Below are 56,825 nucleotides of genomic sequence, written 5' to 3' on the forward strand. Positions count from 1 at the left end.
AGTTCTGGCGATCTGCGCTTCAGGCACGATTCCCAGACCGCAGATTCGTCGTCGAGACCGAGTGCGACGCCGATTACGGCCCCGAGGTGACGTTCTACACTTCAGCACCCCGCTTGAAGTGATCCAATGACTCTTGTTCTGTCGAATGAATGATGGAGGGTGTTCCGTTATGAAGCGAGCGCTTGGTTGGACAGGTATTTCCCTCCTGGTCGCCGGAGCGGCGGTGGCGGTGCTGAGCGGAGGCCCGGCCGTCGCCGACGCTGAGGTGCAGTCCTCGCTGGTGGAGGACTTCGCGTTCCCAGGAGCGGACGAGATCCTCGCCGAGCACGGTCTGCGGCTGTACACCGGTGACGGGCACGTGGAGTTCGTACCCGCGGAAGACGAGACGTGCTCCGCCGGCCTGATCCGTGTGACGGCGTCGCTGCCCGACGAGCCGTACCGGGCGGTGTACTGCTTCAAGACGTCCGGTGCGCGCGGGTTCCTGACGATGGAGGTGCCCAACACGTTCCTGGTGCGTGCCGCCGCTGTCGCCGTGCAGGCCACGGCCGTGGTGCCCGAGGAGGGCGCGGGGGGTGACCCGGTCCGCGAGGTGTACGAGGTGCCCGCGAACCGTGCCGTGTCCATCGAGGCCGGATCCGGTGCTGACGCGCCGCCGGCGGTGCTCGTCGAGCTGCGGTTCGGCGACTGGTGAGCGCTGCCCTGCAGGCGCTGATCCGTCACGTGGACGGTGGGGCGTGAACCGTCAGAGCACCGCGAAGCACGAAGACAAGGAGACGCCCTCATGAGGCGCCTGATGCAGGTGGTCGCCCCCGCCCTGGCGGTGACGTGGACGCTGGCCGTGGTCCCGTCCGCCGGCGCCGTCCAGGGCACTGTCCCGACCAGCGCAGCGGCGGCCGCGACCGTCGCGATCCACATCGCCGGGGACCCCGATGCTGCGCCCGGCCACGTCCGCGAGCGGGCGTGCTCGGGAGCGTTGATCAGCCAGCGGTGGGTGATCACCGCGGCGTCGTGCTTCGGGACCGGCTCCGGAGCACCACGGGAGACGAGCTTCCCCGCGTGGGCCACCAGGGCCACCATCGGCCGTGTCGACCTCACGGGCACCGCCGGGCGCGTCGTGACGATCGACCTGCTCGTGCCGCACCCGGAGCGCGACGTGGTGCTCGCGCGGCTGGCCACGCCTGTGAAGGACGTCGCCCCCGTCGCGGTCGCGAGCGCGCCTCCCTCCGTCGGCGAGGAGCTGACCGTGACGGGCTACGGCCGGACGAGCGCCGCGCTCGTCCCGAGCTCCGCGCACGCGACGGCGTACCGCGTCACTGCTGCGGGTACGACGACGATCGACATCGCAGGTGCCGAGGCCGGTGCGACGATCTGCAAGGGCGACGCCGGTGGGCCTGCTCTGCGGTCGACGTCCGGGGGCGGGCTCGAGCTGGTCGCGCTCCACCACACCGCGTTCCAGGGCGGGTGCCTCGGTGCCTCGACGACGCGGCAGGAGGCGACCGAGACCCGTGTCGACGACCTCCGCGCCTGGATCAGCAGCCACACGCGGCCGCAGGACGTGTGCGGGCAGGCCGCGGCGGTGTCGTCGAGCGGCATCGGCAACGGTCAGCTCGTCCGCACGCCCGACGGCACGATCTACGTCGTCGCCGGCGGGGCGAAGTACCCGCTGTCGTACGCGCAGTGGTCGGCGATGGGCCTGCGGGCGTACGCCGACATCTCGGTGGCGGCTGCGGCCGAGCTCGCGGACGTGCCACGTGACGGGACGTTCCTGCGGGACATGGCGACCGGGTCGATCCACGGGATCACCGGCGGGATGCCCTACGCGCTGGCCTCGCTGGGCCAGTGGCAGGCGCTCGGTTCCCCGGCGTACGTCGACGTGCCCGTCGGGTTCATCAACCGGGTCGCCGACCTGCCACCCGCCGGTCCCGTGATCCTGCGGGACCCGGCCTCGGGCGCGATCCACCAGGTCGTCGGGTGCTCCCGCTACCAGCTGTCCCTGGCCGAGTGGCAGGCGCTCGGTTCGCCCGCGTACATCGAGGCGTCGGCCTCCTTGATCGACCGCGTGCCGACCGGGGTCCCGACGCGGCCGGTGATCCTGCGTGACCGTGCCGACGGCAGCATCGTCCAGGTCGTGGGAGGCGCGAAGCACGGGCTGACGATGACGGAGTGGCAGGCCCTCGGTCTGCCGCCGTACACCGAGGTCCCGACCGGCCTGCTGGGCCGGATCAGCAAGACGGTGCCGGACGGGCCGGTGCTGCTGCGCGACCCCGTGACTGGGTCCATCCACGAGGTCGCGGGTGGCGTGAAGCGGGGACTCGACCTCGCGCAGTGGCAGGCGCTCGAGAACCAGGCGTACGTGGACGTCCCGGCCAGGTGGCTGGCGCGGATCCCGAACGCGTGAACGCGTGGTGACGAGTGCGCGCGCTCGACCGAGGGCTGCGCAGTGACAGATCGACGGTGATGGTGCCGCGAGGCGCCACAGGACGGAGGCAGCTGCTGTGGACAGGTGCATGCGGGTCCGGATCGGCGCGGCGGTCGCCGCGCTCGCGATGACGTTGGCCGGGGCGTCAGTGGCGCACGCCGTGGGTGGCGCCGTGCCGGAGGGTACGGTCGCGGCTGCGACGGTGAAGCTCGACATCGCGGGTGACCCTGGCACCGCGCCCGGTCAGACGCGTGAGCGGTCCTGCTCCGGTGCGTTGCTCGGGGCGTCGTGGGTGATCAGCGCCGCGTCGTGCTTCACCGGGCCGCAGGGTGACGCGGTGAGTGCTGGTGCTCCTGCGTGGCCCACCACTGCGACGGTGGGGCGGGTCGACCTGAACGGGACGGCCGGCCACGTGGTGCGGGTCGACCGGCTGGTGCCGCACGAGGAGCGTGATGTCGTACTGGTACACCTGGCCTCGCCGGTCACCGGCGTGCCCGCCGTCACCGTGGCCTCGACACCGCCCGCGGTCGGGGACGAGGTCACGGTCAGCGGCTTCGGGCGGACCACCGACCGGGTGGTGCCGGACACCGCGCACGCTGCGGCGTACACCGTCGGGGCGATCGGGGACGGCACCCTGGACATCCAGGCCGCGCAGGAGGGCGCCACGATCTGCAAGGGCGACGCTGGTGGACCCGCGCTGCGCGCCACGGCGACGGGTGTGGAGCTGGTCGCGATCCACCACACCGCCTACCAGGGCGGGTGCCTCGGGGCCACGAGCACGCGGCAGGACGCCACCGAGACCCGCGTCGACGACGTGCGTCTCTGGATCGCCGGGCACGTCTCGCCCCCGCCGTCGCCGAGCATCCTCGTCAAGCACATCTACACCGTGAATGGTGGCCAGGTGCACGAGGCGGCGTCGAACAACGGCTGGAAGAGCCTGAATGCCGGGATCTCGACGTCGGGGGCCGTGGCGGTGATGGCGATGGACGGCGTGAAGTACGTGTACACGGTCAACGGTGGTCAGGTGTACGAGGCGGCGTCGAACAACGGCTGGAAGAGCCTGAATACCGGGATCTCGACGTCGGGGGCCGTGGCGGTGATGGCGATGGACGGCGTGAAGTACGTGTACACGGTCAACGGTGGCCAGGTGTACGAGGCGGCGTCGAACAACGGCTGGAAGAGCCTGAACACCGGGATCTCGACGTCGGGGGGTGTCGCGGTGATGGCGATGGACGGCGTGAAGTACGTGTACACGGTCAACGGTGGCCAGGTGTACGAGGCGGCGTCGAACAACGGCTGGAAGAGCCTGAACACCGGGATCTCGACGTCGGGGGCTGTCGCGGTGATGGCGATGGACGGCGTGAAGCACGTGTACACGGTCAACGGTGGCCAGGTGCACGAGGCGGCGTCGAACAACGGCTGGAAGAGCCTGAACACCGGGATCTCGACGTCGGGGCCCGTGGCCGTGTTGTCGTCCCGTGGCGTCAAGTACGTCTACACGGTCAACGGAGGACAGGTGCACGAGGCGGCGTCGAACAACGGCTGGAAGAACATCAGCTCGCTGGTCGCGACGTCCGGGCCGCTGGCCGTCCTTGGTCTGCAGTAGGTCGAGCGGCCGGCGTCTCGAACAGGCGTCGGGACCGCTGGAAGGCGCGGGTCGCACGGCGCGCGCTTCGAGTGTGCCGAGATCCCCGCATGAGTGATGGGTCGAGATGCACGTGAGCGTGTCGGACGAGGCAGCGGGTCGGGACAGGGAGAACGGTGCACATGCGCAAGTCATGGACGGCGCGAGTCGCAGCGGTCGCCGCCGTGGCGGCGCTGGCGGGTGCGGGAGTGCCGGTCGCTCACGCGGTCGAAGGCATCCTCCCGACGGGTGCGGCGGCTGCGGTGACAGTGAAGCTGGACATCGCGGGTGACCCCGCTGCGGTACCGGCGCCCGGCAAGCCGCGCGAGAAGTCGTGCTCGGGTGCTCTGCTGAGCGCGTCGTGGGTCATCAGTGCGGCGTCGTGCTTCGCCGAGACCCCGGGTGCGGCGGTGAGCGCGGGTGCTCCGAAGTGGGTGACGACTGCGACGGTCGGGCGGGCGGATCTCACCGGCACGTCCGGCCACGTGGTGCAGGTGGACCGGTTGGTACCGCACCCGGATCGGGACGTGGTGCTGGTGCACCTGGCTGCGCCGGTGCGTGACGTGGCCGCGGCGAAGGTGGCGAGCGCGGCCCCGCAGGTCGGTGAGGAGCTGGCGGTCGCCGGGTTCGGGCGTACGGCGGACCGGGTCGTTCCTGACACGGCGCACGTGGCGACGTTCACGGTGGGTTCGGTCGCCGTCGGGACGATCGACATCGAGGCGGATCAGGCCGGTGCCACGATCTGCAAGGGCGATGCGGGCGGGCCGGCTCTGCGCACGACGTCGACGGGTGTGGAGCTGGTCGCGATCCACCACACCGCCTACCAGGGCGGGTGCCTCGGTGCCACGAGCACACGCCAGGACGCCACCGAGACCCGCGTCGACGACCTGCGGGACTGGGTCGACCGGTCGACGGCACCCAAGCCCGGACAGGCGGAGTTCAACGACGCGTACGTGGCGTCCGTGTACCGCCACGTCCTGGGCAGGGAGGCAGGCGCCTCGGAGATCGCCGTGTGGACGTCCGCCATCGGGAGCGGGGCGTCGCTCCAGATGGTCGCGGAGGGGGTCACCGGCTCGGCGGAGTGGCGCAACCGATTCGTCGACGAGCAGTACCGCCTGCTGCTCGGCCGTCCGGCGGACGCGGCGGGGCTCGCCACCTGGGGCGGGGTTCTCGACCAGGGCAAGGGCACGTTCGCGGTCACCCAGGGCATCGTCGGCTCGGCCGAGTACTTCGCGCGCGCCGGATCGGACGACGCAGGCCTGGTCAAGGCGCTCTACCGGGACCTCCTGGGGCGCGAAGCGGGTGCAGGCGAGGTCAGCGCCTGGTCGGCGACCGTCGCGACCTACGGGCGCGACGCTCTGCTCAGCGGGATCGTGAACTCCCCGGAGCATCAGAACCGCGTCGTCGACCAGCGCTACCGGCAGATGCTGGGCCGCCCTGTCGACCCTGCAGGTCTCACCACCTCGGTCGACGCACTGTCGCGCGGCGGCACGGTCCAGCAGCTCCTGGCCCGGTTGGCCGGCAGCGGCGAGTACACGGACGGACGGGTCAGGGCGCTGTGAGCGGTCAACCGTCGGACGTCGGTCCCGGCGGTTCGGTCGGACGCGGCATGCGGCGTCCGTCGAGGCGAGCGGCGGTGGCGGTGACCACCGCGTGGTGGCGCGCGCGGCCACAGCCGTCAAGGACATGGCTCCGGTGGCGATCGGCGAGGGGGGCGGTGCCGCTCCAGTTCTCGACGACGCCAGACCCGTGCGCGCCGACCGGTCGGCGGCCTGCTCCGGCCGCTGTGCGATGCCACCGCCAGGCACTCAGGTTCCGCCAAGGCCGGTTTCAGCACCCACCAACCTGCCCGAGGTCTCCTGGGAGGCAGGAGGCGCCCGACGGGACGCCGATGGGAAGGAGCAGCGCCATGGAGGACAAGAGCGCGACCCGTTCCACGGGTGAGCAGCACATGCAGCCGCCGGTCGAGGGAACCGCGCAGCCGCAGGCCACGACGCCCGCCGCACCGCCCGCGGAGCAGGCGGCCTTCACCGAGCCCGCGCCGACCACGGGCAGGCGCCGCAGCATGAGCACGGCGGCGACGGCAGCGATCGCGGCGGGTGCCCTGGTGGGTGGACTGGTGGTCGGGGGCGGTGCCGTGGCGCTGGCCCAGCGCGGTGACGACGGCCCGGGGGATGCCGGCGGCACGTACCAGCAGGGTCCGCGGGACGACTTCGGGGGTCGTCAGGACGAGGGCCGCGGCGGCCACCAGCACGGCGGCGATGACCACGGCCGCCCCGGCGAGCCGCGCGACTGGCCGGGCGAGTCGCAGGACGGCTCGGGTGACCGGTCGCAGGACGGCTCGGGTGACCTGTCGCAGGACCAGGACGGCGGCACGCCCCGCGAGCGGGCCGAGCGCTCGGACGAGACCCCGACCCCGGGGCCCTCGACCCTGCCGGGCGCGTTCGACGACCTCTGAGCGTCGCGGACGGGGTGCACCGGGTCCGGACCACGCGGTGCGGACCCGGTGCGGGAATGCCCGCGACTCCCGAGGGTGTTGTGACGTACGCTGGTCCATGCCTGCCGCCCCGCCAGGGCGGACAGACGGCTTGACAAGTGCATACACCCATGGGGGTGATCGGTTTCGACGGTGATCGTCGAGCCAGGTGAAGCGGGTCGAGGATGCACGGTTATCTCGTAAACGCTCCGTGCAACTTATAGGTGCCGATTCCAATCGCACCGACTTCGCCCTCGCCGCCTGAGCGAGCCTCGAAGTCCGTCGGCCTAGACATGCTCTCGGTCTAGTTCCCGGCGTCATCTAGAGAGCCACTGCTGTCCGTCCTCGTCGGTGGGGCGGGCGGGACTCTCAGCCGACTGGGCCCGTCCACGTCTTGTCCGCGTGATCGTGGGGGCCGAGAAAATCTACAGCGGTCTGCACCCGGAGAAGCCCTGGTTCAATGTCATCGGACGCGGGTTCGATTCCCGCCACCTCCACGTCGAGGTCTTCGTAGAACGCGAAGGCACTCTTCGTAGCTTGTGCTGAGGCCCGTCCCGTCCTGGGGCGGGCCTCAGTGCTGTCCATGGCATGCGTGTCGGTGACCCCCGCTAGCCTCCGGCGAGTGCCGTCGGAGGGCCGTGTGGCATGCCCGGCAACCGGGAGCTTGCTTCGTTGATCTTGCTTGCCGGTATGGCTCGGTCTGGCGCATCGTGGTCCTCGGTACCGATGGGAGCGGTCGTGACTACTACGGGCTCCGCCAGGAGGTCTCACCAACCGCCGACGCTGCAGCCCACCTGGCCGCTTCGGGGCCGAAGCGGCGAGCGGGCGAACACCTGCGGCTGGCCTGGTCCAAGCTCTACGGCCTGCACCCAGATCCGAGCGGAGCCTACTGGCACGCCGTAAAGGCGATCGAAGCCGCGGGCAAAGGCACGCTCGCTCCAGATGACGACGACGCGACTCTCGGGAAGCTGATGAACAACCTCCGTACTGGACGCTCGAAGTTCCGCGTCCGCCTCGACGGCGACGAGCACAACGACTCACGCGACACGATCCACCACCTGATGGGAATGGTGTGGCGCAGCGAGTTCGACCGTCACGGCACCGATGATCCGGAGGTCCCCCTCGGCGTGGGTGGTGCAGACGCGGAAGCGGCGACCTTCGCAGCCGTCACCTTGGTCCACTACTTCCAAGCAGGCCACATTTCCCGGTCCGATGCCGCGGAGGCCGCTCGCGACTGACCCTTGGTCCGGCGGGACTGCTGCACGGAGAGGGGACACGTGACCTCTGGTGCCGGGAGGCGCCGCTGGAAGGATGTGCACCGAGGCACTCGACCCGTCGCAGCGAGGCGGAGAAGGTCGACTGCCGAGATCGTGCCCGTCAACCCGCCACGACCCACCCCGCCGGCGCCGACCACGGCGTCCGGCGGGACGGGACAGGGCGAGGACACCCGTGCACGTCACGGACGTGCGGGGCCGGCGGCGCGGGCCGGTGACGCCATATGCGCCCGCTTCGTCATCCGTCCCCGGCATGTCCACGTGATCGCCCCCGGCGGGATCGAGGAGCTGCTCCCGGTCGACCGGCACCGTGCCACAGGCTCAGAGGACTGAGCGACTCGCTCCTCGTCGATCCCGTCGAGCCCCTGTGACCGGTGGGATGTCCCTCGCCGTGCGCACCGGGGTGACGGCTGTCGTCCGCCGGTCGGCTAGGTTCGCCCGGTGCCGACACACCACGCGCGCGGACGTTCCCGCCGATGAGCACCGCGACCGTCGTCGGCGGCGGGCCGGCGGGGCTCATCGCCGCCGAGGTGCTGGCACGTACCGGCGTGGACGTCACGGTGCACGACCGCATGCCGTCGGTGGGACGCAAGTTCCTGCTGGCCGGCCACGGCGGTCTGAACATCACGCACACCGAGGGGCGGGACGCGTTCGCCGAGCGGTACGGCGAGTCGGCGCCCCGGCTGCGGCCGATGCTCGACGTGTTCGGCCCGGAGGACCTGCGCACATGGTGCGCAGGGCTGGGGGAGCCGACGGTCGTCGGGACGAGCGGGCGGGTCTTTCCACGCTCGTTCCGGGCGACACCCCTCATGCGCGCGTGGCTCGCACGCCTGACCGACCTCGGGGTGCGGATCGAGAAGCGGCAGCGGTGGGACGGATGGTCCAGCGACGGTGCGTCGCTGTTCACCGGCGCTGATGGCACGACTGTCGAGGTCGGTGGTGATGTGACGGTGTTCGCCCTCGGTGGCGCGTCTTGGCCGCGGCTGGGCGCCGACGGCGGCTGGGCCGGGCCGTTCATGGACCGCGGGATCGCGGTCACGCCGCTGCGAGCGGCCAACGTCGGCGTCCGGGTGGGATGGACGAATGTGCTCGCGCAGCGGTTCGCCGGCACGCCGCTGAAGAACGTCGCGCTCACCGTCCGCGGGCGCCCGGCACGGGGCCGCGGGGACGCGATGCTCACCCGCACCGGCCTTGAGGGCGGCCCGGTCTACGCCATCGGCGCCGCGATCCGCGAGGCGCTCGACACGGACGGTCGCTGCGTCGTCGAGATCGACCTGCGGCCGGACCTGACCGTCGCCCAGCTCGACGAACGGCTCGGGCGCCGCCGCCCCAAGGACTCGGGCTCGTCCTGGCTGCGCCGCACGGTCGGACTGGACCCTGCCGCGATCGGGCTGCTGCGCGAGGCCGACGCGGGCACCCTGCCGTCTTCCGGGATGGCGGAGCGGATCAAGGCCGTGCCGGTCGTGGTGACGGCCACCATGCCGATCGAGAAGGCGATCTCGACCGCGGGCGGCATCGCGTGGTCGCAGGTCGACGAGGCGCTGATGCTGCGCGCCCTGCCGGGCACGTTCGTCGCCGGGGAGATGCTCGACTGGGAAGCGCCGACCGGCGGCTACCTGCTGCAGGCGTCGTTCAGCACGGGTGTCGTCGCGGCCCGGGGTGCGCTGGCGCGACTCGGGACGGCGCCGTCGGGACACGGACTCGGCGGCCCCGCGCACGTCTGACGGCGGGCGGCGCCGTCAGGCCGACAGCCCCGGGCGGCGTCGGTCTCCGGGGTGAGCCCGGGCGTCGCCCGTATCCGGCTCGAACGGCCGCCCACGGCGGTCTACGACATCGTGTACTCCCGGCGCACGTCGACCGCGTCGTGGACCTGCGGTACCTGCATGTGCTAGGCCGCCCGGCGACCACCCCGGAGGTGACGGCGTCGCAGGCGTGCGGTGCGCCCGGGCCTCAGCGGCTCGCCGTCGCGTCCCACGCGAACGACGCGAGCCAGTGCGTCGCCACGAAGTCCTCGTTCTCCAGCGCGGCGAGCCCCGCGGCGAGCAGGCGGTCCCCGGCGTCGCGCAGCGTCGGGTCGTCGAGCGCGTGCGCGAGCCGGAAGAGTGCCCCTGCGCGCGAGAGGTTCAGGCCGTCGAGGTGCACGGCGTGCCCGTCGGTCGGGTCGACGACGCGCGCGGGTGACACCAGGTCGTCCGGCCGGGGGAGGAACCCCGCGAACCAGGGCCGCAGCTCCTCGGCCGGCAGCACGCGCGCCATGAGGTCCGCCTCGGCGAGGCCGGGGGACAGGAAGTCGTGGCCGCTGCGCTCCCAGCGCGCGGGCCAGTCCAGCTCCCTTCCGAACAACCGGCGCGCGTGCGAGCGCAGGGCATCGGCCGACGCGGTGCGGCCCAGGTCGTCGGCGGACGTGAGCAGCAGCGCGAGCCCGAACGCGGTGTTGCTGTGGACGCCGTGCCGGACCGGGTGCTCCACGCGGGCGAGCCACGGGTCGGCGAGGTCGAGCACGGTGTCCGCGAGCGGCGCGGTCGCGTCCGCCCAGCGTGCCGCGTCCTGGTCCCCGGCATCGGCCGCGGCCCGGCACGAGGCCGCGAGACGCGCCGCCCAGCCCCACCCGTAGGGCCGCTCGAACGCAGGGTGTGCCCTCAGGTACGCGACCTCGCCCGCGATCCTGCCGGCCGTGAGGTTCGCGTCGACGCGTGCACGCAGCGTCGCGTCCTCGTGCCCCGCGCGCAGCACCTCGACACCCAGCCAGTGCATGTGCACGCAGGAGTGCCAGTCGAAGGACGTGTGGAACGCGGGGTACAGGTCGGCGGGCGCGCGCACGTCGTCCGGGCCTGTCGCCAGGTGCACCAGGTGGTACGGCCACGGTGTCGCGAGATTGGTCGTGACGATGCTCGCGTAGCGGGCGAGGGACGGCCCAGGCGTGTCGGTCACCCTCCCAGCCTCCCGCACGCACGGGCTGTCGGAGTCCCTCAGCCCACGAGCCCCGTCCGGTACGCCCACACCACGGCCTGCACGCGGTCGCGCAGGTCCAGCTTGGTGAGGATGCGTGACACGTACGTCTTCACGGTCTCGGGGCTGAGCACGAGGGCGCGGGCGATCTCGGCGTTCGACAGGCCGTCGGCGACGAGCCGCAGCACGTCGAGCTCGCGTGGGGTCAGCGGGGAGCCGTCGGCGGCGGGCGGTGGGGCGACCCGGCTGGCGTACCGGCCGACGAGGCGGCGCGTGACCTCCGGCGCGAGCAGCGCGTCGCCCGCGGCGACCGTACGGATGCCGTCGAGCAGGCGGGCCGGGGGAGCGTCCTTCAGCAGGAAGCCGCTCGCGCCGGCGCGCAGCGCCTCGTAGACGTACGCGTCGAGGTCGAACGTCGTGACCACGAGCACCTTCACCGGGTCCGGGACGCCTGACCCGGCCAGGAGGCGGGTCGCCTCGATGCCGTCGAGGACCGGCATCCGCACGTCCATGACGACGACGTCCGGGCGCAGCCGCGCGGCCAGCTCGACGGCGGCGCGCCCGTCGCCGCACTCGCCGACGACCTCGAGGTCGGTCTGGGCGTCGATGATCGTCACGAAACCGGTCCGGATGAGCACCTGGTCGTCGCACACCAGGACGCGGACGGTCACGACCGGCCGCCCAGCGGGATGCGGGCCCGCACGTCGAAGCCGTCCGGCCGCGGCTCGGCGCGCAGCTCGCCGCCGAGCGCCCCCACCCGCTCCCGCAGGCCCGCCAGGCCGCGTCCGCCGCCCTGGGCCATCGGTGCCGTGCGTGACCCCTGCGTGCTGACGTGCACCCTGATCTCCTCGTGGTCGTGCCGGACGTGGACGGTCGTCGCGCTGCCGCGCGCGTGCTTGAGCGCGTTGGTGAGGGCCTCCTGGACCACCCGGTACGCGGCCAGCTCGGCGCCGCTCGGCGTCGGGGAGGGGACGCCCTCCTCGACGTACTCGACGGGCTGGCCGGCCTGCCGCGTCCGTTCCACCAGCTCGAGCACGTCACCGACCGCAGGTGCGAGGAGCTCGGGGCCGTGCCCGGGGTCGAGCACCTCGAGCAGGTTCCGCAGGTCGGCGACGGCCCGGCGGCCGGTGTCGGCCACGGCGGTCAGGGTGCGGTCGAGCGCGTCGGGGTCAGCCACCCGGTACCGGGCGGCCTCGGTCTGGACCACCATCGCCGTGACGTGGTGTGTCACGACGTCGTGGAGCTCGCGCGCGAGCCGCGTGCGCTCGGCCACGCGGGTGCGCTCGGCGACCGCCCGCCGCTGCTCGGCCTCCGCCGCGCGGGTGCGCCGCAGCCAGGCACCGGCGCCCCAGGCGAGGGCGAGGAGCAGGAAGAACGTGAGATAGCCCGAGACGGGTTCCGACCCGCCGAGCCGGTGCAGCGCGACCGTCAGCGCGACGTACGCCACCGCCGTGGCGGCCGCGGTGGCGCGGCGGTGCCGTTCGACGTGCCCCCCCGCGCTGACCAGCGCGACCACCAGAGCCGTGCCTGCGAACGTGTGGTACCCGAGCACCTGGTCGAGCGCGAACCCGAGCGAGACGACCGCCAGGCACGCGGCCGGCCACCGGCGGCGGACCGCCAGCGGCAGGCACTGCAGGAGGACGGGGACGATCGCCCCCGCGTCGAGCGGCCGGTCCGGGAGCCCGCCGAGCTGCGTGCCCTGGGCCTGCAGCGCCGGGACGAACGTCGCCCCGGCGAGCAGCAGTCCCAGCGGCAGGTCACGCAGGGTGACGGGAAGCCCTCGCCACACGTGCAGCAGGCGCTCGGTCACGACGACAACGTAGTGGGCGCGGCCTGGTCCGTCGTGACCCGGTCCGCCGTGCGCCGGTCCGCCCGGCGCGGCAGCGGCACGATGTGCCCCCGCCGGTGGGCGACTCTCATGAGGACGATCGTGAGGACGAGGCCGGCGGTGACCGCGACGATGCTCGCCTCGGGCCCGAAGGCGCCACCGGACAGCAGCGTCGGGCCCGACGTCACGCCGTCCAGCAGGCCGGTGGCCGTGTCGTTCCCGCTCACCTCGGTGCCGAAGATGCCCGCGGCCGCGAAGTTCCAGCCCATGTGCAGGCCGATCGGCAGCCACAGCGACCGCGTGGCGACGTACGCGGCCCCCAGCATGAGGCCGGCCTCGATCGTGATCGCGGTGGCGCCCCAGGCCGTCGCCGCCGGGTTGGTCAGGTGCACGGCACCGAACAGCACGGAGGTCACGGCCAGCGCGCCCCACGTACCGGTGCGCGACTCGAGGTGCCGGAGCAGGACGCCGCGGAACACGACCTCCTCCGTCGCCGACGCGGCGGCCGCCAGGCCCAGGAGAGCGAGCGCCGTCGTCACGGAGCCCCATCCCTCGACGCGGTACGCGCCCAGCGCGGCGATGATCCCGATGACGGCGACGAACAGCAGCATTCCGCCGGCCGTCCCTCGCACGAGCGGGCGGATCGCGCCGGTGAGGGGGAGGTCGACAGGGGAACGACGCTCGGTGCGGCGCACGACCCAGGCGTAGGTGCCCAGCGCGAGCGCCGCGGCGGCCAGGCCGAGGACGAGCTGCAGCGTCCACTGGTCCGCCACGGCCGTGGCCAGGGTGCCGCCGATCGCCCACGCCGCGACGACGGCGAGGAGTTGTCCGAGAAAGCGCATGACAGGTCCTTTCGGTGGTGCACGACCCCGTCGGCCGCGCTACGTCGACGCTAGGGACCGGGCGGGACGGGCGGGTCACCGCCGGGTGGACACCTCCGGGTCCCCCGCACGGGGGACGACGAGACCGTGCCTGACGCGGTGCCACCTCGGCGACGTGCCCGAGAATCACGGGTGCTGCATCTGTGCTTCCAGGGTGCGAGCCGTGCCGGACCTTCGTAGATGCACGGGTTGGCCTGCAGAAACACAATCCACGAAAACCCCACGTCAGACGGCCGTCGTCCCCTCGCGGGACGGCGGCCTTCGTCGTGCTCCCCGGTCCCGGGGTCACGTGCTCACGAGCCCCGTCCGGTACGCCCGCACCACGGCCTGCACCCTGTCGCGCAGGTCGAGCTTGGGTGAGGATCCGCGAGGCGTACGTCTTGACCGTCTCGTGGCTGATGACGAGCGCGGCGACGATCTCGGCGTTGGACAGGCCGTCGGCGAGGGTGACCGTCAGGGATCCGGCTCCCGCGACGCGGTTCCCGCCGGCGAGCGCGATGACCCCGATGACCGTTCCGAACATCACGAGCCCGATCACCAGGCCACGTCCCAGCGATCGGCCGGCGCCGGCCAGCGCGACCTCGACGGGTGCACGCTGCTCGGTCCGCCCGCACCACCCACGCGTACGCCGCGAGCGCGAGCGCCGCCACCACCGCCCGACGACCAGGGACAGCCACCAGCTGTCCAGCACCGCCATGACGGCCGGGTGCCGACGAGCGACACCACCACCACGACCAGGAGCTGCTTCACCAGGCGCACGACACGTCACTCCGGAGGTTCCCGCGGCTTGTTGGCCGCACGACCTCGACGCTAGGGAGCGTCGGGGGGGCCGGCGGCTCCCCGCATCGTGGACAGCTCCAGGTCGCTCGCGCGGGGGACAGGCTCGACGGGTCGGCGCCCCGTCGAGGGACGACGGTCTTCGTCGTGCCGTCTCAGGCGGCGCGCGAGCCGAACACGTGCAGGTCGAGCTCGGCGCTGAGCGCCTCGCAGGCGATGCGACCGCGGACGCTGGTGCCCTGCTCGTCGAGCGGAGGGCTGACCACCGCGCCACCCAGGACGCCCGGTGCGGCCAGGACGATCCCTCCGGACACGCTCGACTTCGCGGGGACGCCCACGCTGCGCATCCACCGCCCGGAGCCGTCGTAGACGCCGCAGGTGGCCATCACCGACACGACGTCGCGCGCCACGTCGGTTGGGACGACGCGTTCCCCGGAGACGGGGTTGACGCCGCCGCACGCGAGGGTGGCACCCATGACGGCGAGCGCCCGCGCGTCGACGAGCACCGCGCAGGCCCGTGCGTAGACCGCGACGGTGTCGTCCGCGCCGACGCTCAGGGTCCCCTCGGAGCGCATGAGGTGGGCCAGCGCGTGGTTGCGGTCACCCAGGAGGTGCTCGCTGTGGGCGACGTCGTCGTCGACGTCGAGCTGCCGGCCGGCGAAGGCGGACAGGCCGCGCAGGATGCGTGCGTCACGCGCGGCCACGTCATCGCCGTCGACGAGCGCGCCGGTGAGCAGCGCCCCGGCGTTGACCATGGGGTTCGGCGGCCGGCCCGTCCCGGTCTCCAGCTTGACCGCGTCGAAGGCCTCACCGGTCGGCTCGATGCCGATGAGGTCGAGCGCGTCGCCGCCCGTGTCGAGCAGCGCGAGCGCGAAGAGGAACGGCTTGACGGCCGACTGCACGCTGAACGGCACGTCCGCCTGCGCGCTGTGTCGTACGGTGCCGTCCGTCAGCACGAGCGCCAGCCCGCACAGGTCGGGGTCCGCGGAGGCGAGCTGGGGGATGCTGTCGTCCACGGCGCCGCCGTGCTCCGCGAGCACGCGTTCCCGCAGGTCGTCGAGGTCGTAGGAGCGGGCGTCGACGGAGCGGGTCATGCGCCCATGCTGGCAGGACGCGCGTCCGTCGGCCCGCGGAGGTGAGGCTCAGAGCCGCGCGAGCCACGCGTGCCCCGGGTCGGTCAGCCGGAGCGCCTCGCGCAGCCACGCACGGCGCTCCGGAGAGAGATGACCGGCGACGGCGTCGAGGTCCTGCTCGTCCTTCGGGCGAGGACCGTGGCTCTTGTGGAGCAGCTGGATCTCGGGCGCCAGCACGGGCACGCCGGCCGAGGACGGGGGAGCGGTGATCGTCGCGATCGGGCGCCGGACGCGCGGGTCCCGTCGGTAGACCCACTGGTCGTCGACAGCGTCGAGCACCATGAGCTGCAGCGACCAGGCCTCGCTTCCGCGCGGGCGGCACCAGACGTCGTGCACCGCCGACGGCAGCTCCTCACCTGGCTCCCAGTCGCGCAGCGTCCCGGGCGGGTCGGCCGCCATCAGGGTCCACCCGTCGAGATGCCGCTGGACCGTCGGCAGGTCCTCGCGCAGCACGACGACGTCGGTGTCCGCGTGCGGGCGGGTCTGCCGGCCGAGGTACAGGTCGAGCGCCCACCCCCCGGCGATCCACCAGCGGCAGCCCACGTCGGCGAGCAGCGCGGCGACCTCCGTCGGGTCGAGCGGGTCCCACGCACGGGTCTCCTCGAGGCCCACGCGTCAGGCCCGCGAGTGCGCGGGTGCCGACGCCCTGAGGCGGTACACCGAGACGTGCGAGCCGGAGTCGGCGGTGAACGGCGCTCCTGCCCAGTCGGCGTGCCGTCTCTCGAGCCCGAGGTAGCCCGGCTCGTCGCGCCACACGGTCGCGGTCGCGCCGGGGGGCAGCGAGCGCAGCTCGGGCACCCACAGCTCGATGACGAATCGTCCCCCCGGGACCAGGTGACGGGCGGCGTTGCGGAAGCACGCGACCTGCTCGTCCTGCGTCAGCAGGTTCGAGATCGTGTTGAAGACGAGGTAGACGAGCGTGAACTCGCCCGGCGCCCGGGTCTCGGCCATGTCGCCCATGACGACCGGGATCGTCGCATCGTCCACCTTGGTGCGCAGCCGCGCGACCATGGGTGCCGACAGCTCGACTCCGGTCACGGGCACACCGCTGCGGGCCAGCGGCACGGCGACCCGGCCGGTGCCGATCGCGAGCTCGAGCGTTGCCCCGCCGGCCGCCAGCTCGGCCAGCCGCTGCACGGTGGGTTGCAGAACCTCGGGGGAGAACATCCCCACGCCGGGTGTGTCGTACGCGCTGGCGGCGGCCTCGCCCCACAGGTCCTTTGTCACGAGGCCACGGTCCTCCGACCGGGAGGGTCGATCCACCTGTTTGCGCGCGGGGTGTGCGGCTGACGGCAGTCGGGTTCGGTCCTGTTCATGCGGCGGGGACTGCCGGGCGCTTCCACCGGGGTCACGATGGCCCTTCCGGCCCGGCCACGGGCTGAGACGCCGGTTCACGGGCGGCGCTCGGGTGGCATCGCAGTGAGGCCGAGCGCCGGTCAGTGCTTCTCGTCGTCCTGCGACGACACTGCCGTCGAGACCAACGCAGCCGCGGTGTCGGGTTGCTCGGCGATGATCTCGGCGATCTCCACGTCCGTGCGCAAGCGTGGGGGAGCCGCGGACCACGCCTTGATCTGCTGAACCACGTCGCCGTAGAAGGCGTCGACGGCATCGAGGACGGAGTCGATGAAGGAACCGCGCCCCCGGCTGCGCTTCGTCCCCATCGGCTGGGACAGCGAGACCTGGAACGACCTGATCTCACGCGCCGTGTCCCCGGTGATCGACGCGGGGGTCTCACGAACGGTCCGGAGGAGCTCCGTCGGCCCCGCACCGCGCTGGTGGGCGATCCTCGACTCGACCCGCACCGTCTCGGGCGCACCCTTCAGCTGCCGCACGAGCCAGTTGACGCGGGTGGTCGGACGGCCCTCGCGTGGAGCCTCGACCTCGACGGAGCACGTCACGACGCCGGCACGCAGATCGACGTCCACGATCACGTCGCCCACCGTGGCCGGGATGCGGATCGCCCCGGAGAGCGTCCCCGATCCGGCCAAGGTGGCCACGAGCGCCTGTGTGCGCAGAGCGGGGTCGGCGAGCTCTTTGCGGGACAGGACTGGGGTCACCTCGGTGCCGAGCTGGCGCCCGAGGCTCAGGCTCGCGTAGCGGAGCAGGGCGTCGAACCGATTGGCTACCTCGTCGACGCCCTTGTCGCTGCTTCGCAGGGTGCCGTTGCGCACGGCGTCCCGGACCGGAACCCACGACGCGCCCATGTCCTCGAACTCCAGCGCACCCGAGCGAGGATGCTCGAGGTAACGGATCAGCTCGCCCAGGATCCACGCCTGGTCGGGGTCGGCGACACCGCGGAACTCCTTCTGGAGTACGGCTGTCGCGAGAACCTGGGTCCACGACAAATGGTGGAGGGCTACGCGTTTGGTCTTTCTTCTGTCGACCTTGGTGGGGTGCTGCCCGGCCACCGGCGGAATCTCGTTCGAGATCGTCAGAAGCGCATCGAATCCTTGCTCGCGGGCCACGTCCAGATAGTTCTCCAGCTGCGTGGTCACCAGCTCGTTCTGGCCGGTCTTTACTTCTACCAGAGCAGTCCAGACCCGGCTTCCCCGGGTGACCTGGATCAACCCGTCGGGGATGACCGTCTGTTCCCCGAGCTTGAACGGGACCTCGATGTACGTCTGCACGGTTCCGGCGTGCGCACCGAACTGGTGCGTCAGGGCTCTGCCGAACTCCTTGACCGCGCTCAGCACCGCCAGGAGGGCAGAGGTGGCGCGTCGTTCCTGTTCCTCGGCACCGTTGATCCCGGATGTCGGGATCAGGCGTGCTTCGTGCCAGCTTTCCTGCGCCATGTCCAGCTCCAGATGTCGTCGGAATCGACATCCTGCACCGTTCGTCTCTCGCACCAGCGCATCGCCGCTCCGACTTCACCCGCGTGGCGCCACTTGAGAACGCCCGCGGGCTTGTGTGTGCGGTGACGCGCGGCGATGACGGGAACGCGGTGAAACGCTTCGCTGCGCCGACCTCTCTTGTGTCCGGACGTCGACCGTCGGCACGATGACGGTCGCTCCCCGCCGCCGACGACGTCGTCGCTCACGAGGAGTTGTGAACGATCACAGGCCCCTCGCGGGCCGTCCATCCCGGTGCGTTCGACCCCTCGCGGAGGATCGATGTCAACCACGTCCAGCTCTACGCGCCCTCATGCCAGGCGGCTGCTCGCCACGGCGACGGCGCTCGCCACCGCGGCGTCCGTCGGCATGGTGGCCGTCGCCCACGCCCCCGCCGCAGCGGCCGCCACCGTCGACACCGGGACGTCGTACGTCCTGGTCAACCGCAACAGCGGCAAGGCCCTCGACGTCTACAACTTCGCCACGGCCGACGGCGCGCGCCTCACGCAGTGGACACGCGGGACCAACGCCAACCAGCAGTGGCGGTTCCTCGACTCCGGCGGCGGGTACTACCGCGTCCGGTCGCAGCACTCCGGCAAGGTGCTCGACGTGAGCGGCTGGTCCACGGCCGACGGCGGCCGCGTCGTCCAGTGGTCCGACACCAACGGGGCGAACCAGCAGTGGCGCCTGCAGGATGCGGCGGACGGCTACGTGTCGCTCATCAGCCGTCACTCCGGCAAGGCGCTGGAGGTGCAGAACGCGTCGCGGGACGACAACGCCGAGATCGTCCAGTACAACCCGTGGGGAGGAACCAACCAGCAGTGGCAGCTCGTGCCCGTAGGGAGCCCCGTGACGCCGACGCCCACACCCACCACCACGACGCCGCCGGTCACCGGTACGTTCACCAACCCGGTCGTCTGGCAGGACTTCGCCGACGGCGACATCATCCGCGTCGGTGACGCGTACTACTACTCCGCCTCGACGATGCACTACTCGCCGGGTGCGCCGATCCTGCGCTCGTACGACCTCGTGAACTGGGAGTACGCCGGTCACTCGGTGCCGCGACTCGACTTCGACGACGCGAAGTACGACCTGGTCGGCGGCCACCGCTACGTCAAGGGCATCTGGGCGTCGACGCTGAACTACCGGCCCAGCGACCGGACGTACTACTGGTACGGCTGCACGGAGTTCAACCGCACCTACGTCTACACGGCGTCGTCGGTCGACGGCACGTGGACCAAGAAGGCGCGGATCAACAGCTGCTACTACGACGCCGGCCTGCTGATCGACGACGACGACACGATGTACCTCGCCTACGGCAACGGCACGATCAGCGTCGCGCAGCTCAACGCCGACGGCACGCAGCAGGTCCGGGCGCAGCAGGTGTACCAGACTCCGTCGAGCATCGGGACGCTCGAGGGTGCGCGGTTCTACAAGAAGGACGGGTACTACTACATCTGGCTCACGCGCCCCGCCAACGGCCAGTACGTGCTGCGCTCCCGCTCCCCGTTCGGCCCGTACGAGCAGCGTCAGGTGCTGCTCGACCTGCCGGGCCCGATCAGCGGCGGTGGCGTCCCGCACCAGGGCGGCATCGTCCAGACGCAGAACGGCGACTGGTGGTACATGGCGTTCACCGACGCGTACCCCGGGGGGCGGATGCCGACGCTCGCGCCGCTCACCTGGAACGACGGCTGGCCCAGCGTGCAGACCGTCAACGGCCGGTGGGGCACCACCTACCCGCGGCCGGCGATCAGCACGACGCGCACGGTGCAGCCCATGACGGGCCGGGACACGTTCACCGGGACCCGGCTGGGCCCGCGGTGGGAGTGGAACCACAACCCCGACACGAGCCGCTTCTCGGTCGGCGACGGCCTGCGCCTGCAGACGGCGACCGTCACCAACGACCTCTACGCCGCCCGCAACACCCTCACGCACCGCATCCAGGGGCCGTCGTCCACCGCGACGATCGAGCTCGACTACTCCGCCATGGCCAACGGCGACCGGGCGGGCCTGGCGATGCTGCGGCAGTCGTCCGCGTGGATCGGGGTGGTCAAGGCCGGCAACGGCACCACGCGGGTCGTCATGACGGACGGCCTGGCGATGGACTCGTCCTGGTCGACCACGAGCACCGGCAGCGAACGTGCCGGCGCGGACGTCAGCGGGGGCAGGATCTGGCTGCGGACGTCGGCTGACATCCGCCCCGGGTCGGGCCGGCAGGCCACGTTCTCCTACAGCACCGACGGCACGACGTTCCGGACCCTGGGGCCGGCGTTCACCCTCAACAACGACTGGCAGTTCTTCATGGGCTACCGGTTCGGCATCTTCAACCACGCGACGACGTCCCTGGGTGGTGCCGTGACGGTCCGCAGCTTCGACCTCACGACGCCCTGACCTCCTGACGCACCACCGACGCGTCGCCGTCGGGTCCCGGGCCGGGGACCCGACGGCGACGGACCGGCCGCGCCACGACCGGGCCTCCGGGAGCGACGCGGGACGGGTCTACTTCCTGACGCCGCGCGATCCGGTGACCGCTCTCACCCGCTGAGAGCGCCACGCGCGCCACGCGCCCGTGGACCACAGCGCCCAGAGCACCAGCGCACCCTGGAACGGCAGCCGAGCGAGGCGCTTGGCGTCCGTGTCGAGCCCGAAGCCGTCGTTGCCCTCGACGTACTGCGCCACGTTGCCGGGGAAGACAGCGACGAAGAAGGCCGCGGCCGCGGCGCCCACCCACGGCCGGTAGCGCGCCGGCGCGGCGACCAGCGCGGCACCGAGAGCGATCTCGACGACGCCCGAGCCCACGACGACCAGGTCGGTGTCGACCGGCACCCACGACGGCACCTGCGCCTGGAACTCCTCGCGCGCGAACGTCAGGTGGCTCGTTCCGGCGAAGGCGAGGAACCCGCCGAGCGCCACGCGCCCGATCGTCCGCGCGAGCCCGTCGCGGGGTCGGTCCGTCCGGCTGCGGTCAGTACCCACGGCGTCCTCCTCGGCTGGGGCGTCCCCCGAGGCTAGGTCCGGGTCGTTCCGCGCGCGCGGGCGGGCCGGTCAGCGGGCCAGGAACCCGCCGTCGACCGCGATGACGTTGCCGGTGACGTACCGGGCCTCGTCGGAGAACAGCCAGGCGACCGCGTCCGCGACCTCACCGGTCGTCCCGGCGCGCCCCATGGGCAGCAGCGTGTCCCACGCGTCGGCGCCCGGCGGTGCCATGCCCGGACCTGCGAACATGCCGGTGTCGACCGGACCGGACGCCACGCCGTTGACGCGGATGCTCTGGTCGGCCAGCTCGACCGCGGCGCACCGCGTGAGCGCCAGCGCGGCCGCCTTCGACGCGGCGTACGGTGCGACACCGCGGAACACGGTGCGCACGGAGTGCACCGAGAGGTTGTTGACGATGGACCCGCCGCCGGAGACCGTCATGTGGCGGACCTCCGCGCGCATGCACAACCACAGCGCGCGGGTGTTGACGGCGAACGCACGGTCGAAGTCCTCGACGCGGGCGTCGGCGACCGTGCCGGGACCGGTCACGCCGGCGTTGTTGAAGGCGTGGTCGAGGCGTCCCCAGACCGCGGCCGCCTCGTCGACGGCGGACTCGAGCGCGTCGTCGTCGCACAGGTCCGCCGTGACGAGCGCGGCCTGGCCGCCCGACGCGCGGATGCGCTCGACCACGCCGGCGCCGCGCTCGGCGTCCCGACCGAGCACGACGACCCGCAGGCCGCGCCACGCGAGCTCGAGGGCCGTCGCCGCGCCGATGCCGGACGTCGCCCCGGTCACGAGGGCGACGCGACGCGCGTCGTCGTCCCTGCCCGCGCGGGCACGCGTCGGCGAGGGTGCGGTGGTGCGGTCCATCGGTGGTTCCCCCTGGTGCTGTCGAAAGGGAGGGCGAGCAGGCCGGCCCCGGTGACAGTGCCCTGCGGGAGCGCTCCCAGCGGACGCGAGACTAAGGGATCGCGAACGGCACCCACAACCCGGTACGTGTGGTTCTGAGACGGTTGTCCAGTCCTCAACCACCGGGTCAGGTGCGGTCGGGACGACGACGGCCAGGCGTGGGCCCGCGAGCGGCTGAGAGCGCCACGTACCCTGGTCAGGTGCGCTGCGGTTACTTCGACGCGGGCGTGTGCCGCTCGTGCACGCTCCTGGCGGTGCCGTACCCGGAGCAGGTCGACGCGCAGCAGCGCCACGTGCGCACCGTGCTCGGCGACCCCGTCGGCGTCACGTGGCTGCCGACCGTCACGAGCGCCGAGGCGGGCTTCCGCAACAAGGCGAAGATGGTCGTCGCGGGCACCGTCGACGCCCCCACGCTCGGCATCCTCGACGGTCACGGCCACGGCGTGGACCTGCAGGGCTGCCCGCTGTACCCGCCGGCCCTGACGGCGGCCCTCGCGCCGCTCGCCGCCTTCGTCTCCGAGGCGCGGCTGGTCCCGTACGACGTGCCGACGCGCACCGGTGAGCTCAAGCACCTGCTCGTGACGGCCTCGCCCGACGGCGACCTCATGGTCCGGTTCGTGCTGCGCAGCACCGAGGCGCTCGCGCGCGTGCGCAAGCACCTGCCGTCCCTGCGGGCCGCCCTGCCGCACCTCGTCGTCGCGTCGGTCAACGTGCAGCCGGTGCACGCGGCGGTGCTCGAGGGGGAGCGCGAGATCCTCCTCACCGAGCGCGAGACGCTGCGGATGCGCGTCAACGGGCTCGACCTGCACCTGCGACCGCGCAGCTTCTTCCAGACCAACACCGAGGTCGCAGCTGCGCTCTACCGGCAGGCCGTCGCCTGGGCCGACGAGGCGCAGGTGACCTCCGCGTGGGACCTGTACTGCGGGGTCGGCGGGTTCGCGCTGCACCTCGCGCGGGCGGGGCGGCGGGTCGTCGGTGTGGAGACGAGCGCCGAGGCGGTCGCGAGCGCCGAGGTGACCGCGCGCGACGCCGGCCTGCCGGGCACACGGTTCCTCGCGGGCGACGCCACGGCGTTCGCGCTCGCTGCCCACGACGTGCCCGACCTCGTGGTGGTGAACCCGCCGCGGCGCGGGCTGGGCGAGCCGCTGAGCCGCTGGCTCGAGGCCAGCGGGGTCCCACGCGTCCTGTACTCGTCGTGCCACGCGGGCTCGCTGGCGCGGGACCTCGCGCACATGCCGTCGCTGCGCCCGGTGCGTGCCCAGGTCCTCGACATGTTCCCGCACACGCTCCACCACGAGGTCCTCACGCTCCTCGAACGCACCTGACCCCCTCCGCCGCTCGGCGTTGGCGGCGACGGGGGGAGCGGGTCAGGCGAGGGCTTCGGCGAGGAGGCGCAGGGTCTGCTCGCGGGCCGGTGCGCGGTCCGCCGGGGTGCCGCGCGTCGCGCCGGCGACCGGCTGCACCATGATCTCGTCGGTGCCCAGGCGTCGGGCCAGCTCGCGGACCTGCTCGGCCGCCTGCGCCGGGTCGCCGATGATCCACGACGAGGTCAGGGCTCTGAGGGCGTCGTCCGCGGACGCGGGCAGGGGAGCCGCCTCGGCGTCCTCGACCAGCTCCTGCGGCTCGAGCGTCGTGCCCGAGCGCAGCCGCCACATCGTGCGCACCTGCGGCAGGGCCAGGCGGTGCGCCTCCTGCGCGGTCGGTGCCACGGCGACGTTCGCCACGGCGATCGTGCGCGGCTCGGCGAGCGTCTCGGACGGCACGAACGTCTCGCGGTACAGCGCGACGGCCTCGTCGGTGCCGCGTCCCGCGAAGTGGTGGGCGAAGACGTACGGCAGGCCGAGCCGCCCGGCGAGCTGTGCGGAGTACGACGACGACCCGAGCAGCCACAGCTGAGGTGCGGACACGGCGCGCGGCGTCGCGCGCAGCGGGTACGTCGACGACCCGACGCGTACCTGCACGCCGTCGGGCCGCACGAGCGCGGCCAGCGCGGCGACGTCGGCGTCGAACGTGTCCACACCGTCACCCGTCGACCCGCGCCGCAGCAGGTGGCTCGTCACCGGGTCCGACCCGGGCGCGCGCCCGATGCCGACGTCGACGCGCCCGGGGAACGCGGCCTCCAGCAGGGCGACCTGCTCCGCGACGACCAGCGGCGAGTGGTTCGGCAGCATCACGCCGCCGGACCCCACGCGCACGCGCGACGTCGCAGCGGCGACGAGCGACATCAGGAGCGGGGCGTTGGTGGCCGCGACGGCCGGCATGTTGTGGTGCTCGGCGACCCAGTAGCGGCGTGCGCCGACCTCGTCGGCGACGCGGGCCAGCGCGAGCGTGGCGGCGAGGGCGTCGGCCGTGGTCTGGTCGGAGCGGACGGGCACGAGGTCGAGCACGGAGATGGCGGTCACCTCAGGCCCAACCCGCCCGGCGCGAGCCCCATTCCGGGTCCGGCGGGTGGGCCTAGGGTCGGTCACGTGAACCACGACACACGGCGCTTCCCCGCACCGGGCGGGCAGGTGGGGCCGTTGTGGGTCGTCACGCGCGGCTCGGGGCCCCCGCTGGTCCTGCTGCACGGCAACGGCGAGGACCACCACGTCTTCGACGGGATGGTGCCGGCGCTGGGCGCCGGGCGCACGCTCATCGGCATCGACTCGCGCGCCCACGGACGCAGCCCGCGCGGTGACGGCCCGCTACGCATCGCCACGATGGCCGACGACGTCGCGCACGTGCTCGACCTGCTGGACCTGCCGAGCGTCGACGTGCTCGGCTTCTCCGACGGCGGCAACGTCGCGCTCGAGCTCGCGGTACGTCACCCCGGGCGGATCCGTCGTCTCGTCGTCGTCGGGGCCAACCTGTTCCCGGCGGGCATGAGCAGGACGATGCGCGCGGTGGGACGCGTCGGCCACGGCCTGCTGTCGGCGCTCGCGCGCGTCGTGCCTCGGCTGCGCGTGCCCGCCGAGCGGTTCGCGCTGATGGTCCACGACCCGTGCCTCGACCCCGCCGACCTCGCGCGCGTGGACATCCCGACGCTGGTCGTGGCGGGCGAGCGGGACGTCGTGCGGCCGGAGCACACGCGGCTGATCGGCGCGTCGATCCCCGGTGCGCGCACCGCTGTGCTGGCCGGTGTGGGCCACATGATCCCCGTGCAGGCGCCCGACCGGCTGAGCGCGCTCGTCACCGCCTTCCTGGCGGAGGGGCCGTCCCATGAGGCGTCCGCGGGGACCGCCGGAACAACTCGCGCGAATCCGTGAGAACGGGGCACAGGCCGCTCCCAGGAACGCTACTGTGCGCGCCATGTCCACACTCTTCGCGGTCCCGATCACCGACGCCGAGGCCGCCGCGGCCGCCGGCGGCATGGCGATCCTCTTCCTCATCTTCGGCGTCGTCGGCTACGTCATCTCGTCCCTCGGCCTCATGGGTGTCTTCACCAAGGCCGGCAAGCCCGCGTGGGCGGCCTTCGTGCCGATCTACAACCTCATCGTCCTGCTCGAGGTCGTCGGTCGCCCCGTGTGGTGGCTCGTCCTCTTCCTCGTCCCCGGCGTCAACATCGTCGCCCTGATCATCGTGATGAACGACCTGTCGAAGTCCTTCGGGCACGAGGCAGGCTTCACCGTCGGGCTCGTCCTGCTCACGGTGGTGTTCCTGTGGATCCTGTGGCTCGGCTCGAGCACGTACCGCGGCCCGGCCGCGGCCACGACCGCCGCACCGACGACCGCGTACGCCGCCTGACCTCCTCGTCCTCCACGGCCCGGTCGCCCTCGCGGGCGGCCGGGCCGTCGTGCGTCCGGGGTCGTCAGCCCGTGACGAGGCCGCCGCCCACCCAGGCGCGGATCGCGGCCGCGTCGCCGTTCGTCAGCTCCATGCGGGCGCCGCGGCACAGGCCGATGACGTTGTCCGCCCAGCTGCGCGCGACGTCCTCCGGCGTCGGCTTCGCGTCGAGCGACAGGCCCGTGTACAGCACGCCGGAGATGACGAAGTTGATGGTCGAGCGGCCCACCTTCGCGCCGGACTGCTGGCACGCCTCGTGCACGCGACGGGACGTCGCGACCCGGTCGAACGGGTGTGCGGCGACGTCCGCCGCGAGCGTCTGGAGCACCACCCGGTACTGCGCCTGGCTCAGCCCGGGCGTGTCGGTCACGGCGATGACCTGGCGCTGCAGCTGGTTGGGCGCCGTGTCGGCCACCGCACCCGGCAGGTCGGCCTCGCCGAAGCGCTGCGGGTCCCACACGTGACCCGGCGGGCGCGTCGAGACGTCGAGGTCCGGCAGGGCCCGCGACAGCCACGCGGTGAAGCCGCCCGTGCCGGCCCACTGCGACGCGGCGAGGGTCGGGTCGGCCGTCTGTGCGACCTGTGCCGCGGCGCCCAGCGGCAGGGGGGCGTCGGCGGTGCGCACCGCACGCCGCACGGCACGCCGGGCACGCGCCTCGGCCTCGTCGACGATCCGCTCGGTGACGCGCACCTTGGTCGTGCGGGGGGCGGCCGGCGCCGCCTCCTCCGCGGGGACCGCGGCAGGGAGCTCGGGGGCGACCTCGGCGACGGCCGGGACCGCTGCGGTCACGCCGCGCGTCGCGCGGCGCGAGCGGCCCGTGCGCGTCGTCGTGGGTGCGGCCTCGGGCGGCGCTGCCGCGGCCACCGGCTCGACGACGACGGTCTCGGTCTCGACCGCCACCGGCTCGGGCACGGGGTCGGCCACGAACGTCGAGGCGGTCTGCGTCACGAGGTCCGCGAGCGCGTCCGCGCCGATGACCGTGTCGGCGACCGACCGGTACGCGGAGGCGGCCGGCGAGGCCGTGATGATGGTCACCCGGCGGTCGTCCGCGCGGCACCGCTGCGCGAGGGGCGTGAAGTCGGCGTCGGCGGAGACGATGACGAACTCGTCGTAGTGCGTGGTCGCCGCGAGCGCGTCGACGGCGTCGAGGACGAGGTTGATGTCGGCGCTGGACTTGCCCTGCTGCGTGAGCGAGGGGCAGTCGACGACCTTGAAGCCGGCGCGGGTGAAGTTGGGGCGGAAGCGCGAGTACACCGAGGGGTTGAGGTAGCACGCGCGCACCAGGAACCGGCGGGTGAGGTCGCCGTCGACGTCGGACCCCTGGCCGAGCTCGGAGAGCCAGTGGGCGGGGTCGGTCGCGAACGCCTCCGCGGCCTGCGGGTCGAGCCGCGCCAGGCCGATGTAGACGTTGTCGAAGTCGACGAACAGCGCAGAACGCAGCCGGCGGGTGTGCTCGGGAGTGATGGTCACACCCCCATCCTGCCGTGCCCGCGCACCCTGGGGTGGGTAGCCTGCCCAGCGAGGGCCGTCGGAGCCGCGCGGTCGCAGGAGCGTCGAGGGGGTGCGGTGGGCGTGCACGACGTGCTGCGGGGTCCGCGGGTCGGCGGGGGCGCGCGGTGACGCTGTCCGCGACGGCCCTCCCCACGACGTTCCCGACGACGGCGTCGGTGACGGAGATGGACGGGCTCGGGACGCCGCGGGCCGGGACGCCGGACCCGACCGAGCCCGCGACGACGACCCGGCCCGACGTGACGGACGCGCCGACCGAGGACGCCACGCCCGCGCCGGCACCGCCGCCCGTCGTCCCGGCGAGCCCGGATCCCCAGGTCCCGGTGCCCACGGTCGAGCCCACGCCCGGGGTCGGGACCCTCGCGCCCACGGCGACCCCGACCTCGGCCCTCACCCCGACGCCCACGACGGGGGCGGTCATGCCCAGCTGGACGACCCGCCCGGCGGTCGTCGAGTCGTCGTTGCCCTGGGGCATGGTCGCGGTGGCGGCGCTGGTGCTCGTGCTCGCGGCGGTCGGGCTCGCGTGGGGCTGGCGCCGGTCCGGCCGGTCGTCCGCCGCGACCGCCGACGCCGCGGCACCCACCACGGCCGCGACCACGGTGGCTGCGGGTGACGACGCGCCGACCCTCGTGCTGCCACCGGCGGATGACGCCGAGACGACGGCCGAGCTGCCGGTCGTCGCGCCCGACGACGCGCAGCCCGCCGGGGTCGACGCGCTGACCGCCCGCGCCGACGCCACCGTGCTGTTCCTCGCGCGGCTGGGCGAGGCCATGATCGACACGGGCTCCCCGATCGTGCAGGTCAACTCCACGCTCGAGCGCGTGGCGGCGGTCAACGGGCTGCCCGACGCCGCCGTCGTGACCTTCCCCACGGCGATGATCGTCTCGGTGCCGCAGCACGACACCGTGCAGACGGCCGTGAGCACGGCCGGTGGCCGGACGCTGCGCCTCGACCAGATCGCCGACGTCCTCGACCTCGCGCACGCGGCGTCCAAGGGTGACGTGCGACCGCGTGAGGGGATGGCCGCGCTGGCCTCGATCGTGCTGTCCGAGCCGGCGGTGTCGGTGGCTCGTCGTGCCGCGGGGTACGTCGCGGTCGCCGCGGGGCTGTCGCTGGTCCTCGGGGGCGGGTGGCTCGACACCCTGGTCGCGGCCGTGCTCGGGGGTGTCGTCGCCGCGGTGACGACGGCGACGCGGCGGGTGCCGGCGGTGTACCAGGGCCTGCTCGTGGCGCTGTGCGCGTTCGTCGTCGCCGTGCCCGTGCTGCTGCTGGTCCGCACGGGCTGGCCCGTCGGGCTGCTGGCACCCCTTGCTGCGCCGCTCGTGACGTTCCTGCCCGGTGCGCTGCTGACCACCGGCGTCATCGACCTCGCGACCCGCCAGATGATCGCCGGGTCCTCGCGGCTCGCGGCGGGCATCCTGCAGCTCGTGCTGCTCGCGCTCGGGATCACGTCCGCGGCCGGCCTCGTCGGGGTGCCACCAACGGACGTGGGGACGGCGAGCACGGGTCAGCCGCTGGGGTGGGCCGGCCCCTGGATCGGCGTGCTGGTGTACGCCGTCGGGGTGGTGCTGCACTACGCGGCGCACCGCGCGGCGCTGCCGTGGATCACGCTCGTGCTCGTCGTCGCGTACGCCGGCCAGGTCATCGGTGGCTTCCTGTTCGGCGCCGTCGTGTCGTCGTTCATCGGTGCGCTCGTGATGACGCCCGTGGCGATGCTCGCGGCGGCACGCCGGGGCGGACCGCCGTTCCTGGTGACGTTCCTGCCCGGGTTCTGGGTGCTGGTCCCCGGGGCGCTCGGCCTGGTCGGGGTCACGTCCGCGCTGGGACGCTCGCCCGACCAGGCGCTGACGACCATCGTGACGACGGGTGTCTCGATGGTCGCCATCAGCCTCGGCGTGCTGGCCGGGCTCGCGCTGGGCGGCGGCGTCCAGCGCAGGGTCGCGCCGGACGCGCCGCTGATCGTGTGAGCCGACGGCTCAGGACGACACGTCGGCCGTCGTGAACCGGGCCCACGCGAGCGCCCCGAACACCACGACCCAGCCGGCCTGCACGGCGAGCCCCTGCGCGAGCACGTCCGCCGACGGCACGACGCGCAGCATCTCCGCGAAGTCGAACCAGTGGTGCGTGAGCAGCACCGGGTGGATCACGGCCACCTGCGGCAGCTGGTCGAGCACGCTCGAGACGACGGCCACGACGACGGTCGCGGCCATGGCGCCGACGGGCACCTCGGTGAGCGTCGAGAAGAACAGCCCGACGGCGACCAGGCCCGTCATCGACAGCCCCACGTAGGCGACGACGCCGGCGACGCGCAGCACGCCGTCGGCGAGCGGCACCGTCGTCCCGGACAGCAGCGTGAGGTCGCCGACGCCGAACAGCGCGGCGCCGACCGCGAGCCCGACGACGGCGATGCCCAGGACGGCCACGGCGGCGAAGACGAGCGCGCCCAGGGCCTTGACCGCCAGCAGCCGTCCCCGGCCCACGGGCACGACCAGCAGGTAGCGCAGCGTGCCGGTCGACGCCTCGCCCGCGATCGCGTCACCCGACGCGATCCCGATGGTCAGCGGCAGCAGGAACGGCGTGCACAGGAACAGCGACGCGACCACGAGGAACAGGCCGTTGCCGGTCACCCGGGCGACGAACGGGGGACCCTGCCCCGCGAGGCCTGCGTCCTGCGCGAGGAACAGCACGAGTCCGAGCAGCACCGGGACCAGCGCCAGGCCCACGAGCAGCACGAGGTTGCGGCGCCGGCCCAGCACGAGGGCCAGCTCCGAGCGCACGAGCCGGCCCGTCGCGCCACGGTGGCGGACGGGGTCCGCGACCCGCGCGTCCGCCGGTGCGGTGTCAACGGGTGACATCGAAGCCCTCCCCGGTCAGCTCGACGAAGACCTGCTCGAGCGACGGTCGTCGCACGTCGAACGCGAGGATGCCGGCACCGGCGCGCACGAGGGCGCCCGCGACGTCCTGCGGCGCCGGCAGGTCGCCGTCCGCGCCCGTGTCGTCGGCCAGCGCGGCCGAGACCGTCACGCTGCCGTCCGCGGCGGGACGCTCGGCCGTCGCGTCCGCCAGGCCCAGGCGGCGCAGCTCCGCGAGCGCCGTCGCCGCGTCGGCCTGCGGCGTGCGCACCATGACGCGCGACCCCCGCCGGGCCGTCAGGTGGTCGCGCGTGCCCTGCAGCAGCAGCCGGCCGCCGCCCATGATGCCGATGTGCGTGCACACCTGCTCGATCTCCGCCAGCAGGTGCGAGGACACCAGCACGGTGGTGCCGGCGTCGGCGAGCTCGCGCACCAGGTGCCGGACCTCGCGCGTGCCCTGCGGGTCCAGCCCGTTGGTCGGCTCGTCGAGCACGAGCAGGTCGCGCGGTCGCAGCAGCGCCGCCGCGAGCCCGAGCCGCTGCTTCATGCCCAGCGAGTACTGCCGGTAGCGCTTGTCGGCCGCGGCACCGAGGCCCACGCGCTCGAGCGCGGCGTCGGCCCGGGTGCGGGTGGTCCGCGGGTCGGCCGACGCGTCGACCGCGTCGAGCCGCGCGAGGTTCGCCCGCCCGGACAGGTACGGCTGGAACGCGGGGCCCTCGACGAGCGCGCCCACGCGCGGCAGCACGCGGGCCGCGGCCTGCGGCATGGGGGCGCCCAGCAGGTGCACCTGACCGGCGGTCGGCGCGACGAGGCCCAGCAGCATGCGGATCGTCGTCGTCTTGCCCGAGCCGTTGGGTCCCAGGAACCCGTACACGGCGCCGCGGGGCACCAGCAGGTCGATGCCGTCGACCGCGACCTGGCCCGTGCGGAAGCGCTTGGTCAGGCCCCGGGTGCGGATCGCGTCGTCGCTCACCGCACCAGCGTGCGCCTCGCGGGGTGCCGGTGCGGGGGCGGCCGCCGTGGCGGTCGCCCCCGGCGCCGTCGTCACGCCCCGGCCGCCGCGCGCAGCGCGTCCACCGGGACGGCGCCGACGAGCACCCGGCCGTCATCCAGCACGAGCACCGACAGCAGCGTCGAGGACAGGGCGCGCCCGCCCTCGACGGGCGCCGTGAGCTGCTCGTAGAGCGCGGCGGTGTCCAGGTCGACGGGTGGCCCGTCGCCCTCGGGCGCGAACTCCTCGTACAGCTCCTGCGCGCCCTGCGACCCGAACTCCTTGTCCAGCCCCGACATGCCGGACACGGCGGCGGGGTCGCCCGCGACCAGGGCGGCGACGTCCACGTCGGTCAGCTCGACGATCGTGTCCCAGCCGGTGCCGGTGACGGCGACGCCCTCGGGCAGCGGCGCGTCGGCCGGGTCGGTGGGCAGGTCCGTCGGCAGGTCCGTGGGTGCGGTCTTCGCGAGCGTCGCGTCGTCGGGCAGCGGCACGACGACCTCGCGCACGCTCGCACCCGGGGGTGCCGAGAACGTCAGGACGGCCGCGTCGGGCGCCGCGAACGTCACGTCGGTGAAGCCCAGCTCGAGCGCGGGCGTCGCAGCGTCGTCGCTGCTCCACACCTGGACGCGCAGCGGCGTCCACGTCTCGGCGTCGACGGCCACGACGATGCGTCCGACGAGCGTCGTGGTGCTGCGCGGGGTCACGACCACCTGGTAGGCGTCCCGCCCGGCGACCGTCGTGGCCGCGTCGACCCCGACCGTCGCGTCCTGCTGCGCGCGCTCGAGCGCGTCGCGTCCCAGCTGCTCAGGCGTCGGCAGGTCCGCGGGCGGTGTCGCGGTCGCCGCGAGCTCCTGCGCACGTGCCGCGTCCTGGGGCGACAGCGCGTAGTGCACGACCTCGTCGTCGGACGACGAGTACGTCCAGGCCTGCGTGCCGTCGGCGACGACCGAGTACTCCGACGCCGTGCCCAGCAGCGAGACCCGCGAGCGCTGCTCGCCGTCGGTCCACGCCCGCAGCGTCGTCGACCCGCCGAGCAGGCTGATCGGGTCGGCGCCGGTCACCTGCGTCATCGACAGGTCCGGCAGCCCGAGGCGCGCGGTGTGCACGACGGTGCCCGACAGCGCCTGCGGCTCGGCCTCGAGCACGCGGGTCACGAGCTCCTCGGCGGTGACCGGCGGCAGCCCGGCCGTGTCGGCCGACGCGAGCAGCGGCGGGGCCGCGAACGCCGCGGCGACCGCCACGACGGCCACGGCGGGGACGGCCCAGGCGGTGCGGGTCCGCGACCTGGCGGGGGAGACGGGGGTGGTGTCCATGGCTCCACCGTGCACCCCCGGGGCTGAGCGGACCCTGAGAGGGGGTCGCGGGAGCCGGGCCGTCGGGGCGGGCGCCGGGTGGGATGCTGCCGGGGTGCGCGTGCTCGTGGTCGACGACGAGGTCGGGCTGGTCCGCGCCCTGCGCCGCGGCCTGACCGCCGAGGGCTTCGCCGTCGACGCCGCGCCCGACGGTGACACCGGCCTCGCGATGGCTCTCGACGGCGAGTACGACGTGCTCGTCGTCGACGTGATGCTGCCGCGCCGCAACGGGTACGACGTCGTCGCGGCGCTGCGCGCGCAGGACGTGTGGACCCCGGTGCTCATGCTGTCCGCCAAGGACGGCGAGCACGACGTCGCCGACGGGCTCGACGTGGGCGCCGACGACTACCTCACCAAGCCGTTCTCGTTCGTCGTCCTGGTCGCGCGCCTGCGTGCCCTCGTGCGGCGGCCGGTCGCGCCGCGGCCCGCCACGCTGCGCGCCGGGGAGATCACGCTGGACCCCTCGTCCCGCGAGGTGACGCGCGACGGGCAGGTCGTGACCCTGACGGTCCGCGAGACCGCGCTGCTGGAGTACCTGCTGCGGCACGCGGGGCGGGTCGTCGGCAAGATCGAGCTGCTCGACCACGTCTTCGACACCGGCGGCGAGGACGCCAACGTCGTCGAGGTGTACGTCGGGTACCTGCGCCGCAAGCTCGGGCGCGACGCCGTCGTCACCGTGCGGGGGGCGGGGTACCGCGTGGGGACCGCGTGAGCGGCGTCGCGCCGGTGCCGGGCCGCCGTCCGTGGCGCCGGCTGTCGCTGCGGGCGCGCCTCACGCTCGTCGCGACGCTCGCGGTCGCCGTCGTCCTCGTCGCCGGCGCCCTGGCGCTCACGGCGACGCTGGGCACCGCCCGCACCGCCGCGCTCGACGACGTCGTGCGCGAGCGCTCGGCGACCCTGGCCGCGCTCGTCGCCGACGACCGCGTGCCCGACGCCCTGCCGGTCTCCCAGCCGGGGGAGGTGGCACAGCTGCTCGACCGTGACGGCGGCGTCCTCGCCACCTCGACCACCGCGTCGCGCACGCTGCCGGTCGTCGACGCCGCGACCCTCGCGGGTTGGCGGGAGCGCGCGGCCGACGACGTGCTCGTCGTGGGCACCGACGCGAGCGCGTACGACGAGGTCGCGCGGGCCGCCGTGCGCGCCGTCACCTGGCGCGGCCTGCCCGCGACCCTCGTGACGACCGTGCCGGCGACCGACGTCGAGGGCGTGCTGGGCGCGCTGCGCGTCGCGCTGCTGCTGGTCGTGCCCGTGCTGGTCGCCGGCTTCGCCGTGGTGCTGTGGACCGTGCTGGGGCGTGCACTGGCGCCGGTCGAGCACCTGCGGGCGGCGGCCGACCGGGTCGCGCTCACCGGCGGGCCGGGGTCGCTGCCGGTGCCGGCCGCCGACGACGAGCTCGGCGCACTGGCACGCACGCTCAACGCGATGCTGGACCGCCTCGAGGTCGCCGCCGCACGGCAGCGGACCTTCGTCGCCGACGCGGCGCACGAGCTGCGCTCACCGGTCGCCGCCGCCCGCGCCGCGGTCGAGGTCGCGGCCGCGCACCCCGAGGCGTACCCCGTGGCGGACCTCGTGGCGGACCTCGCACCCCAGGTGGCCCGCATGCAGACGCTCGTCGACGACCTCCTGGTCCTCGCGCGCGTCGGGTCGTCCGGAGCGGCCCCCGGCCCCGTGGACCTCGCGGCGGTCGTGGACGACGCCCTCGCCTCGGTGGCCCCCGACGCCGCCGCGCGGGGCGTGCGCGTGCTCGTCTCCGGGGCTGCGACCGCCGCAGGCACGCCCGAGGCGGCGCGCCGGGTCGTGCGCAACCTCGTCGCGAACGCCGTGCGGCACGCCGTCGGCCGCGTCGACGTGCGCGTCGAGCGGGTCCCGGGCGGCGGGCGCGTGCGCGTCGTCGTCGACGACGACGGGCACGGGGTCGCCCCGGAGGACCGCGAACGCGTCTTCGCGCGGTTCGTGCGGCTCGACGAGGCCCGCGAGCGCGACGCCGGCGGCACGGGCCTGGGGCTCGCGATCGCGCGCGAGATGGCCCGGGAGCTCGGCGGGGACGTGCGGCTCGAGGAGGCACCCGGCGGCGGGACACGGGCCGTGCTGGAGCTGCCGGCGGGCTGACACCCGGTGCGGTCGGCGGCGTGCGACCTGCGCCGGCGCCACCGCCCCCCCGCGCGGCCCGGGGGAAGCCGTGCGACGATCCGGGGGCGCGTCCCGACGGGGGACCCGCGACGGGAGGGTCATGCCGCTGACGGTCCGAGGTCTGGGCGCACCCGACGCCGCCGACGTCCACGAGCACCGGATCGACGGTCTGGTGCTGCGGGCGCGGACCCTGCGGCACAGCACCGCCGCACCGCCCGACGACGCCCGTGCGGACACCGTTCTCGTGCACGGGCTGGGGTCGTCGTCCGCCACGTTCGCGCCGCTCGCCCGTCATCTCATGCGCGCCGGGACGGTGCACCTGCTCGACCTGCCCGGGTTCGCGCGTCTGCCGCGCCCGCGCCACCGCCTCGAGGTCGAGGAGCTCGCGTCGGTCGTCGTGGGCTGGATCGAGCGGGCGGGGCTCGAGCGGCCGGTGCTGGTCGGGCACTCCATGGGCGCGCAGGTCGTCACCGAGATGGCGGCAGCCGCGCCGGAGAGCGCGTCGGGCGTGGTGCTCCTGGGTCCGACGACCGACCTCGAGGGACGGTCGGCCGCGCGACAGATGCTGCGGCTCGCGCGCAGCACCGCTCACGAGTCGAACGCGGCTCGCGCCGTGCTGATGCGGGCCTACGCCGAGTGCGGGCCGCGCTGGTACCTGTCCGAGCTGCGGGCGATGCTGGGCCACCGGGTCGAGGAGCGGGTGGGCGACGTCCGCGCGCCCGTGCTCGTCGTCCGCGGCGATCACGACCGGGTCGCCCCCGCGCGATGGACGGCGCTGCTCGCGGACACGGCACCGCACGGTCGTGCGGCCACGGTCCCGGGTGCCGGGCACGCGGTGATGTACGACCGGGCGCGCGAGGTGGCCGACCTCGTCCTGGAGCACGCGGTGCCATGAGCACGGCCGGGCAGGGACCCGCCGGGCCCCTGCGGACCGCGGGACGGGTCGTGGGCGCCGCCCGCCGCCGGATGCAGCAGGGTGCGGCCTGGGCGCGGGACTACGTGTGGATCGTCGCCGCGCAGGCCCGGGCCACGCTGCGCCCCCCGCCCGCCGACGCGCTCGTGTCGGGGGACCGGACCCCCGTCGTCCTGCTGCCCGGGATCTACGAGACGTGGCCCGTGATGCACGCGCTGGCGCGCGCCCTGCACGCGGCCGGGCACCCGGTGCACGTGGTCCCGGCGCTGGGGCTGAACCGTCTCGGGCTCGAGGAGTCGGCGCGCCTCGTCGCCGCGCGCCTGGCGGAGCTCGGGCCGGACCCCGTCGTCCTGGTCGCGCACTCCAAGGGCGGGCTCATCGGCAAGCTCGTGCTCGCCGACCCGGTCGTCGGCCCGCACGTCGCGGGGCTCGTCGCCGTCAACACGCCGTTCGCCGGGTCCGTGTACGCGCGGTGGTTCCCGGCCCGGCCCGTGCGTGCCCTGTCGCCGCTCGACCCGCACGTGCTCGCGCTCGCGCACGACGTCGCCACGCACGCGCGCATCTGGTCGGTCTACGCGCGCTTCGACCCGCACGTCCCCGGGGGCAGCGAGCTGCCCGGCGCGGTCAACGTCCGGCTGCCGCTCGACGGCCACTTCCGGCCGCTCGACGACCCACGGCTGCACGCGGTCGTCGTCGACGCGGTCGGACGGCTCACCGCACCGGGTCAGGGGCGCGCGGGCTCCTGACCCGGTGCGGTGGCGTCCGTCAGTGGTGCGCGGGGGCTGCCGACCCTGCCGGGGCGGCGCCGACGGCGAACGCCGCCGCGATCGCCGGGAGCGTGAGGACGGCACCGACCAGGAAGGCCGCGTGCACGCCCCCGGCCGTCGCCGTGACCTCGGTCGCGCCGTCGGCGGCCAGGCGCGCCGCGGTGGCCGACAGCACCGTGACGAAGACGGCGGTCCCCGCCGCGCCGGCGACCTGCTGCACCGTCCCGATGACGGCCGACCCGTGCGAGTACCGCTCCGGGTCCACGGACCCCAGGGCGGAGGTGAACAGCGGCGTGAAGACGAGGGCCAGGCCGGCGGACATGGTCAGGTGCGCGCCGACCAGCAGCCACGACGAGCTGCCGGCACCGAGCAGCAGCGCCATGGCCCACGTGGCCGTGCTCACGAGCACGGTGCCCGGCACGAGCAGCGGCCGCGGCCCGACGCGGTCGTACGCGCGTCCGACCGCGGGGGCCAGGAGCCCCATGAGCAGGCCGCCGGGCAGCAGCATCAGGCCCGTGCGCAGCGTGTCGACGCCCAGGACGTCCTGCGCGTAGATCGGCAGCATGATGATGACGCCGAACAGGGCCATCATCATCACGGCCATGAGCGCGACGCCGACCGCGAACGTGCGCGAGCGGAACGTGCGCAGGTCCAGCAGCGCGTCGTCGGTGCGCTGCAGCCGGATCTGCCGGGCGACGAAGAGCGCCAGGCCGACGGCCCCGGCGACCAGGGCACCGAGCGTGACCGGCTGGACGCCGCCGTTGACGGCCTCGCCGATGCGTGACATCCCGAGCACGAGCCCGCCGAACGCGACCGCGGACAGCAGGACCGACACGATGTCGACCCGCGCGCGGCGCGCCTCGGTGACGTCCGGCAGGCGCAGCGCGCCGAGCACGAGCGCTCCCAGCGCCACGGGCAGGACCAGGCCGAACATCCACCGCCAGTCGAGGACGGACAGGATCAGCCCCGAGATCGTCGGGCCGAGCGCCGGGGCGACGGAGATGACGATCGAGATGTTGCCCATCGTGCGCCCGCGCGAGGCGGGCGGGGTCACGGTCATGACGGTCGTCATGAGCAGCGGCAGCATCACGGCGGTGCCGGTGGCCTGCACGACGCGGCCGGCGAGCAGCATCTCGAAGCCGGGCGACAGCGCGCAGACGAGCGTGCCGACCGAGAACAGGCCCATCGCCGTGAGGAAGGCGCCGCGCGTGGTCGTGCGCTGCAGGAAGAAGCCCGTGACCGGGATGACGACGGCCATGGTCAGCAGGAACGCCGTGGTCAGCCACTGCGCGGTGCTCGCCGTGATCGACAGGTCGTCCATGAGCCGCGGCAGCGCGACGCCCATGATCGTCTCGTTGAGGATGACGACGAACGTCGAGACGAGCAGCAGCGTGACGGCGAGGCGGTCCCGCGGGTTCATGGTCGCCGGCGTGCCCGGGGCGTCGTCGACGCCCGGTCCCGTGACGGTGCTGGTCGGCGCGGTGTGGTCGTCCACGTGGTGGCCTGTCGCGTTGGGGCCCCGGGAGAGGGGCGCTGAGGGCATGGCCCGCAGGCCGGTGGGGTGGCGCGGCCGGCGCGCGTGCTCCGGACACGTCTGAGATGGCAACCACCGGCGCGTCGACGTCATTCCGTCCGCACGTACCGACCGCGCGGGGCGCGTGAACTCACCGCCCGCCGGCGCGCCCGTCCGGTCCGGCGCGGGGACGGGCGGTCGCCGGACGGGCGGGTCCCCGGACGGGCGGGTCGCCGGACGGGAGGTGCGTGCGCTCAGACCGGCGCGAGGACCGCGTCGAGCAGGCCGAGGACCACCGTCGCGGAGCGTTCCGCGGCGTCGTCCACGTGGGCGTCGAAGTCCACGCCCGCGATCGGGCCGCAGAGGTCGGAGATGCCGCGGACCGACAGGAACGGCACCCCGGCCAGGTGCGCGGTGTGCGCGAGCGCCGCCGACTCCATGTCGCACGCGAGCGCCTCGGGGAACGCCGCGCGCAGCGCGAGGACCCGCTCCGCGTCGACGAAGACGTCGCTCGACAGGATCATGCCGCTGTGCACGGTCAGCCCGCCGGTGTCGACGCCCGCCGCCGCGGCCACCAGGGCGGGGTCCGCGTCGAACCGCTCGGGCATGCCCGGCACCTGCCCGAGCGCGTAGCCGAAGACCCGAGCGTCGGCCGCCCCGTGGACGGTCGTCGCACCGACGACCACGTCGCCGACCCGCACGTCGAGCCCCATGCCGCCGGCCGAGCCGGCGCTCAGCACGACCCGCGGGCTCGAGCCGTGCAGCGCGAGCGTCGCGGCCGAGGCCGCGTTGACCAGGCCGATGCCGCAGGTCACGAGCAGGACGCGGGACCCGCCCAGCTCGAGGACGCGGCGTCGCGCACCGGCGACCTCGATCTCGTTCCCGACCGCCGACGAGCGGTCGAGGAAGGGCGACGCCTCGACGCCCATCGCCGTGACGACCACGGCGTCCACCCGGGCACCGGGTGCGGCGGACAGCTCCCGGGCGCTCGTCACGCGGTCACCGAGCTCCACTCGTCGCGGGCGGCGAGGAACGTGCGAGCGACGTCCTGCGCACCGGCGAGCGTGTGGTGGGCGCCCCAGCCGCACTGCACCTCGTTGGCGGCGGGCACCTCGCTCGCCCCGAGGATGTCGGTGAGGGTGGCGGCCACGAGGTCCGCGACGTCCTGCGACGTCCAGCGGCCCTCGAGCATGAGGTAGAAGCCCGTCTGGCAGCCCATCGGGGAGAAGTCGAGCACGCGGTCCGAGTGGTTGCGCGAGTGCTCGGCGAACAGGTGCTCCAGGGAGTGCACGGCGTCCATCTCGAGGTGCGCGACGTTCGGCTGGGTGAAGCGGACGTCGAACTTCGACAGGACGTCCCCGTGCGGGAGCTCCTTGAGGTCCGCGAGCCGGATGTACGGCGCCACGACGGTGCGGTGGTCGAGGTTGAACGACTCGACGTTCATGCGAGGTGTGTCCACGTCACCAGTGTGCGGCATCGCGTGCACGGTTCGCCGGTGCGTCCGCCCGGTGGAGAGGCGCCCCGTCAGCGCGCGCGCAGCTCGACGAGCACCCGCGGGAGCTCCGGCAGCAGCTCGCGCGCCAGGTACCCGTGCGGGCCCACCGCGGCCGCGAGGCGGTCACCCGCGACCCCGTGCACCTCGACGCCGAAGCACGCGGCCTGCGCCGGGTCGGCGCCGCGCGCGAGGAGCCCGCCGACGGCACCCGCCAGGACGTCGCCGCTGCCCGAGGTGCCCAGGCCGGAGTAGCCGGTCGACGAGCGCCAGCGCCGCCCGTGCGGCTCGGCGACGACCCCGGCGCACGCGACGACCATGCCGTACGCGTCGGCGATGCGGGCAGCCACGGGGACCTCGGCGTCGTCGCGGCCCTCGTCCGTCGTGTCCGCGTCCTCGCCGAGCAGCCGGCCCGCCTCGGTCGTGTTGGGCGTGAGCACCGCGCGTCCGGCCAGCGCCCGGCGGACGTCGTCGGCGTCACGCAGCACGCCCAGCGCGAACGCGTCGAGGACGAACGGGGTCGTGGCCGGTGCGCCCGCGACCGCGGCCCGCAGCAGCGCCAGCGTCCCGTCCGGCTCGTCCAGGCCCGGGCCGACGACGACGACGTCCGCGCGCTCGAGCTCACCCGCCAGGGCGTCGCCGGGGCCGGTGACCGAACCCGTCGGTCCCTCGTCGAGCGCGACGACACCGGCCTCGGGCACAGCCACCGCGAGCGGCACGGCGACGGACGCGGCGACCCCGAGCGAGAGCCGCCCCGCGCCGACCCGCAGCGCCGCGAGGCCCGCGAGCGCCACCGCCCCCGGCGTCCCGCGGGCGCCACCGAGCACGAGGACGCCGCCGCGCGCGTCCTTGCCGCCCGTCGGCTCCGGCAACGGGTGCTCGCGCAGCAGCGCGGGGCTCAGGACGGGATCAGCCACCGGTGTCACCGGTCCCCTCGTGCTCGGTGACGGGTGCGTCGAGCGCCGCGAGGTGCTCCACGTCGTCGAACAGCACGAGCCGCCACGCGTCGGCGGCGCGGTCGACGCGCGTGAACGACGCGTTACGGACGCTGCGTTCGCGCACGACGGTCATGAGCTGGTCCTCGGTGAGCTCCTCGAGCGCGTAGCGCAGCAGCATCACGACGGCGTCGTGCACGACGACGAGGACGCGCCTGCCCTCGTCGCGGGGGGCGAGGTCACCCAGCGCGGCACGCAGCCGCAGGGCGACGTCGGCCCAGGACTCGCCGCCCGGCGGGCGGTGGTACATCTTGCCGAGGTGGCGGCGGCGTTCGGCCTCCTCGGGGTGTCGGTCCTGCACGCCGCGCCAGGTCAGCCGGTCGAGGATGCCGAGCTCGCGGTCGCGCAGGCGCTCGTCGATGCGCACCGGCAGGTCGAGCCCGGCGGTCTCCAGCGCGATCCGGGCGGTCTCGAGCGTCCGCAGGTAGGGCGAGCACCAGACGACGTCGGGCTGCTCGTGCGGCGGCATGGCGGCGAGCCGGACCCCGAGCGCGCGGGCCTGCGCGCGGCCCCGGTCCGACAGCGGGGTGTCGGCGTCCCGCGTCTCGACGTCCACGACCAGCGCACCCGCCCGGTCGGCGCGGGTCGCGGCGAGGTTCCCCACGCTCTCGCCGTGGCGCACGAGCACGAGGCTCGTCGGGGTGGCAGCGGGGGTCGTCACCGGCGGTCGCGGTCCTCGAGCGCCGGCAGGATCGTCGTGGGGATCGCGAAGGCCAGCGCGAACGCGAGGATGCCGGCCGTGACGAGCGCGGCCCCGGCGAACCCGTCGGAGTCGAAGCCCACGGTCATCAGCGCGAACGACCCGACGAAGAGCAGCAGGCACAGGAGCCCGGTGGCAGCGCGCGACGGAGCCTCGGGTGCGGCGTCGGTCGTGGGCGCGGTGTCGTCGTGGGCCATGGCTCCTCCTGGATCGGGACGGCGGTCGGGCCCAGTATCGCCGGGACGCGCGGGAGGGGCACGTCCGTCCACGACGGCGCGCCGGGCGGCGCGGGGGCGGGCGTCACCGCAGGGGCAGCGCGCGGCGCCCCCGGGGGCCGTACGCGGGCATGCGGCCCAGGTGCGCGGTCGCCAGCAGCACCAGCACGCGCTGCCGCTGCCCCTGCCAGGGTGCGAGCAGGCGCAGCATGCCCGCGTCGTCCGCGCGGCGACCTGTCAGCGCCCAGCCCACGAGGTGCGGCAGGTGCGCGTCGCCGACCTGCACGGCGTCGGGGTCGCCCAGCGCGCGCGACGTCACCTCGGCGGCCGTCCACGGGCCGATGCCGGGCACGGTGCGCAGGCGCCGCGCGAGCTCGGCGGGCGTCAGGTCCGCGCGGAACGCGTGCGCGACGGCCGCGGCACGCCGCACGGTGTCGGACCGCTGCGCGTCGACGCCCGCGGTGCGCCACTCCCACACCGGCAGCGCTCCCCAGACGCGTGGCGGCGGGGCGGCGCGCAGGCCGGCCGGCGCGGGCCCGGGCGCGGGGGTGCCGTGGCGCGCGACGAGCCGCCGCCACGAGGCGTGCGCGTCGACCCCGACGACGCGCTGCTCCAGGACCGCCGTCACGACGGCCGACCACACGTCGCCGCTGCGGGCGAGGCGCAGCCCCACGTGCGTGCGGTGCGCGCGGGCCACGACCGGGTGCAGGTGGGCCGCGAACCCCGTCGCGTCGTCCAGCAGGCCGAGCAGGCCCGGGGCGTCGGCCAGGACGGCCTCGGCGCCCGGACCCCAGGCGTCGGCGCGCACGCCACCCGGCACCGCGCGCAGCCGCAGCGTCGCGACGTCGTCCCCGCGCCGGGTCGCGTGCCACGCACCGTCGGGCGCCCAGCGCCACGTGGGATCGCCCGCGCCGCGCCGCAGCCGCCCGGTCGTGCCGCGCACGTCCAGGACGTCGGGGCACGCGACGACGACGTGCGCGTCACCGGTCGCCGCGCTCTCGGTGGTCACGCCCACCAGGATGCACCCGCGCGTGCACCGTCCCGGACCCGTCGGCGCCGACGGGTCACGTCCTGCGCCCGTCGTGGGCGCGCGGTCGCCCGGACCGTCGTCAGGGCCGGTCGTCGCGGACCGCGCCGCCGCCGACACCGCGACGTCGGACGCCCCGGGAGCGCTCGGCGTGCCGGAGGTGGGGGACGTGAGGGACGTGCGGCACACTCGGCCGATGGACGTGCGACTGGCGGTCGGTGGACGCCTCGACGTGCGCACCGACGGGGCCGTGCTGCGGGTCGCGCTCGTCGGTGCGATCGACCTGGTGGTCCGGGAACGTGACGCGCCCGCGCTGTGGACGGCCCTCGACGGTCCGGCCGTGCGCGCCGTGGAGGTGGACGCGTCCGAGGTGACCTTCCTCGACTCGACGGGCCTGTCCGTCCTGGTGCGGCTCGCGCGGGACGCTGCCGAGCGCGGGCTGCCGCTGCGGATGGTCGCGGTCAGCCCGCGGCTCGCCGACCTGCTGGAGCAGACCGGCGTCGCGGACTGGATGGCCGGGCTCGCCGGCGCACGCTGACGCGCCGTCCGCCCCGCCGTCGGGTGCTCAGTGCCCGCGGAGCCGCTCGATGGCGCGCCGGTCCCGCTTGGTCGGGCGGCCCGCGCCGCGGTCCCGGTGCGCGGCGAGCGCGACCTGGTCGCGCGGCGGCGGCACGGGGGAGCGGTCGAGGTAGGACGCCTGCGCGACCTCGGCGGACACGCGCTTGACCAGGAGACGCTGCACGACCACGAGCCGCTCACGAGGGCCGCCGCGCACCTGCACCTCGTCGCCCGGCACGACCTGCGTGGCCGGCTTGGCGCGCTCGCCGTTGACGCGCACGTGGCCCGCGCGGCACGCGGCGCCCGCTGCGGACCGCGTGGGGAACAGGCGGACGGCCCACGTCCACGCGTCGACGCGGACGCGTCCCTGCGGCTCGGCCACCGCGCCACCTCCTCGTCGGTGCCCCGGGGGGCCACCGAGGTCAGCCTGCCACGCCGCCGGACCGGGCCGGACGCCCGGCCGGTCGGCGGCGCGGCTGACGGTGCTCAGTCCCGCAGCTCCAGGTACCGCTCGATGAGACCGCGGGTCGACGGGTCCTGCGTCGCGAGCGCCGCGGCGTCACCCTGCACGGCAGGCGCGATCTCCGTCGCGAGCTTCTTGCCCAGCTCGACGCCCCACTGGTCGAACGAGTCGATGCCCCACACGACGCCCTGCGCGAACGTGATGTGCTCGTACAGCGCGATGAGCTGGCCGACGACGGCCGGCGTGAGCGCGGGCGCCAGGATCGACGTGGTGGGGCGGTTCCCCGGGAACACGCGGGCCGGCACGACCGCCTCCGCGGTGCCCTCGGCGCGCACCTCGTCGGCCGTCTTGCCGAACGCGAGCGCCTTGGTCTGCGCGAAGAAGTTGGCGAGGAACAGCGCGTGCACGTCGATGCCGCCGTCGCGCAGCGGGTACGCGGGGTTCGCCACGGCGATGAAGTCGGCCGGGATCAGGCGCGTGCCCTGGTGGATGAGCTGGTAGAACGCGTGCTGCCCGTTCGTCCCCGGCTCGCCCCAGAAGACCTCACCCGTCTGCGTGGTCACGGGCGTGCCGTCCCAGTGCACGGACTTGCCGTTCGACTCCATGGTCAGCTGCTGCAGGTACGCGGGGAAGCGGTGCAGCTGCTGCGCGTACGGCAGGACCGCGTGCGTGTGCGCGTCCAGGAAGTTGACGTACCAGACGTTGAGCAGGCCCATGAGGAAGGGCACGTTCTGCGCGACCGGCGTGGTGCGCGTGTGCTCGTCGACCGCGTGGAAGCCCGCGAGCAGGTCGCCGAACGCGTCGGGCCCGATCGCGATGGCCAGCGACGTGCCGATGGCCGAGTCGACCGAGTAGCGCCCGCCGACCCAGTCCCAGAACCCGAAGGCGTTGTCAGGGTCGATGCCGAAGTCGGCGACCTTGTCCAGGGCCGTCGAGACGGCGACGAAGTGCTTGGCGACGGCCTCGCGGCGCGCGTCGTCGGAGTCCTCCAGGTGCCCGCCGGCCGTGAGGGAGTCCCAGAGCCACTGCCGTGCGAGGCGCGCGTTGGTGAGCGTCTCGAGGGTCGTGAAGGTCTTCGAGGCGACGATGAACAGCGTCGTCGTCGGGTCGAGGTCGGCCGTCTTCTGCGCGAGGTCGGTGGGGTCGATGTTGGAGACGAACCGCACCTCCAGGTCGTCGGCCACGTACGGCTCGAGCGCCTCGTACACCATGACGGGGCCGAGGTCGGAGCCGCCGATCCCGATGTTGACGACCGTGCGGACCGGCTCGCCCGTGACGCCCGTCCACTCGCCGGAGCGGACCTGCTCGGCGAACGCGAAGACCTCGCCCAGCACGGCCTGCACGTCGTCGTCCACGTGCTGACCGTCGACGACCAGCGGCGGCTCGGCCTCCGCGGGGCGGCGCAGCGCGGTGTGGAGCACGGCGCGGTCCTCGGTGACGTTGATGTGCTCGCCGGCCAGCATCGCGTCGAACCGGTCGGTGAGGTGGACCTCGTCGGCCAGGCGTGCCAGCAGCGCGAGGGTCTCGTCGGTGACGAGGTTCTTCGACAGGTCGACCGTGAGGTCGGCGAGCTGCAGGGTCAGCCGCTGCGCGCGGTCGGGGTCCTCGGCGAACCAGCCGCGCAGGTCGGGGCGCAGCGCGCTCGCGTGCTCGGAGAGGGCCTGCCAGGCGCTCGTGGTCGTCGGGTCGATGGGCGGCGTCGGCACGTGGGTCTCCCTGGGGTCTCCGGCGGGTCTCCTGCCCACCGTAGGGCCGCCGGGGGGATGCCCGCACGGGACGTCCGTCGCCCGGGCCGGACTAGCGTGTGCGCCATGCCCCGACCTGCTGCTCTGCCCGTCGCTCCCGTGGCCGCCGTCGGCCTGGTCCTGGCGTTCGCGCTGGCGCAGGGCACCGGCGTGCGGTGGCTGGGCGGCGTGGTCCTGCTCGTCACCGCCGCGGTGTGCCTCGCGCTCGCCGTGCCGCGCGTCGGGTGGTGGCGTCCGCTCGCCGTGATGGTCGTGGGGCTCGTCGCGTTCGTGGCGTCCCACGCCCTGGCGGACGTGCTGGGGGCGTGGCCGGCCGTGCTCGCGGCCGCGGCCGTGCTCGGTGCGACGGGCTGGTGGCTCGTCGACCGGTCACGGCCGCGGGTCGGTGCGGACCGCTGACGCGTCAGCGGTAGGTGATGCTCGACGTGCTGTAGCCGCAGGCGCTGCTCGGCCCGGACCCGACCTTGGTCGGCTCGCCGGACGTGACGCCCCGGTACTCCTCGCAGATGACGATCTTGCGCGACGCGTCGTTGAGGATCGTCACGCCCGAGATCGTCGCGCGGTCCCCGAGGTTCGGGTTGATGCCGACGAGCGACTTGCCCGGGGCCGTGACCTGGACGTTCGAGATCTGCACCGTGCGGGCGTGCTGCGTGGAGCAGTTGCCGCACGAGCGGTAGAGCTTGCCGAAGTCGGAGACCTGGAAGTTCCGGATGACGAACGTGCCCGGGCCGTTGTGCTGGAACACCTTGTCGCTCGCGTAGCGCGCGCCGCCGCCGTCGACCGTCATGGTCTGCGAGGCCGACGTGCCCTTGAAGGTCGCGGCGTCCTCGCCGACGTCCTCCCACCACACGTTCTGGACCGTGCAGGTGCCGCGGCAGTGGATGCCGTCGGCGGCGCCCGTGCCGAGGATGACGTTCTTGATGGTCGCGCCGTCGGCGAGCTCGAACACGGGCGGCTGGCCCTCGTCCTGGCCGCCCGAGGACAGGCCGTAGTACCGCACGAGACCGCCGTCGAACGTCCCGCTGACCTTGATGGTCGCGGACACCTTCTGCTGGCCGGTGGCCGACGGCCACGACACGTTGCCGGACGGCGGGGGAGTCGTGGGTGACGTCGTGGGCGACGTCGTGGGCGTGGTGCCGCCGCCGGAGCCGACCTTCACGAGCTGCCACTGCTGGTTGTACTGGTTGTTGTCGGTGAGCTGGGTGACCGTCGCACCGTCGGCGGTCGAGCGGTCCGTGACGGTCACGGCCTTGCCCGAGTGCCGGTTGACCAGGCGGACGTAGGCGCCGCTCGCCGAGTCGCCGAGCTTGAACTGCTGGTTGGTGGCGTTGAGGTCGCTGAACTGGCGGAACTCGCCGCGGTCGGCCGTGGACCAGTTCCACAGGTCTAGCACCTTGCCGGAGTGCCGGGACTTCAGCCGGTAGTAGCCGGACCCGGAGTCGACGAACTGCCACTGCTGCCAGGCGCCGTCGTTGCGCGGCCACTGCTGGATGACGGCACCGTCCGCGGTGGAGGTGCCCGCGACATCCATGACCTTGCCGCTCTGGCGGTTGACCAGGACGTACCAGGCGGTGGTGTCGACGCTCGCGGCGGCGGCGCCGGCGGCCGTGGCCAGGCCGAGCGCACCGCCGAGCACGAGCGCGAGGGCGGCGGCGAGCGCGACGCGGGCGGGGCGTCGGGCTGCCGGTGGGCTGGGGTGCATGTCTGCCTCTCGTCGGTGAGCGCGTGCGCGTCACCCAACCACGACCGGACATTCCCGGTGAAGCCCCCGTGCGGGGGTGAAACGGTTTGTTGTGAACGATCACAGCGCGCGGTCGCCCGGGGGAGCGCGGCGCCCTGCGAGGATGCGTGCATGCCGGCACCGCTCGTCTGCTGCGGCCTGACGACCCTCGACGTCACGCAGACGCTCGACCGCGTGCCGGCCCCCGACGAGAAGGTCGTCGCGGACGGTCTGGACGTCACGTTCGGCGGTCCCGCCGCCAACGCGGCCGCCGTGGCCGTGGGGCTCGGGGTGCCCACCACGCTCGTCACGGTCCTGGGTGCCGGGCCCCTGGCCGACGTGGCGCGCGCCGGCCTGGCCGCTGCCGGCGTCCGGGTCGTCGACCTGGCACCGCATGCCGCCGACGTCCTGCCCGTCTCGACCGTGCTCGTGACGCGGGCCACGGGGGAGCGCGCCGTGGTGTCCGTCAACGGCGCGCGCACGTCGCGGCTGCCGGCGCCCGCGCCCGACGTCGTGCAGGGCGCGGGTGCGCTGCTCGTCGACGGGCACCACCCCGACGCGGCCCTCGTGCTCGCGCGCGCCGCGCGTGCGGCCGGGGTCCCCGTCCTGCTCGACGGCGGCAGCTGGAAGCCGTCCACCCCCGAGCTGCTGGCGACGGTCGACCTGGCCGTCCTGTCGGCCGACTTCCGGCTGCCGAGCGCGCTCGCGGGCGTCGGGGTCGCGCAACACGCGGTCGACGCGCTGCTCGACGCGGTCGCGGCGCTCGGCCCGTCGTTCGTGGCGCGCAGCGCGGGCGCCGGTGCCGTGCGCGTGCGACGCGTCGCCGCGGACGGTCGGCCGGTGCGCTCGGCGCTGCGTCCCGCCGCGGTCCCCGCGGGCCGCGTCGTCGACACCCTGGGTGCGGGGGACGTGCTGCACGGTGCGATGGCGGCGGCGCTGGCGCGGGGCGACGACGCGCTCGACGCGCTCGCCGACGGCGTGCGGTGGGCGACCGTCTCGGTGCAGCACGCCGGTGCCCGTGGGTGGCTCGCTGCGACGGGTCCCGGCGCCCGGCTCCCGGAGTCCGAGCCGCGCGGCTGAGCCGTACCCGGCGCCCGGGCAGCGCCCTACGGGTGCGCCCGAGGCGGCTGCGTCACGCGCGGATGACACGTCGCGCACGGTCGTGTGAACCCGCGGTCACGATGTGATCACGGTCACTCCCGGCCATTGACGCTGATTTGTAAGGAAGGTCTACTAACAAACGTGTCCACATTGCCCCACCCGCTCGCCGCCCGCACCGCGGGTCCCGTCCGGCGCGCGCTGCGACCGACCACCAAGGTGCTCCCCGAGCACGCCCGCGCGCACAACCGGTCGCTGGTCCTGGGCCACCTGTTCCACGAGGGGCCGTCGTCCCGCGCCGACATCGCGCGCAGCACGGGGCTCACCCGCGTGACCGTCTCGGACCTCGTGGCCGCGCTGCTCGCCGAGGATCTCGTCGCCGAGCTGGGGGTCCGCGCCGAGAGCAGGGTGGGCAAGCCCGCGACCCTCGTCGGCCTGCGCTCGTCCGACCACCACGTCGTCGTGGTCGACCTCGCCGACGACGTGACCGTCCACGGCGCCGTCATGACCCTCGACGGCGAGGTCGTCACGCGTCAGCACGTCCCCGGCGCCGGTGCCACCGGCAGCGCGGCGGTCGCGCTCGTCGAGGACCTCTGCCGCCGGCTCGTCGCGGCGGCGACCCGGCCCGTCGTCGGCGTCGGCATCTCCTCGCCCGGTGTCATCGACGCCGCGGGTCGCGTCCTCGAGGCGCCGAACCGGGGCTGGTACGACGTGCCGCTCGCGGCGCGGCTGTCGGCCGCGCTCGGCACCCCCGTGCACGTCGCGAACGACGCCAACACGCGCGCCCTGGGGGAGTACACCTACGGCGGCGCCGCGGCCGACGCGATGGTCGTCACCGTCGGCCAGGGGGTCGGCGCCGGGATGCTCGTCGACGGGTCGCTCGTGCGCGGCCGCGGCCACGCCGCGGGGGAGATCGGGCACGTCACCGTCGTCGACGCGCAGACCGTCGGCGAGACCCCCCGGCCGTGCGCGTGCGGACGCACCGGCTGCCTCGAGACCGTGCTCAGCGCGCCCGCGCTGCGACGCCGCACGGAGCTCGCCCCCGAGGACCCCGACGCGGCGCTCGCGTCGGTCGGACGGATGCTGGGGCGCGCCCTGGCACCCGTCGTCAGCGCGCTCAATCTCGCCGAGGTCCTGCTCTCCGGCCCGCCGGAGCTGCTCGACGGACCCCTGCGGGAGGCCGCGACCACCACCCTCCGCGAGCGGACGATGCCCGTGATCGGGCAGGACCTGCGGGTGCGGATGGCGGCTCTCGACGAGGACGCGGCGCTCGCAGGCGCCGCCGTGCTCGTCCTGTCCGGGCAGCTCGGGATCACGTGACGGTCCCGAGCGACCGGGGCCGGCTCGCCGTCACGTGACGACCGCGAGCCGACCTTCCAGCAGGTCGGCAGCACCACCCACCGGCGACGTCGTGGCGACGATCGCCTCGCACACGGGAGGACCACCCACGTGAAGATCCTACGTTTCGGCGCCGTCGCACTGACGTCAGCGCTCGCGCTCACCGCGTGCTCCAGCGGCGGCGGCACCGGCTCCGACGGGGCGTCCGGCGACACGGAGGGCGCCGAGATCCGCGTCTGGCTCGTCGGCACCGACACCCCTGACGTGGCACGCGAGTACCTGACGTCGACCTTCGAGGAGGAGAACCCCGGCTCGACGCTCACGATCGAGGAGCAGTCGTGGACGGGCCTCGTCGACAAGCTCACCACCGCGCTGTCGTCCTCCGACTCGCCCGACGTCGTCGAGGTCGGCAACACGCAGGCCGCGACGTTCACGTCGGCCGGGTACTTCGCGCCCCTCGACGACATCGCCGAGGACCTGGGCGGGGACGACCTGCTGCCCGGGTTCGTCAAGGCCGGCACCTGGGAGGACACGCTCTACGCCGCCCCCTACTACGCGGGCTCGCGCATCGTGTTCTACAGCGGGCAGGTCCTCGGGAGCACACCCGTGCCCACGACCCTCGCGGAGTACGTCCAGACCGCCACGTCCCTGCGGACGGCCGACCGGTCCGGCCTGTGGTTCCCCGGGCAGGACTGGTACAACGCCCTGCCCTTCGTCTGGGAGAACGGCGGCTTCATCGCGGAGCCCGACGACGACGGCACGTGGGAGGCGGGGTTCTCCTCCCCGGGCGGCATCAAGGGGCTCCAGCAGGTGCAGGACCTCATGGTCAACGCGTCCAACGCGCCCAAGGACGGTGACGAGGCCGAGCTGCAGGTGCCGTTCTGCGCCGGGCAGACGACGTTCCTGTCCGCACCGAACTGGATCCGCTGGTCCATCCAGGCCCCGGCCGACGCCGAGGCACCCGGATGCCCCGACACCTTCGGCGCCGACCTGCACGCCTTCCCCCTGCCCGGGGCCACCGCGGGGCAGACCGCCAAGGTCTTCGCCGGCGGGTCGAACGTCGCCGTCGCGACGAAGTCGGCGAACGTCGACCTCGCCAAGAAGGCCCTGACCATCCTGCTCTCGGAGGAGTACCAGACGATCCTCGCCGAGAACTCGATGATCCCGGCGCGCAAGTCGCTCGCGTCGGCACTGCCGCAGGACGAGTTCACGCAGGCGTCCGCCGCCGCGGCGGCCAACGCCGAGCTCACGCCGGCGACGCCGAAGTGGGGTGACGTCGAGGCGCAGAAGGTCATCCAGGACGCGCTCGTCCAGATCGCGCAGGGCGGCGACGTCCCGACGATCGCCGCGGAGCTCGACACCCAGATCGAGTCCATCCTCAACGGCTGACCCGGCAGGTCCGGTCGGGCCCGCGCGACGCGGGCCCGACCGGCCGTCGACGGAGGGACACCCCATGAGCTCCACCACGCTCCCGGCGGCCCCGCCGGACGCCGCCCCGGTGCCGCGCGCCACGCGCGTGATCACCCCGGCCCGCCTCCTGCCGTGGCTGATGCTGGCGCCGAGCCTCGCCGTGCTCGTCGTCATCACGGGCTACCCGCTCGTGCGCATGCTGTGGCTGTCGGTCCACGAGTACGAGCGCGCCCAGCTGCTCGGGGTGCCCGCGCCGTTCGTCGGCCTGGACAACTACGTCGCGACGCTGACCGACGAGCGCTTCTGGGCGGTGACGGCCCGCAGCTTCGTGTTCATGCTCGTGTGCGTCGCCGTCACGATCACTGCCGGCACGCTCGTCGCGCTCCTGCTCATGCGGCTCGGCCCGGTCATGCGGCTCGTCCTGTCGATCGGCATGCTGCTGGCCTGGGCGATGCCCCCGCTCGCGGCGATGCTGGTGTGGGGCTGGATCTTCGACACCCAGTACGGCGTCGTCAACCACGTCCTGACGTCGCTGACGGGCGACGACTGGATGGGCCACTCGTGGCTCATCTCGCCGCTGTCGTTCTTCGCCGTCGCGGCGCTCGTCATCGTGTGGGGCGCCATCCCGTTCGTGGCGTTCACGCTGTACGCCGGCTTCACGCAGATCCCCGGGGAGGTGCTCGAGGCCGCGCAGCTCGACGGCGCGAGCGCGCGGCAGCGGTTCGCGAGCGTGCAGGTCCCGTACGTGCGGACCATCTACGTCGTCGTCATCGTGCTCTCGATGATCTGGGACCTGAAGGTCTTCACGCAGATCTTCGTGCTGCAGGGCATCGGCGGCGTCAAGGCCCGGACCAGCACTCTGGGCGTCTACATCTACGAGATGGGCATGGCGCAGGGGCACTACGGCGCCGCCAGCGCCATCGCCGTCATCTTCACGATCATCATGCTCGCGATCTCCGCGTACTACGTCCGCGCGACGATCAGGGAGGAGCAGCTGTGAGCCTCGCACCCGTCGGCGCCGTGCCCGCGGCCGTCGCACCGGTCCCCGCGCCACGTCCGGCCGTCGGTGCCCGCCGCCGTCCCGCGCGCCGCACGGCGGCGTCCGTCGGCTGGGGCGTCGTCGCGGCGCTGCTCGCCGCCGCGTTCGCCTTCCCCGTCTACTGGATGCTCAACACGTCGCTGCTGCCCACCAACCTCATCTCGGGCCCCGAGCTGCACCTGTGGCCGGACCGGCTCACGCTGCGCAACTACGACACCGCGATCTTCCACCAGGAGCGCTCGCCGTTCCTCCCCGCGCTCGGCACCTCGCTGCAGGTCACGTTCCTCGTGCTCGTCGCCTCGATGGTCCTGGCGTTCGCGGCGTCCCTGGCCGTCACGCGCTTCCGGTTCCGCGGCCGCAAGGCGTTCGTGCTCTCGATCCTGGTCGTCCAGATGGTGCCGGGCGAGGCGATGATGATCTCGGTGTTCCAGCTCGTCGACGCCTGGCAGCTGCTCAACACCGTGCTCGCCCTGGGTGTCGTCTACCTCGCGGGCGTCCTGCCGTTCACCGTCTGGACGCTGCGCGGGTTCGTCGACGGGGTCCCCGTCGAGCTCGAGGAGGCCGCGATGATCGACGGCTGCTCGCGGCCCCGCGCGTTCTGGAAGGTGACGTTCCCGCTGCTGGCACCCGGGCTCGTGGCGACCGGCGTGTTCGCCTTCCTGCAGGCGTGGAACGAGTTCATGATGGCGCTGATCATCATGACCCGGCCCGAGTCCATGACGCTGCCCGTGTGGCTGCGCACGTTCCAGCAGGCCACCAAGGCGACGGACTGGGGGGCGCTCATGGCGGGCTCCGTGCTGGTCGCCGTCCCCGTCGTCGTGTTCTTCCTCGTGGTGCAGGGGCGCATGACCGGCGGCCTGGTGTCCGGGGCGGTCAAGGGCTGAGCCATGGACGCCACGATCCCGGGGGGGAGGCCGGCCGTGCCCGCTGCGCACCTCGACCCGCGCGCACCCGGATGGGGCGTGGGCGTCGACATCGGCGGCACCAAGGTGCTCGCGGTCCTGCTCGACCCTGCGGGACGGGTGGTCGGGAAGCACCGCGTCGCGACGCGACCCGGCCACGTCGGTCTCGTCGACGCGGTGACGACGTCGGTGCGGGCGCTCACCACCGCGCACGACGTGCCGGCTGCGGCGCTCGCGGGCGTCGGCATCGGCGTGCCCGGCGTCGTCGACCCCGTGTCGGGGACCGTCGAGCACGCCGTCAACGTCGGCGTGGACCGCCCGTTCGCGATGGCCGACGCGGTCGCGGACGCCCTCGGCGCGCGCGTGCGGGTGCGGGTGGAGAACGACCTCAACGTCGCGGTGCTGGGCGCCGCGCACACCCTCGGCCCGGCGGGGGAGCGCCGGGACCTGGCGTTCCTCGCGCTCGGGACCGGGGTCGCCGCCGGTCTCCTGCTCGACGGCACGCTGCGGCGCGGCGCGCACCGGGCCGCCGGTGAGGTCGGCCACCTGACGCTCGTGCCCGACGGCCTGCCCTGCGGGTGCGGGCAGCGCGGGTGCCTCGAGCAGTACGCGTCGGGCAGTGCTCTCGACGCCGCGTGGCCGTCGCCCGACGGGCGGCCGGCACCGCTGGTCCTGTTCGAGGCCGCAGCCGCGGGGGACCCGCGCGCCGTCGCCGTGCGCGACCGGTTCGTGTGGGCCGTCGCCGGCGCCGTGCGGATCCTGGTCCTCACGTGCGACGTCGACGCCGTCGTCGTCGGAGGGGGGGTGAGCGGCGTGGGGGAACCGCTGCTGCGCGCGGTGCGCGCCGAGCTGGCGCGCGCGACCGCGGCGTCGGCGTTCCTCGGGTCGCTGCGACTCGCCGAGCGTGTTCACCTGGCACCGCAGCACGTCCCGGTGGGTGCCGTGGGCGCCGCGCTGGTCGGACGAGGGGAGATCGGCTGATGGAGGTCGTCATCGCAGCACCGGACGAGCTGGCGCGGCTGGCCGCGGACGCGGTCGAGCGGCTGCTCGTCGCGCGGCCCGACGCCGTGCTCGGCCTCGCCACGGGCTCCAGCCCGCAGCTCGTCTACGACGAGCTCGCACGCCGGCACGCCGAGCGCGGGCTGTCCTTCGCCGGCGCGCGGGCGTTCCTGCTCGACGAGTACGTGGGCCTGCCGGCGGACCACCCGCAGCGGTACCGCAACGTCATCGGCGCCGATCTCGTCTCGCGCGTCGACCTGCCGCCCGGTGCGGTGCACGGACCGGACGGTCTCGCGGTCGACCTGGAGGCGGCGTGCGCGGCCTACGAGGCGGCCATCGCGCGCGCGGGCGGCGTCGACCTGCAGCTGCTGGGCATCGGCACGGACGGCCACGTCGCGTTCAACGAGCCCGGCTCGTCGCTCGCGTCGCGCACCCGCATCAAGACGCTGACGCGCCAGACGCGGCAGGACAACGCCCGGTTCTTCGGCGACGACGCCGACGCGGTGCCCCGGCGCTGCCTCACGCAGGGCCTCGGGACGATCTCTGCCGCGCGGCACCTCGTGCTGCTGGCGACGGGGGTGGGCAAGGCGCAGGCCGTCCGGCAGCTCGTCGAGGGGCCCGTGAGCGCCCGCTGGCCTGCGACCGTGCTGCAGCTGCACCCGCACGTCACCGTGCTCGTGGACGAGCAGGCGGCGAGCCTGCTCGAGCTCGCCGACCACTACCGCGAGACGTACGCGGACAAGCCCCCGTGGCAGGGCCTCTGACGCCCTGGGCCCACCGGCGCGCTGCCGGCCGTCCCGGCGTCAGCCGAGCAGGGCGCCGCGGACGAGGTCGAGGGCCTCGTCCGTGGTCAGGCCGGCCGCACGGGCGGCGCGCACGTACGCCGCCGCGGCGTGGCGCGCCGTGACGTGCGCCGGTGCGGCGTCGTCGGCGACGACCGTCCCGCTGCGTCGCCGCGTGACGACGACGCCCGCGAGCTCGAGCTCGCGGAACGCCCGGGCCACGGTGCCGGGCGCGACGCCGAGGTCGGTGGCGAGCGCGCGGATGGTCGGCAGGCGGTCGCCGGGGCGCAGCCGGCCGGCTGCGACGTGCGCGACCACCTGCGTGCGGACCTGCTCGTAGACCGGCACGCGGGAGGTGAGGTCGACCTCGACGTGCACGCTCACGCCGGCACCACGGTCGGTGCGGCCGGTGCCGTCGCGCGGGACGCGCGCGCGAGGGCCACGCCCGTGATGGCGAGCGTCGCGACGAGGACCACCGGCGCGGCGACCAGGCCCGCGACGCCGAACGCCTGCGCGAGGGGGTCGGTCGACGTGGTCCACCCCTCGCCGACGTCGTAGCCGGAGGTGGCCGCGTTGCGCAGGGCGTTGCCGGTGACCAGGAGCACGCCCGCGAGCGTGCCGCCGACGACGAGCTGCACCGCCGCGAGGACGCGTCGCGCGCCGGCACGTCGCAGCCGGGTGTCGTCGGCGGTCGATACCTGCGCGACGGCGGGGCGGGAGGCGACGAGGTGCAGCGTGACGTAGGTCGCCACGAGCAGCACGAGGACCGCCGCGGCGATCGGGAGGCCGTACGCCGCACCGGGGTACGGGCCCGCACCGGAGGTCGAGTGCGCGTCCGGGCGCACCGTCACCGAGCGCCCGTCGGGGGCGGCGCTGAGCGCCGTCGCGAGCAGGACGGCCAGCAGCACGCCCGACCACACCAGGACGGTCCCGGCCAGCGCGCGCGGGGCGACGTCGCGGACGTCGCGGCGCGCGAGCGAGGCGCGCCGGACCGCCCCGGCAGGACGCGGCCACGTCCGCTCGCCGACGGCCGCGACGAGCAGCGCGACGAGGCCCGCGAGAGCCGGTGCGCCACCGAGCAGGACCCCCTGGTCGGGCCCGAAGGGGATCGTCCGCGGCAGCGTCACGGCGACCAGCACGAGCGCCGCCCAGGACAGTCCCGCGACGAGCGCGGCGTGGCGACGGGCGCGTGCGTACGCGTCGGGCGACGTCTCGACCTCCGGGCCGCTGCCGGCCCCCGGGGGCGTGCGGGCCGTGACGACGGTCGCGACGATGGCCGCCAGCGCCACGAGGGGCAGCAGGACGAGGGGGAGGAGGAGCAGTCGCACGTCGGGTCTCCGATCCGATGGGCAATGTATCGATACTTTGACACATCTATCGCCGCGGAGGAAGCCCGTGACCGTGGGGCGCGACACGACCGCCCGCCACCAGGACGTCGGACCCGCGACGTACGATGTTCGCCATGAGTGAGCCGACCCCGCCGACAGGACCCGACGACCCGTTCGGCCCGCAGGGCGGCACCTCGCTCCTCGAGCGCACCGAGACCGACGAGCAGGTCGAGCCGGGCGACCACGAGCGCTTCGCGCACTACGTGCGCAAGGAGAAGATCATGGAGTCCGCGATGACCGGCAAGCCGGTCATCGCCCTGTGCGGCAAGGTCTGGGTGCCCGGGCGGGACCCGAACAAGTTCCCCGTGTGCCCGGTGTGCAAGGAGGTCTACGACGGCCTGCGCGAGCCGCAGGACGGTGACGGCGGCTCCGGCGGTGGCGGAGGAGGCGGTCGCGGGTTCTTCGGCTTCGGACGGGGCAAGGGCTCCGGCTCCGGGTCCGGCGCGGGCGGCGCGTGAGCGCGGCCCGTCGGTCCGTCGCCTCCCTCAACACCCCCCAGCACCCCTCGACGTCGGCAGCGCAGCAGCTGCCGCCGGCGTTCCCCGCGCGTGCGCCGTGGGGAGCCGCGGGGAGTCTGCGGGCGTGGCAGGCGCAGGCCATCGACCTCTACCGCGAGCGCTCGCCGCGCGACTTCCTCGCCGTCGCGACGCCCGGCGCCGGCAAGACGACCTTCGCACTGCGCATCGCGACCGAGCTCCTGGAGTCGCGCGCGGTGCGCCGCGTCACCGTCGTGGCCCCCACCGAGCACCTGAAGAAGCAGTGGGCGGACGCCGCGGCGCGCGTGGGCATCCGGCTCGACCCCCGCTTCTCCAACGCCCAGGGACGGCACGGGGCGGGCTACGACGGCGTCGCCGTCACCTACGCGCAGGTCGCCAGCAAGCCCGCGCTCCACGCGGCCCGCACGACCGCCGAGCGCACGCTCGTCATCCTCGACGAGGTGCACCACGGCGGCGACGCGCTGTCCTGGGGTGACGCGGTCCGCGAGGCGTTCGAGGGCGCGACGCGCCGCCTCGCCCTGACGGGCACGCCGTTCCGCTCCGACACCGCCCCGATCCCGTTCGTCACCTATGCGCCGGACGCGCACGGG

The 56,825-nt window shown here is 74.3% G+C and carries 55 protein-coding genes and 1 other RNA gene (2 of these 56 running past the window's edge); 29 read left to right on the forward strand and 27 right to left on the reverse strand.

Annotated elements, in window-relative coordinates; all coding sequences use genetic code 11:
* The 9 genes from KKR89_RS06155 to KKR89_RS06195 form a co-directional block, all read left to right on the forward strand.
* Window positions 1–122, forward strand: the 3' portion of a protein-coding gene (locus KKR89_RS06155) for a hypothetical protein (RefSeq protein WP_208197453.1). Its footprint begins 343 nt before the window's first position; the window shows 122 of its 465 coding nt (coding positions 344–465); its start codon lies off the left edge, out of view; the stop codon is at window positions 120–122.
* A 47-nt stretch (window positions 123–169) separates the two neighbouring features.
* A complete protein-coding gene (locus tag KKR89_RS06160; protein WP_208197454.1) occupies window positions 170–691 on the forward strand; it encodes a hypothetical protein in 522 nt (173 codons plus the stop codon).
* 90 nt (window positions 692–781) lie between these two features.
* Window positions 782–2,398, forward strand: a complete 1,617-nt coding sequence (locus KKR89_RS06165) for a S1 family peptidase (protein ID WP_208197455.1) — start codon at window positions 782–784, stop codon at window positions 2,396–2,398.
* Between the two features lie 109 nt (window positions 2,399–2,507).
* Window positions 2,508–4,025, forward strand: coding sequence for a S1 family peptidase (locus KKR89_RS06170; RefSeq protein WP_208197456.1), 1,518 nt, complete (start codon window positions 2,508–2,510; stop codon window positions 4,023–4,025).
* A 281-nt stretch (window positions 4,026–4,306) separates the two neighbouring features.
* A complete protein-coding gene (locus tag KKR89_RS06175) occupies window positions 4,307–5,605 on the forward strand; it encodes a DUF4214 domain-containing protein (RefSeq protein ID WP_208197457.1) in 1,299 nt (432 codons plus the stop codon).
* A gap of 347 nt (window positions 5,606–5,952) precedes the next feature.
* Complete coding sequence (locus KKR89_RS06180) at window positions 5,953–6,501, forward strand: hypothetical protein (protein WP_208197458.1); 549 nt, start codon at window positions 5,953–5,955, stop codon at window positions 6,499–6,501.
* A gap of 151 nt (window positions 6,502–6,652) precedes the next feature.
* Window positions 6,653–7,019: a transfer-messenger RNA gene (ssrA, locus tag KKR89_RS06185) on the forward strand.
* A 210-nt stretch (window positions 7,020–7,229) separates the two neighbouring features.
* The gene (locus KKR89_RS06190) at window positions 7,230–7,757 is read left to right on the forward strand and encodes a hypothetical protein (protein WP_208197459.1); all 528 of its coding nucleotides are present in this window, start codon (window positions 7,230–7,232) and stop codon (window positions 7,755–7,757) included.
* 512 nt (window positions 7,758–8,269) lie between these two features.
* Window positions 8,270–9,517, forward strand: coding sequence for a BaiN/RdsA family NAD(P)/FAD-dependent oxidoreductase (locus KKR89_RS06195; protein WP_208197460.1), 1,248 nt, complete (start codon window positions 8,270–8,272; stop codon window positions 9,515–9,517).
* 226 nt (window positions 9,518–9,743) lie between these two features.
* Here KKR89_RS06195 and KKR89_RS06200 read toward each other — a convergent pair whose 3' ends face one another.
* From KKR89_RS06200 to KKR89_RS06235, 8 genes are all read right to left on the reverse strand, one after another.
* Complete coding sequence (locus KKR89_RS06200) at window positions 9,744–10,724, reverse strand: DUF2891 family protein (protein ID WP_208197461.1); 981 nt, start codon at window positions 10,722–10,724, stop codon at window positions 9,744–9,746.
* Between the two features lie 38 nt (window positions 10,725–10,762).
* On the reverse strand, window positions 10,763–11,413 hold the full coding sequence (locus KKR89_RS06205; protein ID WP_208197462.1) for a response regulator: 651 nt from the start codon (window positions 11,411–11,413) through the stop codon (window positions 10,763–10,765).
* Window positions 11,410–12,552 (reverse strand): sensor histidine kinase, encoded by a 1,143-nt coding sequence (locus tag KKR89_RS06210; RefSeq protein WP_251141037.1) that lies wholly within the window; start codon window positions 12,550–12,552, stop codon window positions 11,410–11,412. Before KKR89_RS06210 ends, KKR89_RS06205 begins: the two co-directional genes overlap by 4 nt.
* Window positions 12,549–13,412 carry a CPBP family intramembrane glutamic endopeptidase gene (locus tag KKR89_RS06215; RefSeq protein WP_208197463.1) on the reverse strand — a complete coding sequence of 288 codons (864 nt, stop codon included), beginning with the start codon at window positions 13,410–13,412 and terminating at the stop codon, window positions 12,549–12,551. Before KKR89_RS06215 ends, KKR89_RS06210 begins: the two co-directional genes overlap by 4 nt.
* Before the next feature lie 971 nt (window positions 13,413–14,383).
* Window positions 14,384–15,322, reverse strand: a complete 939-nt coding sequence (glsA, locus tag KKR89_RS06220) for a glutaminase A (RefSeq protein ID WP_208197464.1) — start codon at window positions 15,320–15,322, stop codon at window positions 14,384–14,386.
* Window positions 15,323–15,370: 48 nt separating this feature from the next.
* Window positions 15,371–15,973, reverse strand: coding sequence for a nucleotidyltransferase domain-containing protein (locus KKR89_RS06225; protein WP_208197465.1), 603 nt, complete (start codon window positions 15,971–15,973; stop codon window positions 15,371–15,373).
* A gap of 3 nt (window positions 15,974–15,976) precedes the next feature.
* On the reverse strand, window positions 15,977–16,528 hold the full coding sequence (locus KKR89_RS06230; protein WP_208197784.1) for a class I SAM-dependent DNA methyltransferase: 552 nt from the start codon (window positions 16,526–16,528) through the stop codon (window positions 15,977–15,979).
* Between the two features lie 269 nt (window positions 16,529–16,797).
* Window positions 16,798–18,153, reverse strand: a complete 1,356-nt coding sequence (locus KKR89_RS06235; RefSeq protein ID WP_208197466.1) for a hypothetical protein — start codon at window positions 18,151–18,153, stop codon at window positions 16,798–16,800.
* A gap of 318 nt (window positions 18,154–18,471) precedes the next feature.
* On the opposite strand from KKR89_RS06235, the gene KKR89_RS06240 reads away from it, so the two are divergent.
* The gene (locus KKR89_RS06240) at window positions 18,472–20,580 is read left to right on the forward strand and encodes a family 43 glycosylhydrolase (RefSeq protein WP_243883234.1); all 2,109 of its coding nucleotides are present in this window, start codon (window positions 18,472–18,474) and stop codon (window positions 20,578–20,580) included.
* Between the two features lie 108 nt (window positions 20,581–20,688).
* Here KKR89_RS06240 and KKR89_RS06245 read toward each other — a convergent pair whose 3' ends face one another.
* Window positions 20,689–21,165, reverse strand: coding sequence for a DoxX family protein (locus KKR89_RS06245; protein ID WP_208197467.1), 477 nt, complete (start codon window positions 21,163–21,165; stop codon window positions 20,689–20,691).
* Between the two features lie 69 nt (window positions 21,166–21,234).
* Window positions 21,235–22,035, reverse strand: coding sequence for an SDR family NAD(P)-dependent oxidoreductase (locus tag KKR89_RS06250; protein ID WP_208197468.1), 801 nt, complete (start codon window positions 22,033–22,035; stop codon window positions 21,235–21,237).
* 239 nt (window positions 22,036–22,274) lie between these two features.
* Here KKR89_RS06250 and rlmC point away from each other — a divergent pair, with 239 nt between their 5' ends.
* Window positions 22,275–23,399, forward strand: a complete 1,125-nt coding sequence (gene rlmC, locus KKR89_RS06255) for a 23S rRNA (uracil(747)-C(5))-methyltransferase RlmC (RefSeq protein WP_208197469.1) — start codon at window positions 22,275–22,277, stop codon at window positions 23,397–23,399.
* 42 nt (window positions 23,400–23,441) lie between these two features.
* On the opposite strand, the gene KKR89_RS06260 is transcribed toward rlmC, so the two are convergent.
* The gene (locus KKR89_RS06260; RefSeq protein WP_208197470.1) at window positions 23,442–24,476 is read right to left on the reverse strand and encodes an MsnO8 family LLM class oxidoreductase; all 1,035 of its coding nucleotides are present in this window, start codon (window positions 24,474–24,476) and stop codon (window positions 23,442–23,444) included.
* 66 nt (window positions 24,477–24,542) lie between these two features.
* On the opposite strand from KKR89_RS06260, the gene KKR89_RS06265 reads away from it, so the two are divergent.
* Window positions 24,543–25,319, forward strand: coding sequence for an alpha/beta fold hydrolase (locus KKR89_RS06265; RefSeq protein ID WP_208197471.1), 777 nt, complete (start codon window positions 24,543–24,545; stop codon window positions 25,317–25,319).
* A gap of 43 nt (window positions 25,320–25,362) precedes the next feature.
* Window positions 25,363–25,797, forward strand: coding sequence for a DUF5684 domain-containing protein (locus tag KKR89_RS06270; RefSeq protein ID WP_208197472.1), 435 nt, complete (start codon window positions 25,363–25,365; stop codon window positions 25,795–25,797).
* A 64-nt stretch (window positions 25,798–25,861) separates the two neighbouring features.
* Here KKR89_RS06270 and KKR89_RS06275 read toward each other — a convergent pair whose 3' ends face one another.
* Window positions 25,862–27,307 carry an NYN domain-containing protein gene (locus KKR89_RS06275; RefSeq protein ID WP_208197473.1) on the reverse strand — a complete coding sequence of 482 codons (1,446 nt, stop codon included), beginning with the start codon at window positions 27,305–27,307 and terminating at the stop codon, window positions 25,862–25,864.
* 146 nt (window positions 27,308–27,453) lie between these two features.
* Here KKR89_RS06275 and KKR89_RS06280 point away from each other — a divergent pair, with 146 nt between their 5' ends.
* A complete protein-coding gene (locus tag KKR89_RS06280; RefSeq protein WP_208197474.1) occupies window positions 27,454–29,313 on the forward strand; it encodes a threonine/serine exporter family protein in 1,860 nt (619 codons plus the stop codon).
* Between the two features lie 9 nt (window positions 29,314–29,322).
* Here KKR89_RS06280 and KKR89_RS06285 read toward each other — a convergent pair whose 3' ends face one another.
* From KKR89_RS06285 to KKR89_RS06295, 3 genes are all read right to left on the reverse strand, one after another.
* On the reverse strand, window positions 29,323–30,201 hold the full coding sequence (locus KKR89_RS06285) for an ABC transporter permease (protein WP_208197475.1): 879 nt from the start codon (window positions 30,199–30,201) through the stop codon (window positions 29,323–29,325).
* Window positions 30,188–31,171, reverse strand: a complete 984-nt coding sequence (locus KKR89_RS06290) for an ABC transporter ATP-binding protein (RefSeq protein WP_251141038.1) — start codon at window positions 31,169–31,171, stop codon at window positions 30,188–30,190. Before KKR89_RS06290 ends, KKR89_RS06285 begins: the two co-directional genes overlap by 14 nt.
* A 71-nt stretch (window positions 31,172–31,242) precedes the next feature.
* The gene (locus KKR89_RS06295; RefSeq protein ID WP_208197477.1) at window positions 31,243–32,505 is read right to left on the reverse strand and encodes a LolA family protein; all 1,263 of its coding nucleotides are present in this window, start codon (window positions 32,503–32,505) and stop codon (window positions 31,243–31,245) included.
* Between the two features lie 94 nt (window positions 32,506–32,599).
* Here KKR89_RS06295 and KKR89_RS06300 point away from each other — a divergent pair, with 94 nt between their 5' ends.
* From KKR89_RS06300 to KKR89_RS06315, 4 genes are all read left to right on the forward strand, one after another.
* Complete coding sequence (locus KKR89_RS06300) at window positions 32,600–33,256, forward strand: response regulator transcription factor (RefSeq protein WP_208197478.1); 657 nt, start codon at window positions 32,600–32,602, stop codon at window positions 33,254–33,256.
* Window positions 33,253–34,653, forward strand: a complete 1,401-nt coding sequence (locus KKR89_RS06305; protein WP_251141039.1) for a sensor histidine kinase — start codon at window positions 33,253–33,255, stop codon at window positions 34,651–34,653. Before KKR89_RS06300 ends, KKR89_RS06305 begins: the two co-directional genes overlap by 4 nt.
* Before the next feature lie 121 nt (window positions 34,654–34,774).
* Entirely contained in the window at window positions 34,775–35,569 is a 795-nt protein-coding gene (locus KKR89_RS06310) for an alpha/beta fold hydrolase (RefSeq protein ID WP_208197479.1), read from the forward strand.
* Window positions 35,566–36,333, forward strand: a complete 768-nt coding sequence (locus KKR89_RS06315; protein ID WP_208197480.1) for an esterase/lipase family protein — start codon at window positions 35,566–35,568, stop codon at window positions 36,331–36,333. The genes KKR89_RS06310 and KKR89_RS06315 overlap by 4 nt, the downstream gene beginning before the upstream one ends.
* Window positions 36,334–36,352: 19 nt before the next feature.
* Here the strand turns inward: KKR89_RS06315 and KKR89_RS06320 are convergent, their stop codons facing one another.
* The 7 genes from KKR89_RS06320 to KKR89_RS06350 form a co-directional block, all read right to left on the reverse strand.
* Complete coding sequence (locus KKR89_RS06320) at window positions 36,353–37,849, reverse strand: MDR family MFS transporter (RefSeq protein WP_372438589.1); 1,497 nt, start codon at window positions 37,847–37,849, stop codon at window positions 36,353–36,355.
* 272 nt (window positions 37,850–38,121) lie between these two features.
* Complete coding sequence (gene mtnN, locus KKR89_RS06325; protein WP_251141040.1) at window positions 38,122–38,862, reverse strand: 5'-methylthioadenosine/S-adenosylhomocysteine nucleosidase; 741 nt, start codon at window positions 38,860–38,862, stop codon at window positions 38,122–38,124.
* Entirely contained in the window at window positions 38,859–39,311 is a 453-nt protein-coding gene (locus KKR89_RS06330; RefSeq protein ID WP_208197789.1) for an S-ribosylhomocysteine lyase, read from the reverse strand. The genes mtnN and KKR89_RS06330 overlap by 4 nt, the downstream gene beginning before the upstream one ends.
* Before the next feature lie 80 nt (window positions 39,312–39,391).
* Window positions 39,392–40,276 carry an NAD(P)H-hydrate dehydratase gene (locus KKR89_RS06335; protein ID WP_208197481.1) on the reverse strand — a complete coding sequence of 295 codons (885 nt, stop codon included), beginning with the start codon at window positions 40,274–40,276 and terminating at the stop codon, window positions 39,392–39,394.
* On the reverse strand, window positions 40,269–41,015 hold the full coding sequence (locus KKR89_RS06340; RefSeq protein ID WP_208197482.1) for a histidine phosphatase family protein: 747 nt from the start codon (window positions 41,013–41,015) through the stop codon (window positions 40,269–40,271). The genes KKR89_RS06335 and KKR89_RS06340 overlap by 8 nt, the downstream gene beginning before the upstream one ends.
* Window positions 41,012–41,251 (reverse strand): hypothetical protein, encoded by a 240-nt coding sequence (locus KKR89_RS06345; RefSeq protein WP_208197483.1) that lies wholly within the window; start codon window positions 41,249–41,251, stop codon window positions 41,012–41,014. Before KKR89_RS06345 ends, KKR89_RS06340 begins: the two co-directional genes overlap by 4 nt.
* A 103-nt stretch (window positions 41,252–41,354) precedes the next feature.
* Entirely contained in the window at window positions 41,355–42,278 is a 924-nt protein-coding gene (locus tag KKR89_RS06350) for a DNA-3-methyladenine glycosylase family protein (protein WP_251141041.1), read from the reverse strand.
* Window positions 42,279–42,492: 214 nt separating this feature from the next.
* Between KKR89_RS06350 and KKR89_RS06355 the strand changes: the two genes are divergently transcribed.
* Window positions 42,493–42,834: an STAS domain-containing protein gene (locus KKR89_RS06355; RefSeq protein WP_208197484.1), complete on the forward strand. Its 342-nt coding sequence runs from the start codon at window positions 42,493–42,495 to the stop codon at window positions 42,832–42,834.
* 27 nt (window positions 42,835–42,861) lie between these two features.
* Here KKR89_RS06355 and KKR89_RS06360 read toward each other — a convergent pair whose 3' ends face one another.
* Together KKR89_RS06360 and pgi are read right to left on the reverse strand one after the other, a co-directional pair.
* On the reverse strand, window positions 42,862–43,236 hold the full coding sequence (locus tag KKR89_RS06360; RefSeq protein ID WP_208197485.1) for an RNA-binding S4 domain-containing protein: 375 nt from the start codon (window positions 43,234–43,236) through the stop codon (window positions 42,862–42,864).
* 104 nt (window positions 43,237–43,340) lie between these two features.
* The gene (pgi, locus tag KKR89_RS06365; protein WP_208197486.1) at window positions 43,341–45,023 is read right to left on the reverse strand and encodes a glucose-6-phosphate isomerase; all 1,683 of its coding nucleotides are present in this window, start codon (window positions 45,021–45,023) and stop codon (window positions 43,341–43,343) included.
* 105 nt (window positions 45,024–45,128) lie between these two features.
* Between pgi and KKR89_RS06370 the strand changes: the two genes are divergently transcribed.
* Window positions 45,129–45,461, forward strand: coding sequence for a hypothetical protein (locus KKR89_RS06370; RefSeq protein WP_208197487.1), 333 nt, complete (start codon window positions 45,129–45,131; stop codon window positions 45,459–45,461).
* Window positions 45,462–45,465: 4 nt separating this feature from the next.
* Here KKR89_RS06370 and KKR89_RS06375 read toward each other — a convergent pair whose 3' ends face one another.
* Window positions 45,466–46,764 carry a pectate lyase gene (locus tag KKR89_RS06375; protein WP_208197488.1) on the reverse strand — a complete coding sequence of 433 codons (1,299 nt, stop codon included), beginning with the start codon at window positions 46,762–46,764 and terminating at the stop codon, window positions 45,466–45,468.
* Between the two features lie 150 nt (window positions 46,765–46,914).
* Here KKR89_RS06375 and KKR89_RS06380 point away from each other — a divergent pair, with 150 nt between their 5' ends.
* The 7 genes from KKR89_RS06380 (at window position 46,915) to nagB (ending at window position 54,332) form a co-directional block, all read left to right on the forward strand.
* Complete coding sequence (locus KKR89_RS06380; protein ID WP_208197489.1) at window positions 46,915–47,862, forward strand: PfkB family carbohydrate kinase; 948 nt, start codon at window positions 46,915–46,917, stop codon at window positions 47,860–47,862.
* Between the two features lie 162 nt (window positions 47,863–48,024).
* A complete protein-coding gene (locus KKR89_RS06385) occupies window positions 48,025–49,200 on the forward strand; it encodes an ROK family transcriptional regulator (RefSeq protein ID WP_251141042.1) in 1,176 nt (391 codons plus the stop codon).
* 129 nt (window positions 49,201–49,329) lie between these two features.
* Complete coding sequence (locus KKR89_RS06390; RefSeq protein WP_208197490.1) at window positions 49,330–50,607, forward strand: extracellular solute-binding protein; 1,278 nt, start codon at window positions 49,330–49,332, stop codon at window positions 50,605–50,607.
* 64 nt (window positions 50,608–50,671) lie between these two features.
* A complete protein-coding gene (locus KKR89_RS06395; protein ID WP_208197491.1) occupies window positions 50,672–51,628 on the forward strand; it encodes a carbohydrate ABC transporter permease in 957 nt (318 codons plus the stop codon).
* Window positions 51,625–52,551 (forward strand): carbohydrate ABC transporter permease, encoded by a 927-nt coding sequence (locus tag KKR89_RS06400; protein WP_251141043.1) that lies wholly within the window; start codon window positions 51,625–51,627, stop codon window positions 52,549–52,551. Before KKR89_RS06395 ends, KKR89_RS06400 begins: the two co-directional genes overlap by 4 nt.
* Window positions 52,552–52,587: 36 nt before the next feature.
* Entirely contained in the window at window positions 52,588–53,550 is a 963-nt protein-coding gene (locus KKR89_RS06405) for an ROK family protein (RefSeq protein ID WP_251141044.1), read from the forward strand.
* On the forward strand, window positions 53,550–54,332 hold the full coding sequence (gene nagB, locus KKR89_RS06410; protein WP_208197493.1) for a glucosamine-6-phosphate deaminase: 783 nt from the start codon (window positions 53,550–53,552) through the stop codon (window positions 54,330–54,332). The genes KKR89_RS06405 and nagB overlap by 1 nt, the downstream gene beginning before the upstream one ends.
* A 39-nt stretch (window positions 54,333–54,371) precedes the next feature.
* On the opposite strand, the gene KKR89_RS06415 is transcribed toward nagB, so the two are convergent.
* Both KKR89_RS06415 and KKR89_RS06420 read right to left on the reverse strand, forming a co-directional pair.
* The gene (locus KKR89_RS06415; protein ID WP_208197494.1) at window positions 54,372–54,734 is read right to left on the reverse strand and encodes a GntR family transcriptional regulator; all 363 of its coding nucleotides are present in this window, start codon (window positions 54,732–54,734) and stop codon (window positions 54,372–54,374) included.
* Window positions 54,731–55,678, reverse strand: a complete 948-nt coding sequence (locus tag KKR89_RS06420) for a hypothetical protein (RefSeq protein ID WP_208197495.1) — start codon at window positions 55,676–55,678, stop codon at window positions 54,731–54,733. Before KKR89_RS06420 ends, KKR89_RS06415 begins: the two co-directional genes overlap by 4 nt.
* Before the next feature lie 134 nt (window positions 55,679–55,812).
* Here KKR89_RS06420 and KKR89_RS06425 point away from each other — a divergent pair, with 134 nt between their 5' ends.
* A complete protein-coding gene (locus KKR89_RS06425) occupies window positions 55,813–56,196 on the forward strand; it encodes a DUF3039 domain-containing protein (protein ID WP_208197496.1) in 384 nt (127 codons plus the stop codon).
* On the forward strand, window positions 56,193–56,825 hold the 5' end (the start) of the coding sequence (locus tag KKR89_RS06430; RefSeq protein WP_208197497.1) for a DEAD/DEAH box helicase. The gene runs 1,173 nt beyond the window's last position; the window shows 633 of its 1,806 coding nt (coding positions 1–633); it begins with the start codon at window positions 56,193–56,195; its stop codon lies beyond the right edge, outside the window. Before KKR89_RS06425 ends, KKR89_RS06430 begins: the two co-directional genes overlap by 4 nt.

The sequence above is a fragment of the Cellulomonas dongxiuzhuiae genome, from assembly GCF_018623035.1.
GTDB classification, from domain to species: domain Bacteria; phylum Actinomycetota; class Actinomycetes; order Actinomycetales; family Cellulomonadaceae; genus Cellulomonas; species Cellulomonas dongxiuzhuiae.

Bases quoted from the DNA above. Each gene is read 5' to 3' on its own strand.
- KKR89_RS06160 (WP_208197454.1), top strand. From the start codon at position 170: ATGAAGCGAGCGCTTGGTTGGACAGGTATTTCCCTCCTGGTCGCCGGA.
- KKR89_RS06165 (WP_208197455.1), top strand. From the start codon at position 782: ATGAGGCGCCTGATGCAGGTGGTCGCCCCCGCCCTGGCGGTGACGTGG.
- KKR89_RS06170 (WP_208197456.1), top strand. From the start codon at position 2,508: ATGCGGGTCCGGATCGGCGCGGCGGTCGCCGCGCTCGCGATGACGTTG.
- KKR89_RS06180 (WP_208197458.1), top strand. From the start codon at position 5,953: ATGGAGGACAAGAGCGCGACCCGTTCCACGGGTGAGCAGCACATGCAG.
- KKR89_RS06195 (WP_208197460.1), top strand. From the start codon at position 8,270: ATGAGCACCGCGACCGTCGTCGGCGGCGGGCCGGCGGGGCTCATCGCC.
- KKR89_RS06215 (WP_208197463.1), bottom strand. From the start codon at position 13,412: ATGCGCTTTCTCGGACAACTCCTCGCCGTCGTCGCGGCGTGGGCGATC.
- glsA (WP_208197464.1), bottom strand. From the start codon at position 15,322: ATGACCCGCTCCGTCGACGCCCGCTCCTACGACCTCGACGACCTGCGG.
- KKR89_RS06230 (WP_208197784.1), bottom strand. From the start codon at position 16,528: ATGTTCTCCCCCGAGGTTCTGCAACCCACCGTGCAGCGGCTGGCCGAG.
- KKR89_RS06235 (WP_208197466.1), bottom strand. From the start codon at position 18,153: ATGGCGCAGGAAAGCTGGCACGAAGCACGCCTGATCCCGACATCCGGG.
- KKR89_RS06240 (WP_243883234.1), top strand. From the start codon at position 18,472: ATGTCAACCACGTCCAGCTCTACGCGCCCTCATGCCAGGCGGCTGCTC.
- KKR89_RS06250 (WP_208197468.1), bottom strand. From the start codon at position 22,035: ATGGACCGCACCACCGCACCCTCGCCGACGCGTGCCCGCGCGGGCAGG.
- KKR89_RS06270 (WP_208197472.1), top strand. From the start codon at position 25,363: ATGTCCACACTCTTCGCGGTCCCGATCACCGACGCCGAGGCCGCCGCG.
- KKR89_RS06285 (WP_208197475.1), bottom strand. From the start codon at position 30,201: ATGTCACCCGTTGACACCGCACCGGCGGACGCGCGGGTCGCGGACCCC.
- KKR89_RS06295 (WP_208197477.1), bottom strand. From the start codon at position 32,505: ATGGACACCACCCCCGTCTCCCCCGCCAGGTCGCGGACCCGCACCGCC.
- KKR89_RS06310 (WP_208197479.1), top strand. From the start codon at position 34,775: ATGCCGCTGACGGTCCGAGGTCTGGGCGCACCCGACGCCGCCGACGTC.
- KKR89_RS06315 (WP_208197480.1), top strand. From the start codon at position 35,566: ATGAGCACGGCCGGGCAGGGACCCGCCGGGCCCCTGCGGACCGCGGGA.
- KKR89_RS06330 (WP_208197789.1), bottom strand. From the start codon at position 39,311: ATGAACGTCGAGTCGTTCAACCTCGACCACCGCACCGTCGTGGCGCCG.
- KKR89_RS06345 (WP_208197483.1), bottom strand. From the start codon at position 41,251: ATGGCCCACGACGACACCGCGCCCACGACCGACGCCGCACCCGAGGCT.
- KKR89_RS06355 (WP_208197484.1), top strand. From the start codon at position 42,493: ATGGACGTGCGACTGGCGGTCGGTGGACGCCTCGACGTGCGCACCGAC.
- KKR89_RS06370 (WP_208197487.1), top strand. From the start codon at position 45,129: ATGCCCCGACCTGCTGCTCTGCCCGTCGCTCCCGTGGCCGCCGTCGGC.
- KKR89_RS06375 (WP_208197488.1), bottom strand. From the start codon at position 46,764: ATGCACCCCAGCCCACCGGCAGCCCGACGCCCCGCCCGCGTCGCGCTC.
- KKR89_RS06380 (WP_208197489.1), top strand. From the start codon at position 46,915: ATGCCGGCACCGCTCGTCTGCTGCGGCCTGACGACCCTCGACGTCACG.
- KKR89_RS06395 (WP_208197491.1), top strand. From the start codon at position 50,672: ATGAGCTCCACCACGCTCCCGGCGGCCCCGCCGGACGCCGCCCCGGTG.
- nagB (WP_208197493.1), top strand. From the start codon at position 53,550: ATGGAGGTCGTCATCGCAGCACCGGACGAGCTGGCGCGGCTGGCCGCG.
- KKR89_RS06425 (WP_208197496.1), top strand. From the start codon at position 55,813: ATGAGTGAGCCGACCCCGCCGACAGGACCCGACGACCCGTTCGGCCCG.